At 71.4% G+C, this 53,935-nt stretch carries 55 protein-coding genes, 1 rRNA gene, 1 pseudogene and 1 riboswitch (1 of these 58 running past the window's edge); of the genes and pseudogenes, 21 read left to right on the forward strand and 36 right to left on the reverse strand.

The genetic code is table 11. From position 1 onward, the window contains the following. Positions 1 to 311, forward strand: the end of a protein-coding gene (lnt, locus tag ACZ404_RS32695) for an apolipoprotein N-acyltransferase (RefSeq protein ID WP_468446263.1). It extends 1,264 nt beyond the left edge of the window; the window shows 311 of its 1,575 coding nt (coding positions 1,265-1,575); the start codon falls outside the window, past its left edge; the stop codon is at positions 309 to 311. Here lnt and ACZ404_RS32700 read toward each other — a convergent pair. After that, positions 229 to 1,140, reverse strand: coding sequence for a Gfo/Idh/MocA family protein (locus tag ACZ404_RS32700; protein ID WP_468446265.1), 912 nt, complete (start codon positions 1,138 to 1,140; stop codon positions 229 to 231). The two genes, lnt and ACZ404_RS32700, sit on opposite strands and share 83 nt — an antisense overlap. A 291-nt stretch (positions 1,141 to 1,431) precedes the next feature. Here ACZ404_RS32700 and ACZ404_RS32705 point away from each other — a divergent pair, with 291 nt between their 5' ends. Both ACZ404_RS32705 and ACZ404_RS32710 read left to right on the forward strand, forming a co-directional pair. Next, on the forward strand, positions 1,432 to 1,944 hold the full coding sequence (locus ACZ404_RS32705) for a DinB family protein (RefSeq protein ID WP_468446267.1): 513 nt from the start codon (positions 1,432 to 1,434) through the stop codon (positions 1,942 to 1,944). Positions 1,945 to 2,058: 114 nt separating this feature from the next. Beyond that, the gene (locus tag ACZ404_RS32710) at positions 2,059 to 2,532 is read left to right on the forward strand and encodes a hypothetical protein (protein WP_468446269.1); all 474 of its coding nucleotides are present in this window, start codon (positions 2,059 to 2,061) and stop codon (positions 2,530 to 2,532) included. 21 nt (positions 2,533 to 2,553) lie between these two features. On the opposite strand, the gene ACZ404_RS32715 is transcribed toward ACZ404_RS32710, so the two are convergent. The 7 genes from ACZ404_RS32715 to ACZ404_RS32745 form a co-directional block, all read right to left on the reverse strand. Then, positions 2,554 to 3,075 (reverse strand): hypothetical protein, encoded by a 522-nt coding sequence (locus ACZ404_RS32715; RefSeq protein WP_468446365.1) that lies wholly within the window; start codon positions 3,073 to 3,075, stop codon positions 2,554 to 2,556. A 149-nt stretch (positions 3,076 to 3,224) separates the two neighbouring features. Then, complete coding sequence (gene ung / locus ACZ404_RS32720) at positions 3,225 to 3,908, reverse strand: uracil-DNA glycosylase (RefSeq protein WP_468446271.1); 684 nt, start codon at positions 3,906 to 3,908, stop codon at positions 3,225 to 3,227. A 98-nt stretch (positions 3,909 to 4,006) separates the two neighbouring features. After that, on the reverse strand, positions 4,007 to 5,584 hold the full coding sequence (locus ACZ404_RS32725; protein ID WP_468446273.1) for an ABC transporter substrate-binding protein: 1,578 nt from the start codon (positions 5,582 to 5,584) through the stop codon (positions 4,007 to 4,009). 200 nt (positions 5,585 to 5,784) lie between these two features. Next, positions 5,785 to 6,537: an SDR family oxidoreductase gene (locus ACZ404_RS32730; RefSeq protein WP_468446275.1), complete on the reverse strand. Its 753-nt coding sequence runs from the start codon at positions 6,535 to 6,537 to the stop codon at positions 5,785 to 5,787. Between the two features lie 11 nt (positions 6,538 to 6,548). Continuing rightward, on the reverse strand, positions 6,549 to 7,310 hold the full coding sequence (gene fabG, locus ACZ404_RS32735; protein WP_468446277.1) for a 3-oxoacyl-ACP reductase FabG: 762 nt from the start codon (positions 7,308 to 7,310) through the stop codon (positions 6,549 to 6,551). A gap of 144 nt (positions 7,311 to 7,454) precedes the next feature. Then, entirely contained in the window at positions 7,455 to 7,871 is a 417-nt protein-coding gene (locus tag ACZ404_RS32740; RefSeq protein WP_468446367.1) for a DUF3037 domain-containing protein, read from the reverse strand. Between the two features lie 29 nt (positions 7,872 to 7,900). Beyond that, the gene (locus tag ACZ404_RS32745) at positions 7,901 to 8,665 is read right to left on the reverse strand and encodes a HipA family kinase (protein WP_468446279.1); all 765 of its coding nucleotides are present in this window, start codon (positions 8,663 to 8,665) and stop codon (positions 7,901 to 7,903) included. Between the two features lie 173 nt (positions 8,666 to 8,838). Between ACZ404_RS32745 and ACZ404_RS32750 the strand changes: the two genes are divergently transcribed. Next, a complete protein-coding gene (locus tag ACZ404_RS32750) occupies positions 8,839 to 9,372 on the forward strand; it encodes a Rieske (2Fe-2S) protein (RefSeq protein ID WP_468446281.1) in 534 nt (177 codons plus the stop codon). Here ACZ404_RS32750 and ACZ404_RS32755 read toward each other — a convergent pair. Continuing rightward, positions 9,359 to 10,009 (reverse strand): cysteine hydrolase family protein, encoded by a 651-nt coding sequence (locus tag ACZ404_RS32755; protein ID WP_468446283.1) that lies wholly within the window; start codon positions 10,007 to 10,009, stop codon positions 9,359 to 9,361. The two genes, ACZ404_RS32750 and ACZ404_RS32755, sit on opposite strands and share 14 nt — an antisense overlap. A 149-nt stretch (positions 10,010 to 10,158) precedes the next feature. On the opposite strand from ACZ404_RS32755, the gene ACZ404_RS32760 reads away from it, so the two are divergent. Further along, positions 10,159 to 10,629 (forward strand): pyridoxamine 5'-phosphate oxidase family protein, encoded by a 471-nt coding sequence (locus ACZ404_RS32760; RefSeq protein ID WP_468446285.1) that lies wholly within the window; start codon positions 10,159 to 10,161, stop codon positions 10,627 to 10,629. Positions 10,630 to 10,698: 69 nt separating this feature from the next. Here ACZ404_RS32760 and ACZ404_RS32765 read toward each other — a convergent pair whose 3' ends face one another. Together ACZ404_RS32765 and ACZ404_RS32770 are read right to left on the reverse strand one after the other, a co-directional pair. Continuing rightward, complete coding sequence (locus ACZ404_RS32765) at positions 10,699 to 11,124, reverse strand: hypothetical protein (RefSeq protein WP_468446287.1); 426 nt, start codon at positions 11,122 to 11,124, stop codon at positions 10,699 to 10,701. Next, positions 11,121 to 12,056: a LysR family transcriptional regulator gene (locus tag ACZ404_RS32770; RefSeq protein ID WP_468446289.1), complete on the reverse strand. Its 936-nt coding sequence runs from the start codon at positions 12,054 to 12,056 to the stop codon at positions 11,121 to 11,123. Before ACZ404_RS32770 ends, ACZ404_RS32765 begins: the two co-directional genes overlap by 4 nt. A 75-nt stretch (positions 12,057 to 12,131) precedes the next feature. Here ACZ404_RS32770 and ACZ404_RS32775 point away from each other — a divergent pair, with 75 nt between their 5' ends. Continuing rightward, positions 12,132 to 13,064 carry a DMT family transporter gene (locus ACZ404_RS32775; protein ID WP_468446291.1) on the forward strand — a complete coding sequence of 311 codons (933 nt, stop codon included), beginning with the start codon at positions 12,132 to 12,134 and terminating at the stop codon, positions 13,062 to 13,064. A 15-nt stretch (positions 13,065 to 13,079) separates the two neighbouring features. Here ACZ404_RS32775 and ACZ404_RS32780 read toward each other — a convergent pair whose 3' ends face one another. Both ACZ404_RS32780 and ACZ404_RS32785 read right to left on the reverse strand, forming a co-directional pair. Then, complete coding sequence (locus ACZ404_RS32780) at positions 13,080 to 13,631, reverse strand: DinB family protein (protein ID WP_468446293.1); 552 nt, start codon at positions 13,629 to 13,631, stop codon at positions 13,080 to 13,082. A 56-nt stretch (positions 13,632 to 13,687) separates the two neighbouring features. Next, entirely contained in the window at positions 13,688 to 15,019 is a 1,332-nt protein-coding gene (locus tag ACZ404_RS32785; RefSeq protein ID WP_468446295.1) for an aminotransferase class I/II-fold pyridoxal phosphate-dependent enzyme, read from the reverse strand. Positions 15,020 to 15,065: 46 nt separating this feature from the next. On the opposite strand from ACZ404_RS32785, the gene ACZ404_RS32790 reads away from it, so the two are divergent. After that, the gene (locus ACZ404_RS32790) at positions 15,066 to 15,749 is read left to right on the forward strand and encodes a pyridoxamine 5'-phosphate oxidase family protein (protein WP_468446297.1); all 684 of its coding nucleotides are present in this window, start codon (positions 15,066 to 15,068) and stop codon (positions 15,747 to 15,749) included. 9 nt (positions 15,750 to 15,758) lie between these two features. On the opposite strand, the gene ACZ404_RS32795 is transcribed toward ACZ404_RS32790, so the two are convergent. The 3 genes from ACZ404_RS32795 to ACZ404_RS32805 form a co-directional block, all read right to left on the reverse strand. After that, on the reverse strand, positions 15,759 to 16,709 hold the full coding sequence (locus tag ACZ404_RS32795) for a DMT family transporter (protein ID WP_468446299.1): 951 nt from the start codon (positions 16,707 to 16,709) through the stop codon (positions 15,759 to 15,761). Between the two features lie 196 nt (positions 16,710 to 16,905). Next, on the reverse strand, positions 16,906 to 17,910 hold the full coding sequence (locus ACZ404_RS32800) for an EamA family transporter (RefSeq protein ID WP_468446301.1): 1,005 nt from the start codon (positions 17,908 to 17,910) through the stop codon (positions 16,906 to 16,908). Positions 17,911 to 18,054: 144 nt separating this feature from the next. Further along, the gene (locus ACZ404_RS32805) at positions 18,055 to 18,618 is read right to left on the reverse strand and encodes a hypothetical protein (RefSeq protein WP_468446303.1); all 564 of its coding nucleotides are present in this window, start codon (positions 18,616 to 18,618) and stop codon (positions 18,055 to 18,057) included. 239 nt (positions 18,619 to 18,857) lie between these two features. Here ACZ404_RS32805 and ACZ404_RS32810 point away from each other — a divergent pair, with 239 nt between their 5' ends. Further along, positions 18,858 to 19,286 carry a type II toxin-antitoxin system Rv0910 family toxin gene (locus ACZ404_RS32810; RefSeq protein WP_468446305.1) on the forward strand — a complete coding sequence of 143 codons (429 nt, stop codon included), beginning with the start codon at positions 18,858 to 18,860 and terminating at the stop codon, positions 19,284 to 19,286. A 133-nt stretch (positions 19,287 to 19,419) separates the two neighbouring features. On the opposite strand, the gene ACZ404_RS32815 is transcribed toward ACZ404_RS32810, so the two are convergent. Continuing rightward, positions 19,420 to 20,049 carry a PadR family transcriptional regulator gene (locus ACZ404_RS32815; protein ID WP_468446307.1) on the reverse strand — a complete coding sequence of 210 codons (630 nt, stop codon included), beginning with the start codon at positions 20,047 to 20,049 and terminating at the stop codon, positions 19,420 to 19,422. Between the two features lie 181 nt (positions 20,050 to 20,230). Here ACZ404_RS32815 and ACZ404_RS32820 point away from each other — a divergent pair, with 181 nt between their 5' ends. Continuing rightward, a complete protein-coding gene (locus ACZ404_RS32820) occupies positions 20,231 to 21,043 on the forward strand; it encodes a PhzF family phenazine biosynthesis protein (RefSeq protein ID WP_468446309.1) in 813 nt (270 codons plus the stop codon). Between the two features lie 16 nt (positions 21,044 to 21,059). Here the strand turns inward: ACZ404_RS32820 and ACZ404_RS32825 are convergent, their stop codons facing one another. Next, the gene (locus ACZ404_RS32825) at positions 21,060 to 21,845 is read right to left on the reverse strand and encodes a CPBP family intramembrane glutamic endopeptidase (RefSeq protein WP_468446311.1); all 786 of its coding nucleotides are present in this window, start codon (positions 21,843 to 21,845) and stop codon (positions 21,060 to 21,062) included. Between the two features lie 118 nt (positions 21,846 to 21,963). On the opposite strand from ACZ404_RS32825, the gene ACZ404_RS32830 reads away from it, so the two are divergent. Continuing rightward, positions 21,964 to 22,401 carry a hypothetical protein gene (locus ACZ404_RS32830; RefSeq protein WP_468446313.1) on the forward strand — a complete coding sequence of 146 codons (438 nt, stop codon included), beginning with the start codon at positions 21,964 to 21,966 and terminating at the stop codon, positions 22,399 to 22,401. Here ACZ404_RS32830 and ACZ404_RS32835 read toward each other — a convergent pair. Continuing rightward, the gene (locus ACZ404_RS32835) at positions 22,323 to 23,840 is read right to left on the reverse strand and encodes a glutamate-cysteine ligase family protein (RefSeq protein ID WP_468446315.1); all 1,518 of its coding nucleotides are present in this window, start codon (positions 23,838 to 23,840) and stop codon (positions 22,323 to 22,325) included. The genes ACZ404_RS32830 and ACZ404_RS32835 overlap by 79 nt on opposite strands. A gap of 566 nt (positions 23,841 to 24,406) precedes the next feature. Between ACZ404_RS32835 and ACZ404_RS32840 the strand changes: the two genes are divergently transcribed. Continuing rightward, positions 24,407 to 24,991, forward strand: coding sequence for a hypothetical protein (locus ACZ404_RS32840; protein WP_468446317.1), 585 nt, complete (start codon positions 24,407 to 24,409; stop codon positions 24,989 to 24,991). Positions 24,992 to 25,341: 350 nt separating this feature from the next. Further along, complete coding sequence (locus ACZ404_RS32845) at positions 25,342 to 25,548, forward strand: DUF5999 family protein (RefSeq protein ID WP_468446369.1); 207 nt, start codon at positions 25,342 to 25,344, stop codon at positions 25,546 to 25,548. Between the two features lie 116 nt (positions 25,549 to 25,664). On the opposite strand, the gene ACZ404_RS32850 is transcribed toward ACZ404_RS32845, so the two are convergent. The 5 genes and pseudogenes from ACZ404_RS32850 to ACZ404_RS32870 form a co-directional block, all read right to left on the reverse strand. Next, a complete protein-coding gene (locus ACZ404_RS32850) occupies positions 25,665 to 26,708 on the reverse strand; it encodes an endo-1,4-beta-xylanase (RefSeq protein WP_468446319.1) in 1,044 nt (347 codons plus the stop codon). 71 nt (positions 26,709 to 26,779) lie between these two features. After that, a complete protein-coding gene (locus ACZ404_RS32855; protein WP_468446371.1) occupies positions 26,780 to 27,544 on the reverse strand; it encodes a carbohydrate ABC transporter permease in 765 nt (254 codons plus the stop codon). Between the two features lie 59 nt (positions 27,545 to 27,603). Then, entirely contained in the window at positions 27,604 to 28,602 is a 999-nt protein-coding gene (locus ACZ404_RS32860) for a carbohydrate ABC transporter permease (protein ID WP_468446321.1), read from the reverse strand. 6 nt (positions 28,603 to 28,608) lie between these two features. After that, positions 28,609 to 29,904, reverse strand: a complete 1,296-nt coding sequence (locus ACZ404_RS32865) for an extracellular solute-binding protein (RefSeq protein ID WP_468446323.1) — start codon at positions 29,902 to 29,904, stop codon at positions 28,609 to 28,611. 173 nt (positions 29,905 to 30,077) lie between these two features. Beyond that, a pseudogene (locus ACZ404_RS32870) lies at positions 30,078 to 31,554 on the reverse strand (glycoside hydrolase family 43 protein). Between the two features lie 200 nt (positions 31,555 to 31,754). Here ACZ404_RS32870 and ACZ404_RS32875 point away from each other — a divergent pair. The 8 genes from ACZ404_RS32875 to ACZ404_RS32910 all read left to right on the forward strand — a co-directional run bounded on the left by ACZ404_RS32875 (position 31,755) and on the right by ACZ404_RS32910 (position 39,507). Next, positions 31,755 to 32,288, forward strand: coding sequence for a universal stress protein (locus tag ACZ404_RS32875; RefSeq protein WP_468446325.1), 534 nt, complete (start codon positions 31,755 to 31,757; stop codon positions 32,286 to 32,288). A 582-nt stretch (positions 32,289 to 32,870) separates the two neighbouring features. Then, positions 32,871 to 33,341 carry an ASCH domain-containing protein gene (locus ACZ404_RS32880; protein WP_468446327.1) on the forward strand — a complete coding sequence of 157 codons (471 nt, stop codon included), beginning with the start codon at positions 32,871 to 32,873 and terminating at the stop codon, positions 33,339 to 33,341. Positions 33,342 to 33,681: 340 nt separating this feature from the next. Continuing rightward, complete coding sequence (locus ACZ404_RS32885) at positions 33,682 to 35,634, forward strand: APC family permease (RefSeq protein ID WP_468446329.1); 1,953 nt, start codon at positions 33,682 to 33,684, stop codon at positions 35,632 to 35,634. Between the two features lie 73 nt (positions 35,635 to 35,707). Continuing rightward, complete coding sequence (locus ACZ404_RS32890) at positions 35,708 to 36,106, forward strand: TOBE domain-containing protein (protein WP_468446331.1); 399 nt, start codon at positions 35,708 to 35,710, stop codon at positions 36,104 to 36,106. Positions 36,107 to 36,280: 174 nt separating this feature from the next. Then, on the forward strand, positions 36,281 to 37,096 hold the full coding sequence (gene modA, locus ACZ404_RS32895; protein ID WP_468446333.1) for a molybdate ABC transporter substrate-binding protein: 816 nt from the start codon (positions 36,281 to 36,283) through the stop codon (positions 37,094 to 37,096). Continuing rightward, the gene (gene modB, locus ACZ404_RS32900; protein WP_468446335.1) at positions 37,093 to 37,941 is read left to right on the forward strand and encodes a molybdate ABC transporter permease subunit; all 849 of its coding nucleotides are present in this window, start codon (positions 37,093 to 37,095) and stop codon (positions 37,939 to 37,941) included. Before modA ends, modB begins: the two co-directional genes overlap by 4 nt. Then, positions 37,938 to 39,059, forward strand: coding sequence for an ABC transporter ATP-binding protein (locus tag ACZ404_RS32905; protein WP_468446337.1), 1,122 nt, complete (start codon positions 37,938 to 37,940; stop codon positions 39,057 to 39,059). The genes modB and ACZ404_RS32905 overlap by 4 nt, the downstream gene beginning before the upstream one ends. Positions 39,060 to 39,087: 28 nt before the next feature. Beyond that, on the forward strand, positions 39,088 to 39,507 hold the full coding sequence (locus ACZ404_RS32910; protein ID WP_468446339.1) for a TOBE domain-containing protein: 420 nt from the start codon (positions 39,088 to 39,090) through the stop codon (positions 39,505 to 39,507). A 108-nt stretch (positions 39,508 to 39,615) separates the two neighbouring features. Here the strand turns inward: ACZ404_RS32910 and gcvP are convergent, their stop codons facing one another. Further along, complete coding sequence (gene gcvP / locus ACZ404_RS32915; RefSeq protein ID WP_468446341.1) at positions 39,616 to 42,501, reverse strand: aminomethyl-transferring glycine dehydrogenase; 2,886 nt, start codon at positions 42,499 to 42,501, stop codon at positions 39,616 to 39,618. A gap of 175 nt (positions 42,502 to 42,676) precedes the next feature. After that, positions 42,677 to 42,771: riboswitch (glycine riboswitch) on the reverse strand. 119 nt (positions 42,772 to 42,890) lie between these two features. Here gcvP and ACZ404_RS32920 point away from each other — a divergent pair. Beyond that, on the forward strand, positions 42,891 to 43,262 hold the full coding sequence (locus tag ACZ404_RS32920; RefSeq protein WP_468446343.1) for a PRC-barrel domain-containing protein: 372 nt from the start codon (positions 42,891 to 42,893) through the stop codon (positions 43,260 to 43,262). A gap of 106 nt (positions 43,263 to 43,368) precedes the next feature. Here the strand turns inward: ACZ404_RS32920 and ACZ404_RS32925 are convergent, their stop codons facing one another. The 11 genes from ACZ404_RS32925 to rrf form a co-directional block, all read right to left on the reverse strand. Then, complete coding sequence (locus ACZ404_RS32925; protein WP_468446345.1) at positions 43,369 to 44,886, reverse strand: DNA polymerase IV; 1,518 nt, start codon at positions 44,884 to 44,886, stop codon at positions 43,369 to 43,371. A gap of 69 nt (positions 44,887 to 44,955) precedes the next feature. After that, positions 44,956 to 45,600 (reverse strand): MerR family transcriptional regulator, encoded by a 645-nt coding sequence (locus tag ACZ404_RS32930; protein ID WP_468446347.1) that lies wholly within the window; start codon positions 45,598 to 45,600, stop codon positions 44,956 to 44,958. 259 nt (positions 45,601 to 45,859) lie between these two features. Continuing rightward, the gene (locus tag ACZ404_RS32935; RefSeq protein WP_037684412.1) at positions 45,860 to 46,333 is read right to left on the reverse strand and encodes a bifunctional nuclease family protein; all 474 of its coding nucleotides are present in this window, start codon (positions 46,331 to 46,333) and stop codon (positions 45,860 to 45,862) included. An 84-nt stretch (positions 46,334 to 46,417) separates the two neighbouring features. Next, the gene (gene ftsR, locus ACZ404_RS32940) at positions 46,418 to 47,155 is read right to left on the reverse strand and encodes a transcriptional regulator FtsR (RefSeq protein ID WP_468446349.1); all 738 of its coding nucleotides are present in this window, start codon (positions 47,153 to 47,155) and stop codon (positions 46,418 to 46,420) included. A 36-nt stretch (positions 47,156 to 47,191) separates the two neighbouring features. After that, a complete protein-coding gene (locus ACZ404_RS32945; protein WP_468446351.1) occupies positions 47,192 to 48,022 on the reverse strand; it encodes an FHA domain-containing protein in 831 nt (276 codons plus the stop codon). A 190-nt stretch (positions 48,023 to 48,212) separates the two neighbouring features. Then, positions 48,213 to 49,139: a DUF881 domain-containing protein gene (locus ACZ404_RS32950; RefSeq protein WP_468446373.1), complete on the reverse strand. Its 927-nt coding sequence runs from the start codon at positions 49,137 to 49,139 to the stop codon at positions 48,213 to 48,215. A 5-nt stretch (positions 49,140 to 49,144) separates the two neighbouring features. Continuing rightward, entirely contained in the window at positions 49,145 to 49,477 is a 333-nt protein-coding gene (locus ACZ404_RS32955; protein WP_003988855.1) for a small basic family protein, read from the reverse strand. Then, a complete protein-coding gene (locus ACZ404_RS32960) occupies positions 49,474 to 50,391 on the reverse strand; it encodes a DUF881 domain-containing protein (RefSeq protein WP_468446353.1) in 918 nt (305 codons plus the stop codon). Before ACZ404_RS32960 ends, ACZ404_RS32955 begins: the two co-directional genes overlap by 4 nt. A gap of 123 nt (positions 50,392 to 50,514) precedes the next feature. After that, positions 50,515 to 53,010 (reverse strand): sugar phosphate nucleotidyltransferase, encoded by a 2,496-nt coding sequence (locus ACZ404_RS32965; protein ID WP_468446355.1) that lies wholly within the window; start codon positions 53,008 to 53,010, stop codon positions 50,515 to 50,517. A gap of 113 nt (positions 53,011 to 53,123) precedes the next feature. Beyond that, positions 53,124 to 53,732, reverse strand: coding sequence for a CDP-alcohol phosphatidyltransferase family protein (locus ACZ404_RS32970; RefSeq protein WP_468446357.1), 609 nt, complete (start codon positions 53,730 to 53,732; stop codon positions 53,124 to 53,126). Between the two features lie 108 nt (positions 53,733 to 53,840). Next, a 5S ribosomal RNA gene (gene rrf, locus ACZ404_RS32975) occupies positions 53,841 to 53,935 on the reverse strand; the annotation flags it as partial.

Here is a 53,935-nt window from a genome sequence, read left to right on the forward strand (position 1 = left end):
AGACCGGCCGCCCGATGGTGCACGCGACCCTGACCGGCGTCTCGGCCGTCTACGGGCCGGCCGGGGAGCGCCTCGGCCCCTGGCTCGGCACCGACGCGAGCACCGCCCGCGTGTACGACGTACCGCTGGCGCAGGGGGTGACGCCGTACGTCCGCTTCGGCGACTGGCCGGTGCACGGCGCGCTGCTGATCCTGGCCGCGCTGTGCGTGACCGAGGGGGCGCGGGCGCTCAGGCTGCGGCGGTCGGGCCGAGAACCGCTCGTACGACCCGCTCGCACAGTTCGTGAGTCGCCAGCGCGTCCCGGGCGCTGAGCACCTTGCCTGCGCGCACGGCGTCGAGGAAGGCGAGGACCGCCTGTTCGATGCCGCGCTGCCGGGCCACCGGCACCCAGTCGCCGCGCCGCCGCACCGTCGGCTGGCCCTTGTGGTCGACGACCTCGGCGAGGTTGATCACCTGACGCTTGGTGTCCTGCCCGGAGACCTCGAGGATCTCCTCGGCCGAGCCGCTGAGCCGGTTCATCACGCCGAGCGCGGTGAAGCCGTCCCCGGAGAGCTGCAGCACGACGTGGTGCAGCAGGCCGCCCTGCGTGCGGGCGCGCACGGTGACGTCCTCGACGGGGCCCGGTACCAGGAACCGCAGGGTGTCGACGACGTGGATGAAGTCGTCGAGGATCATCGAGCGCGGCTCCTCGGGCAGTCCGACCCGGTTCTTCTGCAGGAGGATCAGCTCGCGCGGGTGGTCGGCGCACTGCGCGTACGCGGGCGCGTAGCGCCGGTTGAAGCCGACGAAGAGGGAGGTGCCGCGCTCCTCGGCCAGCCTCACCAGGCGTGCGGAGTCGGCGAGTTCATGGGCGAGCGGCTTGTCCACGTACGTCGGTACGCCCGCGTCGAGCAGCCGGGTGACGATCTCGGGGTGGACGGCGGTGGGCGCGTGCACGAAGGCGGCGTCGAGGCCCGCGGCGAGCAGGGAGTCCAAGGTCGTGTGCCGCCGCTCGGCGGGCAGGTGCAGGGCGTCGGCGACCCGGTCGAGGGTCGCGGGCGTCCGGGTCTGCAGGTGGAGGTCGATCCCGGGCTGCACGGCGAGCACGGGCAGGTACGCCTTCTGCGCGATGTCGCCGAGTCCGATGCAGCCGACCTTCACGCGCTCTCCCCTACCGGTTGCCTGCGGATGCCCTGCCGGAAGCATACGCGGGCCTCCCCCGCGCTCGGCTCCGCTCCGAGCGGGGCCCCACGTCGCGGCCGGCCATGTCGACCCGGGCGACCCGCACCGGCCGGCGGTCCATCGCGGTGGTGCGCGGGAGCCGGGCGGCGGCGAGGACGGCGGGAATCGGGGCGCGCCGGTCCCCGATGCGGTGCAGGGTCCCCGCAGGGGATGCCGGGTGCCTGAAAACCCGCTGGTGGCGGGTCTGACGGGGGTGCGAGGATGCGGGGCATGACGACCGGACGCCACGAGCCCGCCCAGACCGCCGGCGAACGCGCCATGCTGGAGGGCTGGCTGGACTACCACCGCGAGACGCTGGCCTGGAAGTGCGAGGGCCTGACCGACGAGCAGTTGCGGACCGCGTCCGTGCCGCCGTCCGAGCTGTCCCTGATGGGCCTGGTGCGGCACATGGCCGAGGTGGAGCGGGCCTGGTTCCGCAAGGTACTGGTCGGGGACGACCCCGGGCCGATCTACGGCACCGAGGAGGACCCGGACGGCGAGTTCCATCTCACCGAGGGGGACACCTGGCAGGAGGCGTACGGCACCTGGCAGGCGGAGATCGAGACCGCCCGGCGGCACGCGGCCGGTTTCGGGCTCGACGACCTTTCCAAGGGGCGGAGCCGCTTCACCGACGAGCCGTTCAGCCTCCGCTGGATCTACACCCACATGATCGAGGAGTACGCCCGCCACAACGGCCACGCGGACCTCGTCCGCGAGCGGATCGACGGCGCCACCGGCGACTGAACGTCAGCCTCGGGGCGCCGGAACCCTCCGTACGGGGCACGTGATCACCCGTGCGGGGGGCGCAAACTCGGGTGTGCGGTGCCAACGCCGGGGCGGATCAGCAGAGTTGCGTGGGTGCATCGAACGACGACCACCGCAGCGCTCCTGGTCACCGTGGCCGTCGCGGCCCTCTCCGGCTGTGTGACGGTTGACCGCCCGGCGGCCCCGGGACCCCCGCCGGACACCGTGCCCTCGCAGCCGGCCGCGCCCCGGCCGGACGGCAGTGCGCGACCGCGGGCCGTGCAGGCGCCGGCGCGGGAGGCACTGGAGATGGTCGGGCCGTCCCGGCACCCGCACCCGGCCCCGCACCGCGAGCCGGCGCATCGCACGGCGGCGCCGTCGGCGGCTCCGCACCGGCCGCCGGCCCCGCGCGCCGCTCCTCGCTCCCAGCCGCACCGTGAGCATCCTCCACACCGGCGCGCGGAGCCGCCGGACCTCTCCCGGCCGGTGTCCGGTGCCCCGGACGTGTGCGCGCTGGGCCGGAAGTACGGGGGCTGGCGGAAGGACAGCCCGGAGACGGTGATCTGCGAGCGCACCTACGGCCACTGACCAGCCCCGGCGGCCCGGCGGCTACCCGGTGGGGCGCTGCCGGGGCGGCCCCCACCCGTCGCCCTCCGTCGCCCCGCCGTCCCGCAGCCGCAGCTCCAGTCGGCTGATCGCCGCCCGTACACCGTCGCCGTAGCCGTCGTCGGCGAGTGCGCCGGCCGCGCTGCGGGCCCGGGTGAGGTGGGTGCGGGCGGCCTCGGCGCGGCCCAGCTTCAGATAGTCGGCGGCGAGGTTGAGGTGCAAGGAGGGATAGAAACCGCGCACCGCCGCGGGGTCGGCTCCCGGCCGCCCGTCGCTCAGCTCCTCCGCCGCCGACAGGGCCCGCAGGTCCCAGGCCAGTTCGTCCCCGGGGTCGTCCTGGGTGTCGGCCAGGTAGTGCGCCAGCGTGCACCGGTGCAGCGGATCTCCGGTCTCCCCCATCTCCGCCCAGAGTTCCAGGAACCGGCGCCGGGCCTCCTCACGGTCGCCGCCGTGGTGCAGCATCACGACCTGCCCGATCCGCGTCAGCACCGCATCCGGCGCCGCCTGCTCCTGTCGCTCCGCCACCACGCCCTCCGGACGGTAGATCGGCCGGCTCCCCGACCACCTCCCCCGACGCTAACCGCAACCCCCACCGATCCGGGGCAGGCGACTCCGTACGACACGGCACGGCGGGGGTGGGCAACGCCGCCGTCTCCCCGCCGTGGGGGCGCCGCTCAGGTCAGGTTCGGGATGCGCCAGTCGATCGGGGTGTGGCCCTGCTGGGCCACTGCCTCGTTGATCTGGGTGAAGGGGCGGGAGCCGAAGAACTTCTTGGCGGACAGCGGGGAGGGATGGGCACCCTTGACGACGACGTGCCGGGTCTCGTCGATCAGGGGAAGCTTCTTCTGCGCGTAGTTGCCCCACAGGACGAAGACCGCCGGGTCCGGACGGGAGGCCACCGCGCGGATGACGGCGTCGGTGAACTTCTCCCATCCCTTGCCCTTGTGCGAGTTCGCCTCACCGGCCCGCACCGTGAGCACCGCGTTCAGCAGCAGCACCCCCTGCTCGGCCCACGGCATCAGATAGCCGTTGTCCGGCACGGGCAGTCCCAGCTCCGCCTGCATCTCCTTGTAGATGTTCCGCAGGGAGGGCGGGGTCTTCACGCCCGGGCGGACCGAGAAGCACAGGCCGTGCCCCTGGCCCTCCCCGTGGTACGGGTCCTGGCCGAGGATGAGCACCTTCACCCGCTCGTACGGCGTGGCGTCCAGCGCCGCGAAGACCTCCTCGCGCGGCGGGTAGACGGCCCCGTTCGCCCGCTCCTCCTCGACGAACTCGGTCAGCTCCTTGAAGTAGGGCTGCTGCAGCTCGTCGCCCAGAACCCCGCGCCAGGACTCGGGCAGCATGGCGATGTCGGTCACGTCAACGTCCTCACGGTGTCGATCAATTACGGCGTGCGGTCACTTCCAGGTCTCAGAACCTACAGGCGACCACTGACAACCGCTGACGGACGGCCGGTTCACCAGCTGGTCTTGCGGTGCAGCTCCCACATCATCATGATCGTCGACGGGTCCAGGGCCTGCTCGCCCCCGGAGATGTCGTCGCTGGCAGCGATGTACTGCCGTCCCTGCCACAGCGGGATCAGCCGCGCGTCGCGCTCCATGATCCACTGGGCCTGCTCCATGTCCTTGACCACCTGCGCGCGGTCGCTCTGCGCACGCGAGCGCGGCAGCAGCACCGAGGTGATGTCCTTGGACGGGTAGGGCGTGCCGAGGGCGTTGTGCTCGCCGACGAACGGCGCGATGAAGTTGTCCGCGTCGGGGAAGTCCGGGAACCAGCCGCGTCCGAACACCGGGTACTCGCCGTTCTGGTAGCCGACCACGTACGTCTTCCAGGGCCGGCTCTTGAGGGTGACCGTGAACAGCCCGGAGTCCTCCAGCTCCTGCTTCAGCTCCCGGAACATCAGGGCCGTCTCCGAGCCGTAGCGGTCGGTGGTGTACCAGAGGGTGAGCGGCACCTTCTGGGTGATGTTCGCGGCCGAGAGGATCTTGCGCGCCTTGGACACGCTCGGCTCGCCGAAGTCGTCGAAGAAGGCGGTGGTGTGGCCGGTCAGGCCCTTGGGGACCATCGAGTACAGCGGGTCCACGGTGTCCTTGTACACCTTGTGCGCGATGGCGCCCCGGTCCACGAGCTGGGCGACGGCCTTGCGCACGGCGGGCTGCTTGGCCCAGGGGTCCTTGGGATTGAACACCAGGTAGCTGATGTCGGTGCCGGCGCCGTCCACGAGCTGCAGGTCGCTGGTGCCGTGCTGCTGCAGGGTGATGATGTCGTCGGCGGCGAGCCCGCGGTAGGTGACGTCGATCTGCTTGTCCCGCAGCGCCTTGACCATGCTGGCGGAGTCCTGGAAGTAGCGGATGGTCACCGCGCCGTTCTGCCGGTCGGCGAAGCCCTTGTAGCTGTCGTTGCGGACCAGGACCGCCTGCTTGCCCTCCTCGTAGGACTGCAGCTCGTACGGCCCGGAGCCGAAGACCTTGGTGTCCTTGCGCAAGGAGTTCGCGGGGTAGTCGTCGGGGTCGACGATCGCCATGGCCGGGGTGGCCAGCACGAACGGGAAGGTGGCGTCGGACTGGTTGAGGTGGAAGATCACCTCGCGGTCGCCGGACGTCTCGATGCGGTCCAGGCTGCCGAGCAGTCCGGCCGGGCCGCTGCGGGCGTTGATGGTGCGGATGCGGTTGATGGAGTGCCGGACGGCCTCGGCGTTCAGCGGGTCGCCGTCGGCGAACTTCAGGCCCTCGCGCAGCTTGCAGCGGTAGGTACGGCTGCTGGAGTCGGTGAAGGAGCAGCTCTCGGCGGCGTCGGGCTGGGGTGTGGTGGCGCCGTTGGGGTAGGCCAGGAGCGTCTGGAAGATGTTCCGGTACAGCTCCCAGGAACCGTCCCAGGCCCCGGCCGGGTCCAGGGTGCTGGGAGCGCTGGTGGTCCCCACGACGATCGGGCCGCTGCTGCCGGAGTCCGAGTCGGACAGCAGACTGCAGCCGGCCACCAGGGATATGGACGCGATCGCCGCGACTCTCCGCAGGAATCGGTTCCGGTTGAACACGCGCACGCTCCTCGATCTGCCATACCAAGGGTCGGCAGACCTTACCGCAGCGTGCGGGCCCCGGAACCGTCCCCGGAGCAGGACTTCTTGATCGATTGGCTATGACGACGTTGTCAGTCCACTGTGGGTGACGTGCGGAGCGTTTCGGGCGCCGTTTCGCGGGGAAACGGCGCCCGAACGGGACGACCCGACGCCGGCGGTCAGCCGACGCCCGCGTTGAGGAAGATGCCGCCGTCCACCACGAGCGTCTGGCCGGTGATCCAGTCCGACTGCACGGAGGTGAGGAAGGCGGCGGCCCCGCCGATGTCGGAGGGCACGCCGAGTCGGGCGAGCGGGTAGGAGGCGGCGGCCTCGGCCTCCCGGCCCTCGTAGAGCGCCTGGGCGAACTTGGTCTTGACGACGGCCGGGGCGATCGCGTTGACCCGCACCTTCGGCGCGAACTCGTGCGCGAGCTGCTGGGTCAGGTTGATCATCGCGGCCTTGCTGACGCCGTAGGCTCCGATGAACGGCGAGGGGGCGAGGCCCGCGACGGAGGCGATGTTGACGATCGCGCCGCCGTTGTCCTTCTGCCACGCGTGCCAGGTCTTCTGCGCGAAGCCGAGCGCCGAGATGACGTTGGTCTCGAACACCTTGCGGGCGACATCCAGGTCGAGGTCGGCCATGGGGCCGAAGACCGGGTTGGTGCCGGCGTTGTTGACCAGGAAGTCGAGGCGGCCGAAGGCCTCCATGGTGCGCTCGACGGCCTCGCTCTGGTGGCCGAGGTCGTGGGCCTTGCCCGCGACGCCGATGACCCGGTCGGAGCCGAGCTTCTCGACGGCCTCCTTCAGTGCGTCCTCGTTGCGGCCGGTGATGCACACGCGGTCGCCGCGGGCGACGAGCGCCTCGGCGACGCCGTAGCCGATGCCGCGGCTGGCGCCCGTGACGAGCGCGACCTTGCCGGAGAGTTCAGTCATGGTCCCGATTCCTAGTTCAGCGGTCCGCCGGCGACGTACAGCACCTGGCCGGAGACGAAGCCGGCCGCCTCGCCGGTGAAGAACGCGATCGCGTTGGCGATGTCCTCGGGCTCGCCGACGCGCTGCACCGGGATCTGCGTGGCGGCGGCCTTCTTGAAGTCCTCGAAGCCCATGCCGACGCGGTCGGCGGTGGCCTTGGTCATCTCGGTGGCGATGAAGCCGGGGGCGACGGCGTTGGCGGTGATGCCGAACTTGCCCAGCTCGATGGCGAGGGTCTTGGTGAAGCCCTGCAGACCGGCCTTGGCGGCGGAGTAGTTGGCCTGGCCGCGGTTGCCCAGGGCCGAGGAGGAGGACAGGTTGACGATGCGGCCGAAGCCGGCGTCGACCATGTGCTTCTGGACGGCCTTGGTCATCAGGAACGAGCCGCGCAGGTGCACGTTCAGGACGGTGTCCCAGTCCGAGACGCTCATCTTGAACAGCAGGTTGTCGCGCAGCACGCCCGCGTTGTTGACGAGGATCGTCGGGGCGCCCAGCTCCTCGACGATCCGGGCGACGGCCGCCTCGACCTGCGCCTCGTCGGAGACGTCGGCGCCGACCGCGATGGCCTTGCCGCCTGCCGCGGTGATCTTCTCGACGGTGTCCTTGCAGGCGGCCTCGTCGAGGTCGATCACGGCGACCGCGCGGCCCTCGGCGGCCAGTCGTACGGCGGTGGCGGCGCCGATGCCGCGCGCCGCGCCCGTGACGACAGCGACCCGCTGTTCAGTGGTGGACATTGCTGCTTCTCCTCGCCCTTGAGAGAACCTGTGCGGCTCCGAGGGAGCCTTCCGTGCGGTGAGCGACCGCTTAGTACCTTCAGCAGAGGTGACGCTAGAAGCCCTGGCACCCGGTGTCAACGGGACACCGGGCTGTGTGATCCATTACCTCACCAGGACGTCCAGCAGACGCTCCGTCTCGGCGGCCGGGTCGATGGTCAGTCCGGTGTGCACCGGGCCGGGCTGGACGACGGTGGAGCGGGGCGCGATCAGCCAGCGAAAGCGCCGCCCGGCGTCGTCCCGGGCCGCCTGCCCGGCCTCCTCCCCGCCCGCGCACACCCGCTCCACGGCTCCGAGCGCGGCCCGCACCCCGGCCACGTCGGCGTCGGGGTCGAGCGCGAGCAGCCGGGCCTCGTCCAGATGGGTGCGGGCGCCGACGTAGCCCTGGGCGCGGCAGTAGAGGATCACCCCCGCGTTGATGCACTCACCCCGCTCCACGCGCGGTACGACGCGCAGCACGGCGTACTCGAACACGTCCCGGTCGCCGCCCTGGCCCGCCCGGGTGATGTGGCGCTCGGTCAGGTGGCCGGCCACGTTGATACGGCTGTCGCTCACTTGGCCCCCTCGATGCCGGTGATGCGTTCGTGGATGACGGCGGCCCGCGCGAGCAGCGGGCGCGCGTAACTGCGGCGGAGGTCGTCCGGGGTGTCGAAGCCGGGCTCGCCGTCCAGCCAGGCGTCCGGGATCTCGGCGGTGACCTCGGCCAGCAGCTCCTCGGTGACCAGCGGCGCGAGCGTGGCCGCGGCTGCCGCGACGTCCGGGGCGAACCGGGCGAGGGCGTGGTCGGAGGCGTCGTAGGGACGGGCGGCGGAGGCCTCGGCGGAGGGCCAGTTGTGGTGCCAGATCATGGTGGCACCATGGTCGATGAGCCACAACTCCCCGCGGTGCACGAGGAGGTTGGGGTTGCGCCAGGAGCGGTCGACGTTGTTGACCAGCGCGTCGAACCAGACGATCCGCCCGGCCTCCTCGGCGCGGACGGGGAAGGCGAGCGGGTCGTAGCCGAGGGCGCCGGAGAGGAAGTCCATGCCGAGGTTGGTGCCGCCGCTGGACTTCAGCAGGTCCTGCACCTGCTGCTCGGGTTCGCCCAGCCCGAGGACGGCGTCCAGCCGCACGGTGACCAGGCGGGGCATCCGGAATCCGAGCCGGCGGGCCAGTTCACCGCAGACGACCTCGGCGACGAGCGTCTTGCGGCCCTGGCCGGCGCCGGTGAATTTGATGACGTACGTCCCGAAGTCGTCGGCCTCGACGAGTCCCGGCAGCGAGCCGCCCTCACGCAGGGGCGTGATGTACCGCGTCGCGGTGACTTCCTTGAGCATCGCCCCAGGTTACTGGGGCCCGGGCGGGCACCGCCGACAGCGGAACGACAGCCGTGGTCCACGGCCGTCCGATGCCGGGGCGGCAAGGATCCGGGTGCCGTCTGAACAGGTGCTGCCCGAGGGCCGTACCCCTGGACGGATCACGAAGAGCTCCGCGGAAGGGGAATCCCCACATGACCAGCGCCTCGCTCCAGCCCGCATCGGGACCGGCCCGCCGTACCGTCGTGGCGGCGGCCGGAGCGGCCGGGCTCGCCGCCGCGCTGACCGCCTGCGGTTCGAGCGACGACTCGAACAGCGTCTCCACCGGGTCCGGTTCCTCGGGCTCGACCGGCTCCACCGGGAACGCGTCCGCCGGTTCGGCCGGCTCCACCGGTGCCTCGCAGGACACCGGCTCCACGTCCTCGGGCGGCTCGGCCGGGGGCACGGCCCTCGCCAAGACCTCGGAGATCCCTGAGGGCGGCGGCAAGATCTTCAAGGACAAGGGAGTGGTGGTCACGCAGCCGACGGCGGGCACCTACAAGGCGTTCTCCGCCAAGTGCACGCACCTGGGCTGTGCGGTGGGCAGCGTCGCCGACGGTGTGATCGTCTGCCCGTGCCACAACAGCCACTTCTCCGTCGCGGACGGCAGCGTCAAGCAGGGTCCCGCGACCAAGCCGCTGGCCGCCGAGAACATCACCGTCTCCGGCGACGAGATCAAGCTGGCCTGAGCCGGTCGGGTTGCCGGAGACAGCGGAGCACCTCCTGCGTGGAGGTGATCGTGGCGACCAGGGCGAGGGTGTTGCGGACCATCTCCCGGGTGTAGTCGGCGGGCACGCCCGCGATGGCGTCGGCCGGGACGACCGCGGTGTAGCCGCGGTTGACGGCGTCGAACACCGCGTTGGGGATCGCCACGTTCGCCGAGACCCCGGTGACGACCAGGATGCGGCAGCCGAGGTTGCGCAGCAGCGCGTCGACCTCGGTGCCCTGGACCGGGGACAGGCCGTGCAGCCGTCGTACGACCAGGTCCGCGTCGGTGACCTCGATCGGCGGCGCGACGCGCACCGCCGGGGTGCCGGCCAGCTGCTGGACGGGGAGGCGTTCGGCGGCACGGAAGAGGCGGGCGTTGCGGCTGGCCCCCCGGCCGTCCGGGCGGCGCTCGGCGAGCGCGTGGATCACCTGCACGCCGCAGTCGTGCGCGGCCGCGACCAGCAGGGCCACGTTGCTCAGGGCTCCGGAGGCGCGGGCCTGGTGGGCGAGTTCGGGCAGCGCGCCGTCCGGGCCGACCACGCCCTGCTGGCACTCCACGGTCAGCAGGACCGTGCCGGCGGGATCGAGCAGTGCGTCGAGCTCCTCGTGCGACGGCATGGCGCCCCCTTTCGACGGGATGCGGGGCGGTGAGAGTAACCACATCGGTGAGCGGGCGGAAGCCGACCCGTTCCCTTTTCTGACGTGATGTCAGAGGATCGGCCGCACACGGACGTTCTCTGGCACGACGTGGGAGAAGAGGGGGCCGTATGACCGTCACGCAGCAGCGCCGGGGCCGGAAGATCATGATGACGCCCGGCGAGCTGGATGCATTCCTGACCAGTCAGCGCACCTGCCGGGTCGCCACCGTCTCGGCGGACGGCACACCGCACGTGAGCGCGCTGTGGTTCGCCTGGGACGGCACCTCGCTGTGGCTGTACTCGGTGGTGCGCAGCAGGCGCTGGAGCCAGCTGCGCCGCGACCCGCGGGTCGCGGTGGTGATCGACTCGGGCGAGGAGTACGACCAGTTGCGCGGCGTCGAGCTGTCCGGGCGGGTGGAGTTCGTCGGCGAGGCGCCGCGCACCGGTGAGTTGTGCGCGGAACTCGACACGGCGGAGACGCTGTTCGCCCGCAAGAACTTCGGCCTGGACGAGATGCCGCACGACGGCCGCCACGCCTGGGTGCAGCTCACCCCGGAGAAGATCGTCTCCTGGGACTTCCGGAAACTGGCGGCCGGCTAGAGGATCAATTCCCAGGGATGCCTGCGCAGGGTGTGCGGTGGGCGGCGACCGAAGCCCACCGCGAGACGGTCAGGCGTCAGGGTCGACTTCGGGGTGCGTGAACCGCACGGCCTTGCCCAGTGACCGCGCGTAGGCGATTTCGGCTCGGGTGCTGTCTCCGATGTAGTCGCCGACTACGAGCACCTCATCAGCGAGCCGGATCTTCGCCCGGTGCAGATCGTCGAGTCGAGCCTTCAGCGCCTGGGCCTCGTCAGGATCGGACCAGAGTTCGTGCGGCGACTTCATGTCGCAGCCCGGCTTGACGACGATCTTTCCGGCTGCGGTCTCCCGCAGATCGGCCTCGTTCATCTCGCTCATGAAGCGGGTGGAGCCGCAGATCACGACGATACGCGGCAGGCTCAACAGCTTTTTCGCGTCGGCGAGCTTCTCCTCGGGGGTGAGCAGGTGCGGGTATGGCACTGGATTCCTCCTGGCGGTGTGCTTGGAATCGATCATCCAGGGTCTTGGGAACGAGAGCCCTGGGCCGGGACGAGCTGCCGGGTGGCCGCGCGCAGGGCGTCGACCGCCGCGCGGATCGAGGGGCGGCGGTCGGCGTCCGCGCGCCAGACCACGTAGACGTGCCGCCGCACCCGCTGCCGGAGCGGGATCGTGACGATGCCCGGGGGCACCGGGTGGCGGCCCAGCAGGGGTGCGATGCACACGCCGAGGCCGGCGGCGACGAGCCCGAGCTGGGTGTGGGTCTCGGCGGCGCGGTGACCCACGATGGGCTCGATGCCCTTCGAGCGGAGCGTGAACATCAGCCACTCGTGGCAGAACTCGCCCTCGCCCCAGGTGATCCACTCGTCCTCGGCGAATTCGGCGAGGTCCACCTCGTCCCGGCCCGCGAGCCGGTGCCCGGCGGGCATCGCGACATCGGCCGGATCGTCGAGCAGCGGAGCCTTGACCAGGCCGTCGGGCACCGGCATCGGCTTGTTGTACCAGTCCAGGACGACCGCGAGGTCGAGGTCGCCGCGGACGACGCCGGCGATGCCGTTCTCCGGTTCCAGCTCGCTGGAGCGCACCCGCAGCCCGGGATGCTCGGCGCGCAGGGCGGCCAGCGCGGCCGGGAACAGACCCCGGGCGGCGGTCGGGAAGGCGGAGAGCCGCAGCTCGCCGACGACCTGGCCGCGCTGCGCCTCCAGATCGGACTGGGCGAGCTCGACCTGGGAGAGGATGCGGGCCGCGTGCTCGGACAGCAGCCGCCCGGCGTCGGTGAGCCGCACGCCCCGCCCGTTCTTGGCGAGCAGCTGCTGGCCGACCTCCCGCTCCAGCTTGCCCAGCTGCTGGGACACGGCCGACGTGGTGACGTGCAGCGCGTCGGCGGCGGCGCTGACCGAGCCGTGCCGGGCGAGGGCGTCCAGGGTACGCAGGCGCTCCAGGTTCAACATGTAAGCAACCCTACGAGATATCGGGTGTGAAATCTCGATTGTGCTACAAGGTTCTTCTCGCGCATCGTGGACGGCATGAGCACCGTCACCGCGACCCGGACCGAGTCATCCGCCCCCGCCCGCCCACGCCCCCGCCTCGACTGGCGCCTGCGCTTCGGCGCCCTCTCGCTGATCTGGGGCTTCAGCTTCCTGCTGATCAAGGTGGGCACCGAGAGCTACGCGCCCTTCCAGGTCACCCTGGGCCGGCTGGCCTTCGGCACGGCGGTCCTGGCGGCGGCGATGGCCGTGAAGCGGGAGCGGCTCCCGCGCGGGACGCGGCTGTGGGGCCACATGACGGTCGCCGCGCTCTTCCTGAACGCCCTGCCGTTCTCCCTCTTCGCCTACTCCGAGCTGACCATCCCGTCCACCCTGGCCGGCATCTGCAACGCCACCTCGCCGCTGTGGGGCATGGCGCTCTCCCTGGTCGCCCTGTCCGAGGACCGGCCGACCCGGGTCCGCGTCGCCGGCCTCGGTCTGGGCTTCCTCGGCGTGCTCACCGTGCTGGGGGCCTGGCAGGGGTTCCACGGACTCGACGCGAGGGGCACCGCCATGGCGCTGCTGGCCTCGCTGAGCTATCCGGTGGGGTGGATCTACGTCCGCCGTACGCTGGCCGGCACCGGCAACTCGCATCTGTCCATGACGGGCGCGCAGTTGCTGCTGGCGACGGTCCAACTGGCCGTGGTCACGCCCCTGTTCACGTCCGTGCCCGCGCACTTCTCCCTGGTCCCGCTGCTGGCGGTCGCCGCGCTGGGCGCGCTCGGGACCGGGCTGGCGGTTCTCCTCCAGTACGGGCTGGTCGCCGAGGTCGGGCCCACCACGGCGCAGATGGTCACCTACTTCATCCCGGTCATCGCCACCGCGGCGGGCGTGGCGATTCTCGGGGAGTCGCTGCGCTGGACCACGCCGGTGGGCGCGGTGATCGTTCTCGCCGGGGCGGCGCTGACGCAGATCAGGCCGAAGAAGGTGTGATCCGGCCGCCCGAACTCACACGCCGACCGCTCCGTCGATGCGTTCGCGGATCAGGTCGGCGTGTCCGTTGTGCCGGGCGTACTCCTCGATCATGTGGATGAGCACCCAGCGCAGCGAGACCGTGCCCCGCCAGGCGTCATGGCCCTCGATGTCGAGGTGCGGAGCCTCGGCGACGAACGCCTGCGCGAAGGCGACCTCGGCCTGCCAGGCCGCCCAGGAGTCCGCGACGACCTCGGGGTCGGGATCGGCGCCGTCGAAGTCGCCCTCGGGAGCGTCCGCGGAGGAGAAGCGCAGTTCGACGTCCTGCCCGGCGAGCACCGCCCGGAACCAGCGGCGTTCCACGTCGGCGAGGTGACGGACCAGACCGAGCAGGGAGAGCGAGGACGGGGACACGGACCGCAGCGCCACCTGCGGACCCAGTCCGGCGCACTTCATCCTGAGGGTGGCGCGCTGGGCGGCCAGCACGGCGACGAGCATGCTCCGTTCGTCACCGGTCGCTGGGCCGCCGAACCGGTCCTCACTGCCGGCGCCGGTGAACAGTTCGATCCGTCGGTCGGGAATCTTCATGCCCGCATCATGGGCTCCCGGTGGCCTTCCCCGAAACCGCGGTTTCCGCACGGCGCCTAGACGTACGTCCGCGCCGGTGTCGGGCGCACCGCCGCCGCCACCGCCGCGGCGAGGGCGGTGACGTCCTCCGGGGTCAGCGTCGAGACGGTGATGCGGACACCCGGCGGTGACGCCAGGCGGAACCGGGCCCCCGGAGCGACCGCCCAGCCGCCGTGCAGCAGGCGGGCGACGGCGCCGGTCTCGTCGGGCACCGGGACCCAGACGTTCATGCCCGTCCGGCCGTACGCGGGGACGCCCCGCTCGGCCAGGGCCGCGATCAGCCCGTCCCGGCGGGCGCCGTACGAGGCGGCCACCGCGCGCGTGTCCACCGCGCCGTCGGACCACAGCCGCACCACGGCCCGCTGCAGGAGTCTGCTCACCCAGCCGGGGCCCAGCCGCTGCCGTCCGCGCACCCGGTCGACGGTCACGGCGTCCCCCGTGAACACCGCCAGGCGCAGATCCGGGCCCCAGGCCTTGGCGACGGACCGCACGAAGGCCCAGTGCCGGGTGGTCCCGGCGAGCGGGTGCAGGGGGACGTCGACGATGCCGTGGCCGTGGTCGTCCTCGATCAGCAGCGTCTCGGGGCGCTCCCGCAGCACGGCCCGCAGGGCACGCGCGCGTGTGGGGGTCAGGGCGGCGCCGGTCGGGTTCTGCGCGCGGTCGGTGACGATCAGGGCGCGTGCGCCGGAGTCCAGTGCCCGCTCCACGTCCTCGGGGCGGGGCCCCTGGTCGTCGACACCGACGGGGACCGTGCGCAGCCCGAGCGCGGGGACCAGGTCCAGCAGGCTGCCCCACCCGGGATCCTCCACCGCGACCGCGTCCTGGGGCTTGAGGTGGGCCGCGAGGACCCGCTCCACGACGTCGAGCGAGCCGGAGGCCACCTCGACGGGACCGTCCGGCACCGCGTCGGCGTCCAGGGCGGCCCGGGCGAGGCGCGCCAGTTCCGGTTCGACGGGGTCGTCCCCGTACCGCACGGGTGCGCGGTCGCTCAGGGCGGCGGCCGCCGCGAACGCCTCGGCCAGGGGCGGCAGGAGCGCGGGGTCCGGGTTGCCGTCGGCCAGGTCGCGCACCCCCTCCGGCACATCCACCCGGATCTGCTCGCGGCCGGTCGTGGCCGGCTTGGGCCGGACCCTGCTCCCCCGGCGCCCCGCCGTCTCGATCACCCCCCGCTCGCGCAGGGTGCGGTAGGCGGCCGCAACCGTGTTCGGGTTCACCCCGAGCAGGTCCGCCAACTCCCGCATGGGCGGCAGCGGTTGGCCCGGTTGCAGCTCACCGGTGCCGACGGCGCGCTCGACGCTGGCCGCGATCTCGGCTGCGCCCCGGCCCTGGATCCGATACTCTCCTAGCACAAACTTTATTATGCACTAGTGCAATAGGAATGCAAGGGAGAACGCCATGCAGGGGACCCAGGACTCGCCGCCCCGGCCCGCCGCCTACACGCCGACCGACCGCACCGTGCCCACGCGGTCCGCCGACCGGGCGTCGTACGACAAGGACCTGGTGCACGCGATACTCGACGAGGGTTACGTCTGCCACCTCGGCTTCGTCCGGGACGGCGCCCCGGTGGTGCTGCCGACGCTGTACGGCCGGGTCGGCGAACGGCTCTACGTCCACGGGTCCACGGGTTCGCGGCCGCTGCGGATGACGGGCCAGGCCGCCCCGGGCCTGCCGGTGTGCCTGACGGTCACGCATGTCGACGGTCTGGTGCTGGCCCGGTCCGCCTTCCACCACTCGATCAACTACCGCTCCGTGGTGGTGCACGGCGTCGCGCACGAGGTCACCGACCCCGAGGAGCGGCGGCTGGCCCTGGACGCGCTGGTGGACCACGTCGTACCGGGCCGGGCCGCCGACTCCCGGCCCGCGAACAAGAAGGAGCTGGCCGCCACCGCGGTCATCCGCCTCGACCTCGACGAGGTCTCGGCGAAGGTCCGCACCGGCGGCGCCAACGACGAGCCCGAGGACCTGTCCCTGCCGCACTGGGCAGGAGTGGTCCCGCTCCGCAAGGGCTACGACGCCCCGGTCCCCAACACCGACCTGGCGCCCGGAATCGCCCTCCCGGAGTACCTGACGGCGCGGTGACCCGGCCGGTCAGGTGGTCGCCGAGACCGGCCGGCGCTGTCGGGCCTCGCTCAGCGCCAGGCCCGCGACCGCGCCGAGCATCAGCAGGGTGCCCGTCACCGTGGCCGCGGTGAGGTGCTCGCCGAGCAGCACAACGGCGAGCAGGGCCGCGGTGACCGGCTCCAGGAGCATGATCACGGACACGGTGGCGGACCGTACGACGGCCGCTCCCGCGAAGTAGAGGCCGTATGCGAGGGCCGTCGGGACCGACGCGATGTACGCGAGCAGCACCAGCAGCCGCACCGGGTGGCCGGTGTGCGGGTACAGGCCCTCGGCCAGGGCGAACGGCAGCAGGCACAGGGCGGTGACCGCGAAGGCGCCGATGGTGGTGCCGGAGGCGTCGGCGCCGCCGTCCCGGCCCCACCGGCGGGTCAGCAGGGTCATGGCGCCATAACCCGCCGCCGACAGCAGGGCGCAGAGGACGCCCAGCGGTCGTACGGTGGCCTGCGAGCCGCCGAGGGTGAGCACCACCAGCCCGGCCAGGGCTCCGGTGACCGCGAGCAGCCCGCCCCTGCCGAGCCGCTCCCCCATGGTGAGCCGGGCGCCGAGCGCGATGAGGACGGGACCGGCGCCGAGGGCGACCACCGTGGCCACGGCGAGTCCGGTCGAGGCCACGGCCGCGAAGTAGGCCGTCTGGAACACGGCCAGGCAGAGCCCCGTGGCGACGGCCTGGCCGGCCCTGCGGCGCAGCGGTCCGGAGGCGGCGGTGGCGGCCGGGCGGAGCCGGGAGCGCAGCAGGCGGCCCGCCACCAGCAGGACGAGTCCGGCGGCGCACCGCCAGAAGGAGAGGCTGAAGGCGCCCATGTCCCCGGTCCGGTAGACCAGGGAGGCGGCGGCGCCCGCGGTGCCCCAGGTGGCACCGGTGACGATCAGATAGAGCAGGCCGCGCCCGACGGGCAGGCCGACGGCAGAGTTCGACACGAGAGTTTCTCCGCAGAAGCGCACTGAGGGAGTGCGGAAGTTCGGGATGCGGCCCGCCTCAGCGGGGCCGCGCGGACTTCGTCTGCGGGCAGCACCGTCCCGCCCGGCGCCAGGCGCGGGGCGTGTTCTTCCCGGAGGCCCGCCTCAGGCGGCCGGGGGCGGCAGGACGAGTGCGTTCGACGGCATGATCCGCACCTTAGGCAGCCGTGCCCCGGGCCGACAACTCCCTTTCCGCGCCCCCGGCGGCCACCGGCTCCGTGGAGCCCTTGGCGGGCGTGGCGGACTGGGCGATGAACGCACCCACGAGGACGACCGCGCCGCCCAGCACCTGGGGTGCGGACAGGTGCTCGCCGAGCAGCACCCAGGCCAGTACGGTCGCGACGACCGCCTCCAGGCAGGCGACGACACCGGCGACCTGCGGGGACAGCCGCCGCACGGACAGCACGCCGGTGGTGTACGCGACGACCGTGGCGACCAGGACGATCCAGGCCAGCAGGGCGAGCGCCGGAACCGTGGTGCCGTTCATCCGTGCCGAGCCGGTCAGCACGGCCCAGTCCATGCCCCACGGGCGGGCCACGACGGTCAGCACGGCGGCGCCGACGAGCAGGCCGTAGGCGATCACGCCGAGGGGGTCCGGTGCCTGGTCACCGCTGTCGCTGCCCTGGTCGGACAGGACGAAGTAGCCGACCTGGCAGCAGGCGGCGCCGAGCGCGAGCAGCAGGCCGAGCAGGTCGAAGCGGAGCCCCGACCAGACCTCCACCACACAGGCGAGCCCGCCGGCCGCGAGCACCACACCGAGCGCGGCGGCACGTGTCACGGGCCGCCGCTGCACGAACCGCACCCAGCCGAGCACGAGCGCCGGCGCCAGGTACTCGACGAGCAGCGCCACGCCGACCGGGATGCGGGAGAGGGCGGCGAAGTAGCAGGCCTGGACACCGGCGACGGCGAGCAGCCCGAACCCGACGAGCAGCGCGGGCCGGCGGCGCAGCAGCGCGCGGTGCCGCACGGCGAGCGGCAGCATGACCAGGGCGGCGCCGGTCACCCGCAGCCACACCACGTGGAGCGGGTCGAGCCCCGCCTCGATCAGCGGCTTGGCCGCCACCCCGGATCCGCCGAAGGCCAGCGCGGACACCAGGGCGAGGCCGAGCCCGACGCCCTTGCCGTGGCTGCCCCGACTGCTCTCAACCGTACGCACCGGCACATGATGACAGGCGGCGACAGGAGCGTCACCCCCATTGACACCTGTCTCAGGAGATGGACAGGGGTGCACCTCGGCGGTGGACGCGGCGACGGCGTTCTTCGGTGCGTGCTTCGCCGCGCTCTTCAGGCGTTCTTCAGGCCTTCGTCAAGACAGGGACTCCGCCGCGCGGGACTCGATCCGGGCGCGCAGCTCGCCGATGGCGATCCCGGCGCGCTCGAGCACCTCGACGGCCCGGGAGTGCGGGTCCGCGACGAGCGCGGCGAGCAGATCGGTGCCCTCGACACCGGTCGCACCGCGCTGCCGGGCACGCCGGCCGGCGTCCTCCAGGGCGGCGACCGCGACGGGCGACCAGCCCGCGGTGTCGCCCGGGGCACCGCCGTGCCGGGCGGGAGGGGGTACGACGGGGAGCGCGCCGGAGTCCTCCACGCTGCCCTGCCAGCGCAGCCCGTAGCCGATGCTGCGCTGCACGAGGTAGCCGAACAGCCGGACGAGTTGCGACGCTCCGCCGACGGCGGCACGGACCTCGGCGTCGTGTTCCAGGAGGGAGTGCAGGAGATGGGCGGTGTCGGTGTGGCGGTCTCCGTCCCGCACCGCCCGGCGGCGGGCACCGGCGACCACCGCTGCCGGTTCGGCGCCGAGCCAGGCATCGTCGTCCGTGCGCAGTCCGCCCTGGTCGTGGACGGGCTGGTGGGCTGTACCGGGTTGCACGTCCCCCACCCCATCAGACCCACGGGGCCCGCGTCATCCGCGAGGGGAACCATGTGCGCGTCCCACGGAGAGTGGACGCCGCCGGCCGGCATCTCATCCTCAAGGAGGAGATCAGACGGTTCCGGCGCCGGAGGCGGTGCCGGACCCCCCACACTTCCTGACGGTTCATCAGTATTGAATGTTCGAGACCCTGCGGCTACGTTCCGCGACACCGTAGCCCGACATGAAGGGGTGGTCGCATGGCCGAAGTCAGCGCGGAGGCACGCATCCAGGCGCCGGCCGAGAAGGTGTGGGCCCAGCTCACCGACTGGCCGTCGTACGGCGAGTGGAACGCGACCCACACCAGCTTCCCCAAGGGCGGCCCGGAGACCCTGGCGGTCGGCGGGACCTTTCAGGAGAACATGAAGCTGATGGGCTTCCCGGCGGAGGTCGACTGGACGATCGAGGAAGTCGAGCCGGCCCGGGTGTTCGCCATCCGGGGCAAGGGCCCGATGGCGGTGACGGTCGCCACCCGCTACACCCTCACCCCCGACGGCGACGCCACCACGGTCCGCATCGACGGCGAGTTCACCGGCGCGGCGGTGTCCCTGATGGCCGGCAGGCTCAAGGACTCGGCGACGGCCGCCCTGAACGAGTCGCTGCGGAAGCTGGACGGGCTGGTGGCCTGAAACGCGGGTACGCGTCGCGGACACGGGAAGGCGCCCCGCGGGACTCCGCGGGGCGCCTTCGTCGCCGCAGACCTCCGTGCGCCTCGGCGGCCGCCAGGACGCGTCAGCGCGCCTCGGTCCTCGTCAGTGCGTCTCAGTGCTCGTCGGCGAGGATGAGGTACAGCTTCTTGCGGGCCTCGTTGAGCACGGTCAGCGCCTTCTCGCGCTGCTCCTTGCTTCCGGTGCTCCAGACCTGCCCGAAGGCCTGCATCAGACCGAAGCCGGCCTGCTGGATCTCACCAAGGGCCTCCCAGTCGACTCCCCGCGAGGCATCCTCCCAGGGGGCGTCCGCGCCTTCCTCGGCGGCGGCGCGGCCGCTGTCGGTGAGGGAGAACAGCTTCTTGCCGCCCTCGCTCTCGCTGGCGATCAGACCCTCGTCCTCCAGCAGCTGGAGCGTGGGGTAGACCGAGCCGGGGCTGGGCTTCCACGCGCCGCCGCTGCGTTCGGCGATCTCCTGGATCATCTCGTAGCCGTGCATGGGCCGTTCCTTGAGCAGGGCCAGGATCGAGGCGCGCACATCACCGCGCCGCGCCCGCCCCCGCGGACCTCCGCGTCCTCGCGGCCCCCACGGCCCGAACCCGGGGCCGCCGGGACCCCATGCCGGCCCGCCGGGACCGAAGGGACCGAAAGCGGCCCGCCGCCCCTCGAAGCCACCGAACGCGCCCCAGCCGTGCCGGCCCGGGCCCTCGTGACCGTGTCCACGCTCGAATCCGTGCGTACGCATGCGGATCACTCCATTCCATCGTTGATCTATTGCGTTTCACTCGCGTGTCTTACGCGATGGCTCAACGATATATCGGAACCGATCGCGCGACAAGCCCCTGGGGAGAAGCGGGCGGCGGCCGGGCCAGATCTCGTCGATTGGCCTTGGTCAGAGGCCTCCGGGTGGCCCTAGCGTCTGCGGCATGCGTATCCGAATCGTCGACGCCTTCACCGACCGCCCCTTCGCCGGCAACCCGGCCGGAGTCGTCCTCCTGGACGACTCCTTCCCGCCGGACGACCGGCTGCAGAACGTGGCCCTGGAGGTCAACCACGCCGAGACGGCGTTCGCCCACCGACTGCCCGAGGGCGGCGAGGCGGACTGGGCGCTGCGCTGGTTCACCCCCGTCGCCGAGGTCGCGATGTGCGGGCACGCCACCCTCGCGACCGCCCACGTCCTGCACACCACCGGCGCCCACGAGGGGCCCGTGCGGTTCGCCACCCGCAGCGGGGTGCTCGTCGCCACGCCCGGCGCGGACGGCTGGATCACCCTGGACTTCCCTACGGCACCGCTCACGCCGGCCGAGCCCCCGCCCGGGCTCGGCAAGGCGCTCGGCGCCGACCCGGTCGCCGTGTACGACACCGGTCCCGACGTCGGTGATCTGCTCGTCGAGCTGGCCGACGAGCAGACGGTCCTCGGGCTCGCCCCCGACCACAGGGCCCTCGCCGCGCACTCCTCACGGGGCGTCATCGCCACCGCGCGCGCCGATGACCCGTCCCGGGGCCACGACTACGTCTCGCGCTGCTTCTTCCCCCGGCTGGGCATCGACGAGGACGCGGTCACCGGCAGCGCCCACACCGCGCTGGCCCCGCACTGGTCCGCCCGCCTCGGCCGGGACGATCTCACGGGTCTGCAGGCCTCGCGCCGCGGCGGCCTGGTCCGCACCGGGCTGCGCGGCGACCGCACGCTGCTGACCGGGCGCGCGGTGACGGTGATCGACGGCGAGCTGCTGGCCTGAGCGGGCCGGCCGGTCCTCAGGCCGTCGGGAGCCAGCCGACCTTCCCGGCGAGCAGGGCGTAGCCGACGAACGCGCCGATGTCGAGCAGCGAGTGCGCGACGACCAGGGGGCCGACCCGACCCCAACGGCGGTAGAGCCAGACGAAGACCACGCCCATCACCATGTTGCCGAGGAAGCCGCCGATGCCCTGGTAGAGGTGGTACGAGCCGCGCAGGACCGCGCTGGCCACCAGCGCGGTCCCCGGGGTCCAGCCCAGCTGACCCAGCCTGCGCAGCAGGTACCCGACGACGATGACCTCCTCGAGGATCGCGTTCTGCAGCGCGGACAGGATGAGCACGGGGTACTTCCACCACACGCCGGGCAGGGCCTCGGGGACCACGGTGAGGTTGAAGCCGAGGCCGCGGGCCGCCAGGTAGAAGGCGATGCCGGTGCTGCCGATCACGGCCGCGATCGCGGCGCCCCGGCCGAGGTCGGACCACGGCCGGGTGCGGTCGAAGCCGAGGGTGCGCAGGCTCTGGCCCTCGCGCAGCAGCAGGTGGGCGACGAGGGCCACGGGGATCAGGGCGGTGGCGATGCCGAAGAGCTGCCAGGCCAGGTCGAGCCAGGGGCGGCCCGGCGCCGCCGAGGCGTTGAGGGTGGCGGCCTGGTCCTTGAGCCCACCCGGCTTGGTCACCGACCCGACGAAGCTGATCAGCGCGGACACGCCGCTCGCCCCGAGCGAGAGCCCGAGCACGAGCAGCGTCTCGTCCCGGAAGATCCGTCGCGAGAACTCCCTCGGCCACGCCTCAGCCACCGACGCCACTCCTGCCCTCGATCCACCCCGTGCGAGCACACAGCATGCCGGATGAACCCGGGAGGCGCTTGCCCGGGAGGGGTTTGCCGCTCTTGCTCCGGCCGGGCGGGGCCACGATGCCGGGCCGATGGCAGCGAAGCGGAAGAGCGGACGCCGGCAACGGGACGACAGGCAGCGAGCAGCCGCCCGGCCGTCCTCCGAGGGCGGCCGCCGGGAAGTGGTCCTCGAGACCCAGGGCGAGTCGGAGTGGCGCGCCCGCCTCCACCGGCTGCGGACCTCGGAGCGGCAGATCGACCGGGCGAACATTCGCCTCGACACCTTCTGCGGGCTCCTGACCCGGCCCACCACGTATCGGCTGAGCGTGTTCGTGCCCGGGCCGGAGGCCGCACAGGCCCCCGGCGCCGCTCCGCCGCGTTCCACCGCGCCGGCCGCCGGACGGCGGCCGGCGGCCGGCGCGATGCGTAGGCCCGGCCGGCTCCCCCTGCCTCAGCCCAGCGGTACCGCCTCCGGCAGACCCACCGGCCAGGTGTGGACCGGTTCGCCGACGTGCATCAGTTCGGCGTAGCGGCGGGTGGTGGCGGCGAGGGCCGCCTCACGGGTGAGGCCCGTTTCGAGGGCACGGTGGAAGGTGGCCGCCTGCCAGGAGGCACCGTTGACGCGGCGGCGGCAGCGCTCCTCGATGACGCCCAGGTAGAGGTCGCGGTCGGCCGGTTCGACGCCCCACGCGTCCAGCCCCGCCGAGGCCAGCGGCAACAGCTCGTCGCGGACCAGGGTGACCGCGTCGACCTCGCCGGTCCCGCCGTACCGCCCCCGCCGCGGCCAGACGAACCGCGCGTCGATGCCGTGCCGGCACGCCGCGTCGAAGTTGGCCTCGGCCGCCTCGAACGGCAGCCGGCTCCAGACCGGGCGCGATTCCTCGGCAAGGGCGCGCACCAGGCCGTAGTAGAAGGCCGCGTTGGCGATCACGTCGGTGATGGTCGGGCCGGCCGGCAGCACCCGGTTCTCCACCCGCAGGTGCGGGACCCCGTCCGCGATGTCGTAGACCGGCCGGTTCCAGCGGTACACCGTCCCGTTGTGCAGGACCAGCTCGGCGAGCCGGGGGATGCCCCCGGCGTCCAGGACCTCCAGCGGCTCCTCCTCGTCGCAGATCGGCAGCAGCGCCGGGAAGTAGCGCAGGTTCTCCTCGAACAGGTCGAACGCGGAGCTGACCCAGCGCTCACCGAACCAGGTGCGCGGCCGTACCCCCTGCGCCTGCAGTTCCGGTGGCCTGGTGTCGGTGGCCTGCAGGAACAGCGGCGGCCGGGACTCGCGCCACAGCTCGTGCCCGAACAGGAACGGTGAGTTGGCCCCGACCGCGATCTGCGCGGCGCAGGCGGCCTGCGCGGCGTTCCACACGTCCGCGAAGCGGGCCGGGGTGACCTGCAGGTGCAGCTGTACGGAGGTGCACGCGGCCTCGGGCACGATCGACTTGGAGGTGCACCTGAGGTGCTCCACCCCGTCGATGTCCAGCAGGAAGTCCTCACCCCGGGCGGTGACGATCTGATCGTTGAGCAGGGTGTAGCGGTCCACCGCCGAGAGGTTGGAGGAGACCAGGTCGTCACGGCCGAGCGTGGGCAGGATGCCGATCATCACGATGCCGGCGTCCACCTCGCCGGCCTTCCGGTCCGCATACGCCAGTGAGGTGCGCAGTTCCTCGGCGAGCCGGTCGAATACCCGGCCGCCCAACCGGTGTGGCGCTATGTTGACTTCCAGGTTGAACATGGCGAGTTCTGTTTGGAAATCGCGGCTCGCGATGCGCTCCAGCACCTGCCCGTTCAGCATTTTCGGCAGCCCGTCGGAACCGGCGAGATTCAATTCGATCTCCAGGCCCATGAGGTTCTTGGCCCGGTCGAACCGCTTCTCGCCCAGCAGCCGCTCGAGTCCCGCCAGGCACTTCTGGAGCTTTTCGCGGTAGCGCTGGCGATCGGACAGGTCGAACTGCCCTGCCACGACCTTCTCCCCCATCGAAGTGTCCCTCCTCGGATGGGCGGGCCGCTGATCCGGCCGCCGGGGTCCCGGGTCAGGTGGGATGATGCCCAGCGGAAGCGATCGATAACGTCCCGCGCGGGCTCGGCGCCCGCTACTCTGTCGTAATATTCCCCGCGGCACATTCACGGGGCATGCGGCAACGTGCATCTCCGGGTGCCCCGATGCCCTCGTGAAAAACGCCGACGACATTCGGCCGACCGCGGTGGCGGCGTATTCCGAGGTCAGCGACGCCGCCCCGGACCCGAAATCGGGATGATACGCACAATTCTTCGGCCGATTTGCGCCTTGCTCGGCGAACTGGAATGCGATAGCCGAAACATGGTCTGAACACGTGTCGTATAAACTCGCGGAGAAGACCCGAGGTTGGCGCCCGGGGTCCCGGTTCCTGTCGTGTTCCTGCCGTCACGGTGACGGACGGCAGGCCTCAGCCGCACCCTCGTTCACCTCCGGGCCCCCATCTCTCAGGCCACCCGTGAGCAGACAGCGCCGTCCGCCCCATCCTCCTCGCGCCGCCGCGCCTGTCGAACGAGAGGCGACCCACCATGCCGCTGCACGTGCCCCCTGCCCCCGCGCCCGCCCTGCGCTCCGTCCTCACGGCCCTCGGTTCCCCCACCGCGGTCCGCGAGGCCCGAACTCCGTCCCTGCGTGCCGCCCAGGGACCCGCCACGGCCGAACTCCCGCTCCCCGTCCATGTGCTGGACCGGATCACCCCGCAGGGCCTGTCCGCGACCCGGCTGGCCGGCTGGCGCTTCCTGATCCGCTGCGGCGACCGCGCGGTGGCCGCGGCCGACACCATGCTGACCCCGGACGGCTGGGCCTTCTCGCACTTCTTCGAGGGCCCCTACATCCCGTCCACGGAGCGGGCGCTGCAGCAGGCCGAGTCGCTGCAGGAGCCGTACCAGCCGCGCCTGCTGTCCGTGCCCGGTCTGTACATGCTCACGCTGTGGCTGCACGGGGACACCGCCGCCGACGCCGCCGAGGGCCATCCGGCCGCGAGCGACCTGCTCGTGCCGCTCGCCCCGGCGCCTCCCGGCATCTCGGCCCACCGGCCGTACCGGGTCGCCGATTTGCTCCCGGTGCTGACCCATCGCGCGACTCCCGTCAAACTCCTCGGCTCCCCGGCCTGATCCGCCTCGACGCACCTCGCGTACCCCGCTTCCCCGACGGGAAGCGGGGTACGACCGCGTTTTCCCACGGAATACCCCGCACCCACTCCCGCTCGTACGAGCAATTTCCCGCTCCTACGAGCCCAAAGGCGAACTCCCCGCCGCGGACTAGCCCTATCCGGCCATGGAGAACCATCCGAAGTGACAGTGCAGTTGGGGTGAACCGTCCGCGCGGGTGACGCGTCATGAACCTGTGAGAAGCGGTGCTGCGAAATCCCTGCGGAACGACGCCCTGAGGGCAACACTGGGTTCCGACCGACTTATCACCACGGGGGACGAACATGACCACAACAGAGCGAGAGATCCCTTCCATGTGCCAGCACCAGCCACCGTGTCCGCCAGCCGAGTCCGCCGACCGGGAGTCCGCCCGTCTCGTGGCGCACCACCCGGAGCAGGGGTGGAGTCTGCTGTGCAACGGCGTCCTGCTCTTCGAGGACACCGGTGAGCTTCTGCCCGACGGCAGCGTCATCGCCCCGCACCGCCCGCTCGGTGCGGACCAGGTGATGACCGCCGCCTGAACCACACGCCGGGCGGTCCGCCGCGCCGCCCGGTGCCCTGAGGGGCCGGCCGCACGCACACGGTGCGCACCGGCCCCGACGCATGTCCAGGGGTGGCTACGATCCGTAGCCGTACGCTACCGCAGCGCCTCCCGCAGCGCGGCGTAGGCCGGCTTGGGGCCGAGCTGCTCGTCCCAGGGCAGGGCCGCGCCCTCGCCCGGGAAGAACGCCGGTATCCAGGAGTACCTGTCGGTGTAGTCCCAGATCGTCACGCCCACGCAGCGGCGCACGGCCAGGCAGGCCTCGGTCAGGTCCCGGTACCAGGTCGCCTGCTCGGCCAGTTTCTCATCGGTCGCGGGCAGTTGCATCCGCACGTCGACCTCGGTGAGGGCGGTGTCGAGGCCCAGCCGGGAGAACCGGCGCAGGTTGTCCTCCAGGCTGCCGGGATAGCCGTACTGCAGGGCCAGATGGGCCTGGAGGCCGATGCCGTCGAGCGGGACGCCCCGCGCCTTGAGGTTCTTCGCCAGTCGGTAGTAGGCGTCGCTCTTCGGACCGACGGCCTCGATGTTGTAGTCGTTGAGGTACAGCCGGGCGTGCGGGTCGGCCTGGTGCGCCCAGCGCAGCGCGTCGGCGATGTAACCGGGGCCGAGCGTCTTGTACCAGATCGTCTCCCGGTAACTGCCGTCCTCGTTGAAGGCCTCGTTGACGACGTCCCAGGAGTAGACCTTGCCCCGGTAGTGCCGCACCTCGGTGAGGATGTGCTTCTTCAGTACGGCCCGCAGCTCGCTCGCGGTCCACTGCCGCGAGGTGAGCCAGTCGGGCAGCTGACTGTGCCAGACCAGGGTGTGGGCGCGGACCCGCTGGTGGTTCTTGCGGGCCAGCCGGACGATCTCGTCGCCGTCGGTCCAGTCGAAGACGCCCTGCTGCGGCTCGGTGGCGTACCACTTCATGCCGTTGCCGGGGGTGATCATGTCGAACTCGCTGCCGAGGATCTTCGTGTAGGCGCTGTCGGTGAGTTCGGGGTTGTCGGTGGCGCTGCCGAAGTAGCGGCCGTGCCGCTCGGCGAGGCCGGCGAGGGTGGGCTGCCGTTCGTGGGCCTGGGCGGCCGGTCCGGTGGCCAGGCCCGCCGCCACGAGGACGGCCGCGAGGGCGCCGGCGAGTCCGAGGCGCGTCTTGGGCATGGTGCGACTCCTGTCTCTCGAAAGGGGTGCGGTGCGGTGTACGGCTCTTCGCTCGGCGGAGCGGGTGCGGCTCAGCCCTTGGTGGCGCCGGCGGTGAGGCCGCCGACCAGCTGGCGCTCGGCGACCGAGTAGAGGAGGAGGGCGGGGACCATCGCGAGCACGAGGTAGGCGAAGACGCGGGCGTACTCCGCCGAGTACTGCCCCTGGAACTGCTGCACGCCGATCGGCAGCGTCCACCATGTGGCGTCGGTGAACACCAGCAGCGGCAGCATGAAGTTGTTCCAGCTCGCGACGACGGCGAGCACGGAGACCGTGCCGAGCGCCGGCCGCGCCATCGGCAGCAGCACCCGCCAGAAGAATCCGAAGGCGCTGCAGCCGTCGAGCGTGGCCGCCTCCTCCAGCTCGCCGGGGATCTGCCGGAAGAAGCCGCGCAGGATGATGATCGTCATCGGCAGCCCGAAGGCGGCCTGCGGGAGGATCACGCCGAGCGGGTTGTCCAGCAGCCCCAGAGAGCGCAGGAGCAGGAACAGCGGCAGGGCCGCCACCGCGAAGGGGAACATCAACCCCATCGTGAAGAAGGTGAACAGCGCCTCCCGCCCCCGGAAGGCGAACCGGGCGAAGGAGAAGGCCGCGAGGGCGGACACGGCGACCACCAGCACGGTCGTCGCCACCGCGATCGCGGTGCTGTTGCCGAGCAGCCGCCAGAAGTCGCCCGAGCCGAGGATGTCGGTGTAGTTGCCGGCTCTCCACCGGTCCGGCAGTCCGAACGGGTTGCGGGAGAGCTCGTCGGTGGACTTGAACCCGGACAGGACGGCGTACAGCAGGGGTACGACCATCACCGCGCCGACCACGAGGAGGACCAGGTGCAGCGGAAGGCTGCGTACGGCCTTGCGGTTCACGTGCCGGCTCCCCTCATGGTCGTGGTGGCCCCTTCGAGGTCGCGGCGGAGCACGAACCGCTGGTAGGCGAGGGCGAAGACGAGGCAGATGGCGAACATGACCACGCTGATCGCGCTGGCGTAGCCGACCTGGTAGCGCTTGAAGCCGTACTGGAACATGGTCACGGCCATCGTCTCGGAGTGGTGGTCGGGGCCGCCCTGGGTGACCACCCAGACCAGGTCGAAGAGTTGGATCGACCCGATCACGGACAGGAAGACGCTGATGCGCAGGGTGGGCGCGAGCAGCGGCAGGGTCACATTGCGGAACCGCTGCCAGGGCCCGGCGCCGTCGATCAGCGCCGCCTCCGTCAACTCGGCCGGGACCGCCTGGAGTCCGGCCAGGTAGAGCATCATGTGGAAGCCGAAGTACTTCCAGGTCATGACCAGGAAGAGCGTCGCCATGACGTAGGAGGGGTCGGCGAACCACTCGCCGCCCACGCCGTCCAGGCCGATGGCGCCCAGCACATGGTCGGCGAGTCCGTCGTCCGGGGCGAAGACCATGCTGAACAGCACGCCGGTGATCGCCTCGGACAGGACGTACGGCGCGAAGAACAGCATCCGGTACACGGCCCGGCCGCGCAGCCGCTGGTTCAGCAGCACCGCCATGGCCAGCGCGAACGGCAGCTGCAGGGCGAGCGACAGCAGCACCAGGACCAGGCAGCGCCACAGGTCGCCCTGGAAGACGGGGTCCTGGAAGAGCCGGGTGAAGTTGTCCGTGCCGATGTAGTCGGAGGGCATGCCGAAGCCGCCCCAGCGGAAGAAGGCGGCGTACAGCGCGAACAGCATCGGCAGCAGCACCAGCCCGGTGAAGAGCACCAGCGCCGGCAGCTGGAATCCGACCGCGGTGAGCCAGTTCAGGGTGCGCCGCCGGGACCGCCCGCGGGCCGCGCCGGCCGCCGGCGGCAGGCGGTCGACGGCGGGGCCGCTCCGCTTGTCCGGAAGGTAGGTCGAGGTCATCGCCGGCTACTGCTCTTCCTTGGCGGTCTTGGTGATCGACTGCGCGACCTGCTCGGGTGACTTGGAGCCGGCGATCAGCGCGGCCACGCTGTCGTTGATCTCCTGGCCGACGGCGGGGGCGTAGGCCTGGTCGAGGTAGAGCTGGAAGCCGGTGGCGGCCTTCAACTGCGCCTGCACGGCCTTGAGGTTGCGGTCGGTCAGGGCGCTCTCGGCAGCGGGGACCACCGGAATCACCCCGGTCCTCTTGACCAGTTCGCGGTCGGTGGTCGCGGAGGCGAAGAACTTCAGGAAGTCGACGGCCGCCTGCGGGGCGCCCTTGCGCAGGGCGTGGCCGCCGCCCCCGCCGAACACCTCGGTGATGCTGCCCTTGCCGCCCTCGACCCCGGGGAACGGGAAGAAGCCGAGGTCGGAGCCGATGCCCTTGCCCGCGTCGGCCTCCACGACCGGCGCCCACTGGCCCATCAGCTCCATCGCCGCCTTGCCGTTGCCGACGGTGGCGGCCTGGCCGGTCGGGGTGGAGTAGGCGGCGCCGAGGAACCCCTTCTGGAAGGGCTGGAGGTCGACCAGCTCCTTGAGGTGCCGCCCGGCCTCGACGAACCCCGCGCCGGTGAAGTCCTTGGCGTCGCTGGCCTTCTGCAGGGCGTCGACCCCGGCGGTGCGCATCGCGAGGTAGGCCCAGTAGTACATGCCGGGCCACTTCTCCTTGCCCGCCAGGGCGAGCGGGGTGACGCCGGCGGACTTCAGCTTCTTCACCGCGTCGAGGAAGCCGCTCCAGGTGGTGGGCGGGGCGGTGATCCCGGCCTTCTTGAAGAGCGACTTGTTGTACCAGAAGCCGATCATGCCGATGTCGAACGGGATGCCGTACGTCTTGCCGTCGAGGAGGTACGCCTGCTTCGCCACCGGCAGCAGGCCGGCCGCAAAGCCCTTCGTCCGGTCGGTGAGGTCCTCCACGAGTCCCGCGTCGACCTGCTGCCTGAGCACGCCGCCGCCCCAGGTGTGGAAGATGTCCGGCAGCTTCCCGGAGGCGGTCAGCGCGGTCATCTTCGACTTGTAGGCGTCGTTCTCCAGCTGGACGATCTTTACCTTGACCTTGGGGTTCTGGGCCTCGAACTTCTTGGCGAGGCCGGCCCAGACGGTCTTGGTCGGCTGCGTGGTCGAGATGTTCCACCACTCGATCGTGGTCGTCCCCGAGGACGACCCCCCGTCAGAGTCGCCGCCGCAGCCGCTGAGTGCGGTCACACCGAGACCGGCGGCGACAGAGGCCGCCAGGAAGCCGCGGCGGGACAGTGCAGGGTCGCCCATCATGCGCTCCTTCGAAACTTTCGGTGGTGCCTGGGAGGTGCCTCGGAGTTGCTTCGGAGAGGGTCCGGTTCGGTCATCTCAACAACCGGCGGATCGAAACATTCGGTCAACTTCCCGAACGTTCCGAACGGCGACTCTAGAAACGCGGGTGAGGGGCGTCAAGGTGTCGTGCATCAGGTGACCGCCTCGTAGTCGAACCAGTCGAACGCCGCGCGCCCCTCGGTGACGTACATGCCGAGCACACGACCTGCGAACCCGCCGGCCACCTGAGTGGAGACGTAACGGCCGTCCAGTTCGGCCAGCCGAACGGGGCCTTCGGAAGTTTCGATCGAGAAGGCGACGGTGTCGGGCCCGTCCAACGGCTCCGCCCGCCCCTTCGCCCGGATCTCGACGGCCAGGGTCAGCGTGCCCGCGGGCACCGGCCGTTCGGCGATCCGCTGCCGCACCGGTCCGATCCGTACGACCACGGCGGCCACTCCCCCGGCCACTTCGAGGTCGTAGTGGCTGGGCCTCGTCCAGGCGGACGGACAGCCCGGCCCGGGCCCCCGGCCCGGGATCCAGGAGCGCGGCGGCGCGGCAGTCGTGGTGCTGCTGCCGGCGGCCGACGAAGGTGTGCCCGGGGCGGTCGAGGCTGTCGCCCGTGGCCACGAGCGTGAGGTGGCCCGGCCGCTCGGCCAGGGACCAGCAGCCGTCGGGCCGGCGCCGCGGGGAGATCCAGTGCGGCGCGAGGGCGGGACCGGCGAAGTCGTCGCGCGGGGACGGGGGTTGACGGGGAGCCCAAGCGGTGGGCGCCGGGTGCCGCTCGCGCACCGGACCCGTCCGGGGCCAGCCGTCGGCCCACTCCACCGGCACCAGGAACGTCTCCCGGCCGAGGACGTGGAACTCCGGGAAGTAGCCGCGCGGCCGGGTGCCGAGCAGCACCATCCACCAGGTGCCGTCGGCCGCCTGGACCAGGTCGCCGTGGCCGGTGCACTGGACGGGCAGGCCGGTGCCGCGGTGGGACAGCACCGGGTTGCCGGGCGCCGGCTCCCAGGGGCCGCGCGGGGAGCGGGCGCGGGCGGCCGAGACGCCGTGGCCGAGTGCGGTGCCGCCCTCGGCGATCAGCAGGTACCACCAGTCGCCGATCCGGTACAGGTGGGGCGCCTCGGGGTCCCTGAGACCGGTGCCGGACCACAGGGGCAGCGGCCCCTCCAGCACCGCGCCGGTCCGCGGGTCGATCCGGGCGACCGTGACCCCCGCCATGGCGCACCAGCACCGGCCGTCCTCGTCCCAGGCGAGGTCGGGATCGATGCCGGGCAGGTCGATCCACACCGGGTCCGACCACGGCCCCTCGGGCTGCTCGGCGGTGACGAGGAAGGTGCCTCCGGCGCCGACACAGGTGGTGATCACATGGAAGAGCCCGTCGTGGTGCCGGATCGTCGGCGCGTAGATCCCGCCGGAGGCCGGCACGTCGTCCGGCAGGGTCAACTGCCCCGGCCGGTCCAGGACGTTGCCGATCTGACGCCAGCGCACCAGGTCCCGGCTGTGGAAGAGCGGCAGCCCCGGGAAGTACTCGAAGCTGGAGCACACGAGGTAGTGGTCGTCGCCCACCCGGCACACGCTCGGGTCGGGATGGAAACCGGGGATGACGGGATTCTGGTACGTCTGCATGCACACCTCACAGGCTGTCGAAACTTTCGGAGCTGGCGCCGAATCTTACTGACGCCTACGGTGACGCTAGGGCGGCCGCGGCGGAAGAGGGCCCCGCCGGCTGGTCGAATGGCCCGAGCGGGAGTGGGATGGGAGGGAGGCCGCTCGCGGCTCCGACCGCAGGAGGACGCTCGCGGGCACCCGTGAGGAACGGTGGAGTCATGTCCGGTTACGACGCCTCGGCGACCGCCCGGGTGGTGGTCGGTGTGAGCGGCTCCCTGGGCAGCGTCACGGCCCTGCGCAGGGCCACCGCGCTCGCCCGGCAGCTGGGAGCCGAGCTATGGCCGGTGCTGGCCTGGGAGCCGCCCGGCGGTGATTCCGCGGCGCGCCGCTCGCCCGCCGCCGGCCTGCTGGTCGAGGAGTGGCAACGGCTGGCCAAGCAGCGGCTGGCCGCCGTGCTCGACGAGATCTTCGGCGACGTGGAGGGCCCGGGCGTCCCGATGCACCCCGTCGTCGTGCGCGGCGCCCCGGGCCCGGTCCTGGTGGCGACCGCCGACCGAGAGAACGACCTCCTGGTCGTGGGCGCCGGCCGCCGAGGCCTCCAGCACCCCTTCTCCGGCCGCGTCCCCCGCCACTGCCTCACCCACGCCACCTGCCCGCTCCTCGCGATACCCCCCTCCCCCCTGGAGTCGGACCTGGTGGCGGTGCACCGACGCAACGCGTGGCATCTGCCGATGGACACGCGGGGGTTGTGAGGGCCGCCGGGGCGTCGCGGATGGCTGCGGGGCGGGGCGTCGGCGTGGCCTGCGGTGCTGCTTCGGGCCCGGTTCAGGTGGGGCGCGCGCTGGCGGGGCCGGCGGTGGTCGGGGCGGGTGTCGGGTGGTGCGTGTCCGGCGGGGGCGATGCGTGTCGGGCGGGGGCGCGTTCCGGGGGCCGTGTCGCTGGACGCGTGTCCCTGGGGCGCGTGTCCCTGGGGGCGCGTGTCCCTGGGGGCACGTGTCCCTGGGGGCACGTGTCCCTGGGGCGCGTGTCCCTGGGGGCGCGTGTCCCTGGGGCGCGTGTCCCTGGGGGCGCGTGTCCCTGGGGGCACGTGTCGAATGGGGCGCGTCGCTGTGGGGATGGTCGATGGGGGCCTGTGGCCGACGACGTGTGTCACTGCCGAGTCGGGCAGGTGGGGAAGCACCGCACCCTGCACCGCCTGGCAGAACGCATCGACCGCGCCACAGCGTCGGACGTGTTCCGGACGTCCGGCCTGGGTTAGCAGCTGCGGGCGGGGAAGCCCCTCTGCCGGTTGGTTCGACCGTCCCGAAGAGCCGGAGAGTCGTTACGGTGATCGCATGACGCCCCACTCCCCCTCGCGCGCCGGCATCGAGTCGCCGCCCAGGACCGAGTTCGCCTTCCCCGGCCCCCTGCGCGACCGGCTGGTCACGGCGATCCTCGAGGGGTCCAAGACCTCCACCACAGGACTCGTCGTCGACTACGAGCACGAGGGCGCGTCCCTGCCGGAAGTCGGGGACCGCTCGGTGGTCATCGACTCGGACGAGCGTCCGGTCGCGGTCATCGAGGTGACCGGTGTGCGCGTGGTCCGACTGGCGGACGTCGATCTCGCCCACGCGGTGGACGAGGGAGAGGGGCACACGAGTGTGGCCGAGTGGCGCGAAGGCCACGAGCGGTTCTGGCACAGCGACGAGATGCGCGCGGCCCTGGACGACCCCGGCTTCACCGTCGACGACACGACGCTCGCGGTCCTGGAGCGCTTCCGCCTCGTCGCAGACCTTCGCCTCACCGCGCGTGCCGAGCACGGGTGACTCAGGAGATTCCTGCCCAGCACCAGGGCCGCTCTCAGGGGCACGTCCCGGTGCGGATTGCCGGCCCCCGGGGCAGCATGGAGGTGTCGTACGAGATGACGCTCGGTGTCCGCGTCCCGGTCCGCCGCCGCCCCTCTCACCGTACGGCCGGACAGCGACCCGCCACCCCCCGGGCCTCCGCTTCTTGATGTGTCGGCCCGTCCTGCCGGGCCATTATTAACGCAAGATTGACGCCCCCAGGCCCAGGATCCATGGGCCCAGGCGTCACTCTCTGCTTACGCTGGTGCCGCCGTCCGCGTGATGGCCGGAACCCGCTGAGCCACACACCAGGAGCAGGCCGATGGCCACGACCGAGCACCCTCCCAGTCGCCTGCGCGCCTGGATGCTGGAGGGTCTGTCCGACATGGGCAAGAACGGCGGCCGCACCGGACCCCACGCGGAGCCGGAGTCCCCGCACCAGGGGCAGCGCTGGTGGCGCGTGATGTGCCTGACCGGCGTCGACTACTTCTCCACCCTCGGCTACCAGCCCGGCATCGCGGCCCTCGCCGCCGGCCTGCTCTCGCCGGTGGCGACCATCGTCCTCGTCATCGTCACCCTCGCCGGCGCCCTCCCGGTCTACCGGCGTGTGGCCGAGGAGAGCCCGCACGGCGAGGGCTCCATCGCCATGCTCGAGCGCCTGCTCTCCTTCTGGCAGGGCAAGCTGTTCGTGCTCACCCTGCTCGGCTTCGCGGCCACCGACTTCCTGATCACCATCACCCTCTCCGCCGCCGACGCCTCCACCCACCTCGTGGAGAACCCGCACCTGACCAGCACCCTGCACGGCCACCAGATGATCATCACGCTGTTCCTGGTGGCGCTGCTCGGCGCGGTGTTCCTCAAGGGGTTCCTCGAGGCCGTCGGCGTCGCCGTCGCCCTGGTCGGCGTCTACCTCGCGCTCAACCTGGTCGTCGTGTTCGTGGGCCTGTGGCACATCCTCACCGCCGAGCACGTGGTCACCGACTGGACCAGCGCCCTGACCGCACAGCACGGCAACGTCTTCGTCATGGTCGGCGTGGCCCTGATCGTCTTCCCGAAGCTCGCCCTCGGCCTGTCCGGCTTCGAGACCGGCGTCGCCGTCATGCCGCACGTGCAGGGCGACGCGGGCGACACGCAGGAGCGGCCGGCCGGCCGGATCCGGGACACCAGGAGGCTGCTGACCACGGCCGCCCTGATCATGAGCGGCTTCCTGATCGCCACCAGCTTCATCACGACGCTGCTGATCCCGGCGGACGAGTTCAAGACCGGCGGAAAGGCCAACGGCCGCGCGCTCGCCTACCTCGCGCACGACTACCTCGGCGGCGCCTTCGGCACGGTCTACGACATCTCGACGATCGCCATCCTGTGGTTCGCCGGCGCCTCCGCCATGGCCGGCCTGCTCAACCTGATGCCGCGCTACCTGCCCCGCTACGGCATGGCCCCGCACTGGGCGCGGGCCGTCCGCCCGATGGTCATCGTTTTCACCCTGATCGCCTTCCTGGTGACCTGGATCTTCGACGCCAACGTGGACAAGCAGGGCGGGGCCTACGCCACCGGTGTGCTGGTGCTGATCAGCTCGGCGGCGATCGCGGTGACCATCGCCGCGCGCAAGGCGGGGCAGCGCGGCTGGACCCTCGCGTTCGCGGCCATCTCCACGGTGTTCCTCTACACGACCGTCGTGAACGTCATCGAGCGCCCCGACGGTGTGAAGATCGGTGCCTGCTTCATCGCGGGCATCATCCTGGTCTCGCTGCTGTCCCGACTGGCCCGCGCCTTCGAGCTGCGCGTGACGAGCCTGACGATGGATCCGATGGCGGAACGATTCGTCAGGGACATGGCCAGCCGCAAGATGCGGTTCATCGCCAACGACCCCGGCCATCGCGACAAGGCCGAGTACCGCGACAAGATCGAGCAGATCCGCGCCGACAACGACATGCCGGAGCAGGACGACTTCGTCTTCGTGGAGGTCACGGTCACCGACCCCTCCGAGTTCGAGGGGCGCCTGACGGTGCGCGGCGAGGTCCTGCACAACCGCTACCGCATCCTGACCGTGGAGTCCTCCTCCATCCCCAACGCCCTTGCCGCGCTGCTCCTGCACGTCCGGGACATGACGGGCTGCACCCCGCACATCTACTTCGAGTGGACCGAGGGCAATCCGTTCACCAACTTCCTGCGCTTCTTCCTCTTCGGGCAGGGCGAGGTCGCCCCGGTGACCCGCGAGGTGCTGCGCGAGGCGGAGCCGGACCGGGTACGGCGCCCGCGCGTGCACACGGGCTGAGCCGCACCGGGTCCGCCGAGGGCCGTACCCCTCGTTCCGGCGGTTCCCGCACCGGGGCCCTATCGTGACCGGCATGCAGTCCTACACCATCGGCCAGGCCGCGCGGTTGCTCGGCGTGAGCCCGGACACCGCCCGCCGCTGGGCCGACGCCGGCCGGGTCGCCACCCATCGCGACGAGGCCGGGCGTCGGCTCATCGACGGCAGGGACCTGGCGGCGTTCTCCGTGGAACTGGCCAGGGCGGGCGGCAGCGAGGAGGAGGCGCCCTCCCACACCTCGGTCCGCAACGCCTTCCCGGGCATCGTCACCGCCATCAAGCTGGGCGACGTGGCCGCCCAGGTGGAGATCCAGGCGGGCCCGCACCGGCTGGTGTCGCTGCTGACCCGGGAGGCCGTGGAGGAACTGGGCCTGGAGGTCGGCATGGAGGCCACCGCGCGCGTGAAGTCCACGAACGTGCACATCGACCGCCACTGACGCCCCACCCTCTGGCCGTACGAACGCACATGCCAGCCTCAGATCACCACTGCGCTGCTCATGCGATGCCACAGCAGACATATGCCTGGCAGATGCGGCAGTATCATCACCGCACGGCCGGCGTTCCGCCGTGGCAGGGCGCGACTGTTCCATGATCTGAGGAGTAGATCCGTGATGACCCGTTCCGTGCGCAGAACCCGCCGGACACTGCAGCTGGCCGGCGCGGGGGCCGCTGCCCTGATGACACTCGGCGCCTGCTCCTCCTCGTCCGACGCGTCGACCACCACCTCGGACAAGTCGTCCTCCTCCAAGCTCTCCGGCACGGTCACCGTGTTCGCGGCCGCCTCGCTGAAGGAGAGCTTCACGACGCTCGGCCGGCGGTTCGAGAAGCAGCACCCGGGCACCAAGGTCACCTTCAGCTTCGCCGGCAGCGACGCCCTGGCCGCCGGCATCACCGGCGGCGCCCCGGCGGACGTCTTCGCCGCCGCGAGCCCGAAGACCATGGCGATGGTGACGGACAAGAAGGATGCGGTCGGCACCCCGGCCACCTTCGTCCGCAACCAGCTGGAGATCGCCACCCTGCCGGGCAACCCCGACAAGGTCTCCTCCCTGAAGGACCTCACCAGGTCCGGCCCGAAGGTCGTACTGTGCGACAAGACCGTGCCGTGCGGCGCGGCTGCGCAGAAGGCGCTGGACGCCGCCGGCCTGAAGCTGACCCCGGTCTCCTACGAGCAGGACGTCAAGGCCGCCCTGACCAAGGTGGAGCTGAAGGAGGCCGACGCCGCGGTGGTCTACAAGACCGACGTGAAGGCCGCCGGTGGCAAGGTGGAGGGCGTGGAGTTCCCCGAGTCGGCCGAGGCGATCAACGACTACCCGATCGCCCTGCTGAAGAACGGACCGAACGCCGCGGCGGCCAAGGCGTTCATCGCGCTGGTGCGGTCCGCCGAGGGCCAGAAGGTCCTCGGCGAGGCGGGCTTCCTCAAGCCGTGACCTCACTCGGCAGGCCAGGCTCCGCGGCCGGCCCCCGCACGGGCGGTCCGCGGCGCCGCCGTGCCCGCACCCGGGCGCCGCTGCCGCTGCTGCTGCCCGGAGTGCTCGCCCTGGCCTTCCTGCTGCTGCCCCTGGTCGCCCTGCTCGTCCGGGCCCCCTGGCGCAGCCTGCCGCAGCAGCTGACCAGCACGGAGGTGTGGCAGGCGCTCCAGCTGTCGCTGATCAGCGCGACGACGGCCACCGCCGTGAGTCTCGTTCTCGGGGTGCCGCTGGCCTGGCTGCTGGCCCGTACGGACTTCCCCGGACGTGGCCTCGTACGCGCCCTGGTCACGCTGCCGCTGGTGCTGCCGCCGGTGGTCGGCGGCGTGGCCCTGCTGCTCGCCCTGGGCCGCAACGGGGTCGTCGGACAGTGGCTCGACTCCTGGTTCGGCCTCACCCTGCCGTTCACCACCGCCGGGGTGGTGATCGCGGAGGCGTTCGTCGCCATGCCGTTCCTGGTCATCAGCGTCGAGGGCACCCTGCGGGCCGCCGACCCGCGCTTCGAGGAGGCGGCCACCACGCTCGGCGCCTCCCGCTTCACCGCGTTCCGCCGGGTCACCCTGCCGCTCATCGCCCCGGGGATCGCCGCGGGCGCCGTGCTGGCGTGGGCCCGCGCGCTCGGCGAGTTCGGCGCGACGATCACCTTCGCCGGCAACTTCCCCGGCCGCACGCAGACGATGCCCCTCGCGGTCTACCTCGCCCTGCAGAACGACCCGGAAGCGGCCATCGCCCTCAGCCTGGTCCTCCTGACGGTCTCGATCACCGTCCTCGCGGGCCTGCGGGACCGCTGGATGACGCCCTCATGACGCACACAGAGCCCACCGAGCCACGGCAGGCAGCAACCGCCGAGGCCGCCCCCACGCAGTCGGCCCCCATCCCGCGCGCCGAAGGCCTCGACGCGCACCTCGTCGTGGACCTCTCCGGCTTCCGCCTCGACATCGCGCTCGCCGCCGCACCCGGCGACGTCGTCGCCGTGCTCGGGCCCAACGGGGCCGGCAAGACGACGGCCCTGCGTGCGCTCGCCGGGCTCGTCCCGCTGACGGACGGTCATCTGCGGCTGGACGGCGCCGCCCTGGAGTGGACTCCGCCGGAGGCCCGCCCCGTCGGCGTCGTCTTCCAGGACTATCTGCTCTTCCCCCACCTGTCCGCCCTGGACAACGTGGCCTTCGGCCCCCGCTGCCAGGGCGCCACCAAGGCGGAGGCGCGGGCACAGGCCGCCGCCTGGCTCGAGCGGATGGGTCTCGCCGACCACGCCGGCGCCAAGCCCCGCCGCCTCTCCGGCGGCCAGGCCCAGCGTGTCGCCCTCGCCCGCGCCCTGGCCACCCGGCCCCGCCTGCTGCTCCTGGACGAGCCGCTCGCCGCCCTGGACGCCCGTACCCGCCTGGAGGTCCGCGCCCAGCTCCGGCGCCACCTGGCCGAGTTCGAGGCGGTCGCCGTCCTGGTCACCCACGACCCGCTGGACGCCATGGTGCTCGCGGACCGGCTGGTGGTCGTCGAGCACGGCCGGGTCGTGCAGGAGGGCTCCCCGTCCGACATCGCCCGCCATCCGCGCACGGACTACATCGCCCAGCTCGTCGGCCTCAATCTCTACCGCGGCCGGGCGGACGGCCACACGGTGCGGCTGGACGCCGGAGCGTCCGTCGTCACCGCGGAGGTCCTGTCCGGACCGGCGTTCGTCGCTTTCCCGCCGGGCGCCGTCACGCTGTTCCGGGACCGCCCCGCGGGCGCCAGCGCACGCAACCTGTGGCGCTGCGAGGTCGTCGGCCTGGAGACCCACGGCGACCAGATCCGCGCCGACCTCACCGGCGAACTCGCGCTCGCCGCCGACCTCACCACGGTCGCCGCCGCCGAACTCGATCTGCACCCGGGTGCACCGGTCTGGGCGACGGTCAAGGCGACGCAGACCCACGCATACCCCGCCTGAACGGCCACCCGCTCTACGGTGGGTGCCCATGACACTGAGCATCCGCAACCAGCTCCCCGGCACCGTCACCGAGGTCCGCCCCGGCCAGGTCATGGCCACGGTGAAGGTCCGTCTGGACGGCGGGCAGAACCTCACGGCCGCCATCACCCGGGAGGCCGTCGAGCAGCTCGGCCTCGCCCCGGGCAGCACCGTCCGCGCCCTGGTGAAGTCGACGGAGGTCGCCCTCGCCACCAGCCGGGTCGAAGGCCTGTCGATCCGCAACCAGCTCCCCGGCACGCTCACCCACCTCAGCCTCGGGGAGGTCATGGCCCTGGCCAAGGTGACCGTGGAGGGCGGCGAACTCACCGCCGCGATCACCAGGGACGCGGCCGGCGACCTCGGCCTCTTCGTGGGCTCCGACGTCGTTGTCCTGATCAAGTCGACCGAGGTGTCACTGGCCACGGCGTAGCGCCGGCGAGGGCATGAAGCCGGTCCCGGCGGGGAACCGGCGACAGCCCGGCACGGCCGAGGCCCCCTGGCCGCAGGAGCGGGCAGGGGGCCTCGGACGCGGGCTCGCTCAGTCCTCGTACGCGTCCAGCGGCGGGCAGGAGCACACCAGGTTGCGGTCGCCGAAGGCCTGGTCGATACGGCGCACCGGCGGCCAGTACTTGTCGGCCACCGACACACCGGCCGGGAACACCGCCTCCTCGCGGCTGTAGGAGTGCGCCCACTCCCCGCCGAGCGCCCGCGCGGTGTGCGGGGCGCCCCGCAGCGGGTTGTCGTCCGCGGGCCACTCACCGGAGCCGACCTTCTCGATCTCCGCCCGGATGGCGATCATCGCGTCGCAGAACCGGTCCAGCTCGGCGAGGTCCTCGGACTCGGTCGGCTCGATCATCAGCGTGCCGGCCACCGGGAACGACATGGTGGGCGCGTGGAAGCCGTAGTCGATGAGCCGCTTGGCCACGTCGTCCACGCTCACTCCCGTCGCCTTGGTCAGCGGGCGCAGGTCGATGATGCACTCGTGCGCCACCAGGTTGCCGGGACCGGTGTAGAGCACCGGGTAGTGCGGCTCGAGGCGCTTGGCGATGTAGTTCGCGGAGAGCACGGCCACCTGGGTGGCCCGCTTGAGGCCCTCGCCGCCCATCAGGCGGACGTACGCCCACGAGATCGGCAGGATGCCCGCCGAGCCCCACGGAGCCGCCGAGATCGGCCCGACGCCCGTCTCGGGGCCGGCCGCCGGCTGCATCGGGTGGTTCGGCAGGTACGGCGCCAGGTGCGACCGTACGGCGACCGGGCCGACACCGGGGCCACCGCCGCCGTGCGGGATGCAGAAGGTCTTGTGCAGGTTCAGGTGGGAGACGTCGCCGCCGAAGTGGCCCGGCTTCGCGAGGCCGACCAGGGCGTTGAGGTTGGCCCCGTCGACGTAGACCTGACCGCCGGCCTCGTGCACCTGGGCGCAGATGTCGGCGACGTGCTCCTCGAAGACGCCGTGCGTCGACGGGTAGGTGATCATCAGCACCGCCAGCTCGTCGCGGTACTGCTCGATCTTCGCCCGCAGGTCCTCGACGTCGATCTCGCCGTCCCCGGCGGTCTTGACGACGACGACCTTCATGCCGGCCATCACGGCGCTGGCGGCGTTGGTGCCGTGCGCGGAGGACGGGATGAGGCAGACGGTGCGCTGCGCGTCGCCGTTGGCCCGGTGGTAGCCGCGTACGGCCAGCAGACCGGCCAGCTCGCCCTGCGAACCGGCGTTCGGCTGGAGCGAGACCTTGTCGTAGCCGGTGACCTCGGCGAGACGTTCCTCCAGCTCGGTGATGAGCGTGAGGTAGCCCTGCGCCTGCTCGGCGGGCGCGAAGGGGTGCAGCTGGCCGAACTCGGGCCAGGTGACCGGCTCCATCTCCGTGGTCGCGTTGAGCTTCATGGTGCAGGAGCCCAGGGGGATCATGCCGCGGTCGAGCGCGTAGTCGCGGTCCGCCAGCCTGCGCAGGTAGCGCAGCATCGCGGTCTCGGAGCGGTGCTCGTGGAAGACCGGGTGGGTGAGGTAGTCGTCGGTGCGCAGCAGCGCCCCGGGGAGGCTGTCCTCGGCGGCAGCGTCCAGCGCCTCGATGTCGCCCTCGACGCCGAAGGCGGCGAAGACGGCGGCGACGTGGGCCCGGTTGGTGGTCTCGTCGCAGGCGAGCGAGACGTGGTCGGTGTCGACGAGGCGCAGGTTGACGCCGTTGTCACGGGCGGCGGCGACGACCTCGGCGGCCCTGCCGGGCACCCGCGCGGTGAGGGTGTCGAAGTAGGCGCCGTGGACGATCTCCACCCCGCCGGTCTTCAGGCCCTCGGCGAGGACGGTGGCGTACCGGTGGGTGCGCCGGGCGATGGTCCGCAGCCCCTCGGGCCCGTGGTAGACGGCGTACATGCCGGCCATCACGGCGAGCAGCACCTGCGCGGTGCAGATGTTGCTGGTGGCCTTCTCGCGGCGGATGTGCTGCTCACGGGTCTGCAGCGCGAGCCGGTAGGCCTTGTGCCCGTCGGCGTCGACGGAGACACCGACGAGGCGGCCGGGCAGGCTGCGGGCGAACTTCTCGTGCACGGCCATGTAGCCCGCGTGCGGCCCGCCGAAGCCCATCGGCACGCCGAAGCGCTGGGTGGTGCCGACGGCGATGTCCGCGCCCAGCTCGCCCGGCGAGGTGAGCAGGGTGAGCGCGAGCAGGTCGGCGGCCACGGTGACGAGGGCGCCCAGCTCGTGCGCCTGGTCGATGACCGGCTTGATGTCGCGTACGGCACCGGAGGCACCCGGGTACTGCAGCAGCACGCCGTTGATCTCGCGCCCGGCGACCTCGGCCGGGATGCCCTCGCTGAGGTCGGCGACGACGACCTCCACGCCGGTCGGCTCGGCGCGGGTCTCGATGACGGCGATGGTCTGCGGCAGGACGTCCGCGTCGACCAGGAACAGGCCCTTCTTGTTCTTGCCCATGCGCCGGGAGAGCGCCATCGCCTCGGCGGCGGCGGTGCCCTCGTCGAGCAGGGAGGCGCCGGAGGTGGGCAGGCCGGTGAGCTCGGCGACCATCGTCTGGAAGTTCAGCAGGGCCTCGAGCCGCCCCTGGGAGATCTCCGGCTGGTACGGCGTGTAGGCCGTGTACCAGGCCGGGTTCTCCATGACGTTGCGCAGGACGACGGGCGGCGTGAACGTCCCGTAGTAGCCCAGGCCGATCATGGAGCCGAGGACCTCGTTGCGGTCGGCGAGCGAGCGCAGCTCGGCGAGCACCTCGGCCTCGGTGCGGGCGCCCGGCAGGTCGAGGGCGTCGGCGTTCTTGATCACGTCCGGCACGGCGGCGGCGGTCAGCTCGTCGAGGGAGCCGTAGCCGATGTGCGCGAGCATCTTCGCCCGCGCCTCCTGGTCCGGTCCGATGTGGCGCTGCTCGAAGGGGATGCCCGCTTCGAGCTCGGAGAGCGGAATGCGATGGGCGGTCATTTGCGGAGGCCTCCTGGTCTGACGCGACCTTCGAGGGGCACCCCGGTACGGATACCCCGACGGCCTCCCCCTCTGTCATCTCGACCTGAGAGCTTCACCGGACGCCTCGGGGCGCCGGCTTTCACCGTCGGTGAGGGCGGAAGCCGTCGACATCCGCCCTGCTTTCCAGAGTGACCTCGTCCGTGCGGTACGTGAGCCTGAGAGATTCCGGGGAGGATTTGCTCCTTCGGCGCCTCCGAGCTGGTCGGAGGACTCTCCCGCGCGGGGTCAGCAGCCGCTGCCAGCCTACCAGCGAGGTCAACGCCCGAGCCTTCGAGTGGCCGCCTCCTTGATTGTGCTCTTTTGTAGTGCTTACGGATGAGTTGCGACCACGTGGAGGGAGAGGGACCGTGCAGACCGACATCGATCCGCGCAACCTGATCGGCCGCAAGGCGTTCGACGTCAATGGCACCAAGATCGGCACCATCGACGAGGTGTACCTGGACGACGCGACCGGAGTACCCGAGTGGGCCGCCATACGCACCGGCCTGTTCTCCCGGGACGCCTTCGTCCCCCTCGAACCCAGCGAACTGATCGAGGGCGCCCTGCGGGTCCCCTTCGACCGCGCGCTCATCAAGGACGCCCCCGACTTCGGGGTCGGCCGCCACCTCTCTCCCGAACAGGAACTGCAGCTCTACCACCACTACGGCCTCGACGTGACCCCACCCCCCACCCTCCCGGACCACGACTTCGGCAAACTGGCGGGCACGGAGGAGACCTGAGAGCGGGGGCTGCGGGACGATGCGCCAACGCGCCTCCGCCGCGCATCCCGCACCGACGACAGCGATCCACGACCCGCAATGCCGAGCAGTCCTCCCCCCTCCCGCGTCAGGCGCCGGGAAACCGGCGTCCCGCCCACGCGCCGAGGCCCACGCTGCGGCCACCGTGGGGGGACTCGGTCCCCGAGGCACTCGGTGCATGCGGGAGCGGACCCTCTTCCGCGTCAGGCGGGGCGTCCGCGAACGACCCGGTTCCTGAGGCCGCCGCGTTCCCTTGTGCCAAGGGTCCCTCCGGGCCGATGTCCACCAGCGGCAACGCCTCGGCCGGCGACAACTCGTCCTCGTCGACGCGAAACGTCCGTACCCGCCCGGGCTCGGACCCCGGCGTCTCGAACCGCACCGTGACTCTCCCCAGCCCGCTCCCCTGCACCCAGCCATGCCCGTACACGGCATGCCGCACGTCCTGCCCCGGCCGCCAGTGCCGCTCCGCCGGCTCCGGCTCCTCCTCCACCGCCTCGGGCGCGGCCTCCTCCGCCGGCACCACCTCCCGCTCCCCCGCGGCCTGCGCGAACAGGTCCTCCTGGGTGTAGTCGGCGAGCCCCGAGACGCCCACGCCGAGCAGCCGCACCCCACCCGTGGTGTCCACCGACTCCAGCAGCCGCGCCGCCGCCTCCCGCACCACCGCGACGTCGTCCGTGGGCCCCCTCAGCGTCTCGGACCGGGTCAGCGTCGAGAAGTCGTACCGCCGCACCTTCAGCACGATGGTCCGCCCGGACAGTCCCGCCTCGCGCAGGCGCCGCACGCACCGGTCCGCCAGCCGCTGCACCTCCAGGCCGACCCGCAGCCGGTCGTGGATGTCCACGTCGTAGGTGTCCTCGACCGACACCGACTTGGCCTCCCGCTCCGCCACCACCGGCCGGTCGTCGCGCGCCAGCGCCATCGCGTACAGCGCCTGGCCGTGCGCCTTGCCGAGCAGCCGTACCAGCTCGTCCTCCCCCGCCTCGGCCAGTTCCTCGACCGTGGTGATCCCGGCCCGCCGCAGATGGTCCCCGGTGGCCGGTCCGACCCCGGGCAGGGTGCGCACCGGCATGGGCCCGAGCAGCGCCCGCTCCGTGCCGGGCTCGATCAGCACCAGTCCGTCGGGCTTGGCCTGCTCGGAGGCGATCTTCGCGAGCATCTTGGAGCCGGCCAGCCCCACCGACCCCGTGAGCCCGGTGACCGCCCGGATGTCCGCGCGCAGCCTCGTCCCGGTCAGCCGCGCCGACTCAGCGTCCCAGGCCGCTCCCCCGGCCTCCAGGTCCACGAACGCCTCGTCCAGGCTCAGCGGCTCCACCAGCGGCGACAGCTCCCGCAGCAGCGCCATCACCTGCTCGCTGATCGACCGGTACACGCTGAAGCGCGGCACCAGGTACGCCGCGTTCGGTGCCAGCCGGCGCGCCTGGGCCATGGGCATCGCCGAGTGGACCCCGAAGACCCGCGCCTCGTACGACGCGGTGGCGACCACACCGCGCGGCCCCAGTCCGCCCACGACGACGGCTTTCCCGCGCAGGCTCGGCTTGGATGCCTGCTCCACGGAGGCGTAGAAGGCATCCATGTCGAGATGCAGGATCGTGGGCGCGTTTCTCACATCTCCGATGCTGCACCACGCCACTGACAATGCCCCCGGCGCCGACGCCGGGGGCAGCACGTGCTCGGGTCAGACCGCCCGGTTGCGCCGGCGCGCCAGTTCGTCCGCGGGGTTGTGGCCGACGAGGGTCTCCCCGGTGTCGACGCGCTCGCCGTGCAGCTGGGAGAGAGCGCTTTCCACATCACGCCACACCACGCCGACCGCGATCCCGAAGATGCCCTGACCCCCCTGGAGCAGGGCGTGCACCTCGTCCGGCGAGGTGCACTCGTAGACGGTGGCGCCGTCGCTCATGAGGGTCATCCGCTCCAGGTCGCGGAAACCGCGTTCCCTGAGGTGCTGAACGGCCGTCCGGATGTTCTGCAGCGACACCCCGGTGTCCAGGAAGCGCTTGACGATCTTCAGGACGACGACGTCCCGGAAGCTGTACAGCCGCTGGGTCCCCGACCCGTACGCCGGCCGCACGCTGGGCTCGACCAGACCGGTACGGGCCCAGTAGTCGAGCTGCCGGTAGGTGATGCCGGCTGCCGCACAGGCCGTGGGCCCCCGGTATCCGATCTGCTCCACCGTCATGGACGCCGCCCCTCCGCCGTTCGGCACCGCCGTGGGTCGCTGCGGGGCGTGATCGACCGCGCTGCTGTGAAGCTGGTACGGACCGCTCACCCCGAAAGCGCGTCCGGGGGCACCCCCCGCCGTACCGTCGCCGCTGGTTCTCACGCCGACCTCCGTCCTTGACCTGCCCTCTCGACGGTAGGCAGTCACCAGGGGTGCGTCAACGATCGCCACACTCGGCACGCCGAGTGATAATCACCCTAGGAGTGGTTTCCCGTGCCCCACCGCGGGGAAAGGCTAGCCGAATGCTCCGGCGGGAAGCCGTAGGACGCTCTCACAGGCCGCCGGCAAGTGCACCTCGGTGTGCGGCCGCCAGAAGCCGCCGACCGGCCGGTGGACCGAAGCGACCCGGAGGGCCGACGGCTCACTGGCTGCTGGTGCCGAAGTCCTCGGGCGAGATCTGGTCGAGGAACTCGCGGAACTTCTCCACCTCGTCCTCCTGCTCGTCCGGAATCGCGATGCCGGCGTCGTCCAGCACCGTGTCGCTGCCGAAGATCGGCGTTCCGGTGCGCAGGGCGAGCGCTATGGCATCGGAGGGCCGGGCGCTCACCTCGACTCCGCTGGCGAAGACCAGCTCCGCGTAGAAGACGCCCTCACGCAGATCCGTGATGCGCACTTCGGTCAGCTCCTGGCCGACGGCCTCCAGCACGTCCTTGAACAGGTCGTGGGTCAGCGGCCGCGCGGGGGCCATACCCTGCTGGGCGAAAGCGATCGCGGTCGCCTCCCCCGGCCCGATCCAGATGGGGAGGTAGCGATCGCCCCCCACTTCGCGCAGGAGCACGATCGGTTGGTTGGAGGGCATCTCGACCCGGACACCTACGACATCGAGCTCGTTCACACAGCAACCCTAGGCCGTGCTCGGGATGTTTGGGTAGTCGGGCCGGGAACAGGTGGCCGATCCGGCCGCCCCGACGCCCGCCGCTCAGGGCAACCGCACACCGAGCGCCGTCTGCACCAGCGCCGCGTGCAGCTTCACCGTGAGCGCCGCCAGCTCCTTCGTACGCTCCTGCGCATGCGCCCTGGTCTGCGGGTTGCGGTGCCGCTTCAGCGGGGCGAGCACCTGGTCCACGAGCCCCGCCTCACGGTCGGCCGCCGCCTTCATCACCCGCAGGTGACGCGGCTCGATCCCGAACCGGCCCAGCTCGGCGACGAGGGCGGCCACAGTGACGGCCTCGGCGTCGTACGCCCCGTCCTCCAGCGGAGCGATGAGCCCGTACGCCTCCCACTCCTCCAGGTCGCGCTCGCCTATCTCGGCGGCCGCGAGCAGCTCCGCACGCCCCACCCGGGCGACCGTGGGCCGTTCGGGCGCTTCCGGAACGTCCTCCCCGGTGCGTTGGCGTCCCACCAGCGGCAGCGCCACGGCCTCGCCCCGCTCCATGGCGTCCAGGTGCTCACGGATCACCTTCAGCGGCAGATAGTGGTCCCGCTGCATTCTCAGGACGTGCCCGAGACGCTCGACGTCCCGGGCGGTGAACTTGCGATACCCCGAAGGGGTCCGCTGCGGCTCGACCAGCCCCTCCGACTCCAGGAAACGGATCTTGGAGATCGTGACTTCGGGGAACTCGTCGCGCAGCACGTTCAGCACCGTGCCGATGCTCATCAGCCCACTGTCCGCGGCGGCGGTACCGCTTCGGGCACCGCCGCTCGGTGTTTGAAGCATGGACCTTCCCTGGGGTCCCCCGGACGGGTCCGGGGGTCAGATGCCCTGCCGGCTCGCGTAGAAGACCAGCCGGTACTTGCCGATCTGCACCTCGTCGCCGTTCGACAGAGCGACCTGGTCGATCCGCTCGCGGTTGACGTACGTGCCGTTCAGACTCCCCACGTCGGCCACCATGAAGGAACCGTCCGGGGAGCGCCGGAACTCCACGTGACGGCGGGAGACCGTGACGTCGTCCAGGAAGATGTCGCTCTGCGGGTGACGGCCGGCCGTGGTCAGGTCGCTGTCCAGCAGGAAGCGGCTGCCCGAGTTCGGCCCCCGGCGCACCACCAGCAGCGCCGAGCCCATCGGCAGCGCGTCGACCGCGGCCTGCGCCTCCGGCGAGAGCATCGGCATCTGCGTCTGCCCGGTCGCCTCGGCGTCGTAGGCCTCGAGGCCGGAGATGGAGATCGTGGAGGTGGTCTCCGACGCGCGCTCCGGCGTCACGCCGGGTCGCAGCGGCGCACCGCAGTTGGAACAGAAGCGGGCGTTCTCCGCATTGCGGTTACCGCACCTCGTACACACCAGGACCGACATGGACGGATCCTCCTGCCGCGGCTGCCCCGCGGGGGCGTTGGACGCGTACGGGCCGGGGGCAAACCCTCCACCCGTACCTGAGGTTGACGGTTGCCCGAAACCTATGCCGCCGGACTGGGCAGGGTCAACAGACGCCGCGCCCTGACCTCCCGAAATGTCACCGCCCGGACCAGCGACCTGGTCGCGGAACAGCGGGCGCTGGCCCTCTGCGTCAGGCTGTGCGCGATGGCGAGCGGTCGCGTTGTCGCTGTCCTCTCGCGCGCTCTTGCCGAACAACTTCGCAAACAACTTCACGGGCGATTCCCCTTGACCGAAACAGACCCGCCCGTGGGGCAGGACGAACCCTGATTGCCTTGACCGGCCGACCCGGACACCCTGACAACGTCCGTATCCACCAGACAGTTTCCACCACGCACCACCCGTTCGGTGCGCCGACCCCCCGCAAGCTCATGCCCCTGCCGGACGCCCCCCATGCACCGCCGGTTCACTGGGAGGACGACCGAGCGTAGTCAGGCTGCTTCACCTGTCGCAAGGCGTCCACGACGATCTTGGTCGACTGTTCGACGGTCGCCGTGGCCTGCTCCTTCTCCAGGGTCTGCACCACTCCTCCAGGGATGTTCAGCGCCGGCTCGAGGTCCTGCGGCTTGCCGATGACCTTGAAACGATAGGGGGCGTTGATCTTGTTCCCGTCGACGCTCACACTCTTGCCCGCGTCGGTGAGGTAGGTGCTCGCGATCACCCGTACCCCGTTCACCTGGATCGCCTCCGCGCCGGCAGCGCGCAACTCCTGGATCGCGTCGAGCAGCATGTCCGCCTTGACCGTCCCCTTCGTGTCCTCGATCGTCATGGTGATGCCGGGACCCTGCGCCGCCACGGTGCCCGCCAGGATGCCGAGTTGCTTCTCCTTCTCGGCGGTCTGCCGGCGCGCCTCCGCGGCCTGGTCGGAACTGCTCTGCAGTTCCTGGCGCTGCTTTTCGAGTCCCTGCTTCTCGTCCTCAAGACGCTGAGTACGGTCATCCAGTTCATCGAGGATGCGAACAAGATCTTCCTGACGGGCGCCGCGCAGCGCGCTGTCGCTGTCGCTGTTGGACGCCACCTGCACGGCCAGCCCGAAGCCGAGGCCGAACAACAGCACCGCCACGATGAGTTGGGCGCGGCTCAGCCGCGGCGGCCACAGCCCCTCGACCAGCCGCCGGCGCCCGGTGAGCTGCGGCTCGTCACCCTGGCCGGACGTCTCCGCGGGCGCCGGCCCGGCGGCCTGCCCGGACGTGTGCTCGGCCGGCTGCTCGCTCGTCCGCTCGGTCGCGCGCTCGGACTCGGTCGCGCGCTCGGGCTCGGGGGCCGGGGCGGGCACCTCGGCGGGCAGTTCCCTGCGCAGCCTGTTCTCCGGCTGCTGCTCCTCGTTGTTCATCGCTCTCACGCCCGGAAGACATGCCGTCGGATCGCCGCGGCGTTGGAGAAGATCCGGATGCCCAGGACCACGACGACACCCGTGGACAGCTGCGCCCCCACGCCCAACTTGTCACCCAGGAACACGATCAGTGCGGCCACCACCACGTTCGACAGGAACGACACCACGAAGACCTTGTCGTCGAAGATGCCGTCGAGCATGGCCCGCAGACCACCGAACACGGCGTCCAGCGCCGCGACGACGGCGATCGGCAGATACGGCTCGACGACCGCCGGAACCTCGGGCCGGACCAACAGGCCGGCCACGACTCCCACGACGAGGCCCAGTACGGCGATCACGATGTGCCCTTCTCAGTCTTCTCGGCGTTCGGCTTGGCTGTGCGAACGATCACACTCGGAGCGGCGGGCAACCGGACGTCGCCCTCCGTGGAGATGGTGGCGCGGATACCGAAGTTCTGCTCCAGGGCGTGCAGATACAGGCCGTCGGCACTGTTCTGGAACCTGGTGCTCAGCCGTTCCCCGTCCCCCACGGCCAGCACCGTGTACGGCGGCACCAGCGGTTTGTTGTCGACCAGTATCGCGTCACCCGCGGCCCTGATCGCGGACAGGGCCGTCAGCCGCTGCCCGTTGATGGAGACGGCCTCGGCTCCGGAGGCCCACAGCCCGTTGACCACGCGCTGCATGTCCCGGTCCCGCACCCGTCCCGTGTCGGAGAAGTCGGCGGTCTCCCGCGGATTGGTGCCGTCGCCGCCGCCACTGGCCTCCTTGGCGTCGTTCACCACCAGCTTCACCCCGGGGCCGTGCACCGCCGTGGCCCCCGACAGCACGCCCACCAGATCCGCGGCACTGCTGCCACCGGACTGCTGCAGGGCCGCCCGCTGGCGCGCGCTCACGTCGTCGCGCAAGGTGTCGACGTCGTTCTCGAGTTTGTCCGCCGCGGACGTCTCACCGTCGATGCGGTCGATCAGTTCCTGGCGCTCCTTGGCCACCACGGGCGCCGCCACCCGCGCCTGCGCCGCTCCGACCGTGACGACCAGCGCCGCGAGGACCAGCCCGGCCGCCAGGCCCAGCTTCGCCCTGAGCGTCTTGGGCAGCCCGCCTTCGCCCTGGGACTTCTTCCGGGCGGCGGCCTCGGCGTATCCGTCGTCGAGGCTGTGGTCCATGACATTGGTGATCAACGACATGGACGCGTCCGGGCGCTGCGGCCGCGGGGGGCTGCTCCGAACGGGGGGTTGCTGCGGCATGCCGCACATCGTCGCATGTCGCGAGCAGTACCTCCGAATGGCCCTACCGGCGTGCCGGACAGGCCCCCTTGGGGACACATGTCCGGCACGCGCGCGTGCGGTGCGTTTTGCCGTACGGAGAGCTACCGGCCCTTACCTCCCGGCGCTGTCCACCACGGAAGACCACTCGTCCAGCAGGGCCTGCGCCGAGGCGTCGTCGGGACCCTCGGCCCACAGGTGGGTGACGGCCTCGGCCGGGTCGGGCAGCACCATCACCCAACGGCCGTCGGTCTCCACGACCCGCACACCGTCCGTCGTGTCGACGAAGCGATCCCCGGCCGCCTCGACGACCCGCCGCATCACCAGGCCCTTGACGGCCCACGGGGTCGCCAGGTCCCGCTTGAGGACGTGCGCCCGCGGAATCCGCGCGTCGATCTGGCTCAGCGTGAGCTGCGTGCGCGCCACCAGCCCGATCAGCCGTACGAAGGCCGCCGTGCCGTCGTACACGCTGCTGAACTCGGGGACGATGAACCCGCCCTTGCCGTCGCCGCCGAAGATCGTGCCCTCTTCGCCTCCCACGCGCGTGAGGTCGTCGGGAGAGGTGGTGGTCCACTCGACCTGCGTGCCGTGATAGGCGGCCACCTGCTCGGCGATCCGGGTCGTGGTCACCGGCAACGCCACCCGGCCGCTGCGCCGCTCGGCCGCCACCAGGTCCAGCATGACGAGCAGGGCCCGGTCGTCCTCGATGATCCGCCCCTTCTCGTCCACGAGCGACAGCCGCTCGCCGACGGGGTCGAAGCGGACACCGAACGCGGCCCCGGAGGAGGCCACGATCTCACCGAGGCGCACCAGACCCTTGCGCCGCATCTCGGCCGTCTCCGTGGGCCGTGCCTCGTCCAGACCGGGATTGATGGTCAGCGAGTCCACGCCGAGCTTGCCGAGCAGGCTCGGCAGCACGAGCCCGGCGCTGCCGTTGGAGGCGTCCACGACGACCTTCAGCCCCGAGTCCGCGATGCCCGTCGTATCGACGTTCCGCAGCAGCGAACCGGTGTAGGAGTCGAACACGCTGGCCGGGAAGTACAGGTCGCCGATCTCACCGGGGAACGCACGGCGGTACTCCTGGCGCGCGAACACCCGGTCCAGCTTGCGCTGGCTGCCCTGGGAGAGGTCCGCCCCGTTGCCGTCGAAGAACATGATGTCGACGGAGTCCGGCACACCCGGCGAGGTCCGGATCATGATGCCGCCGGCGCTGCCGCGAGCGGTCTGCTGACGGGCCACGGGCAGCGGCACGTTCTCCAGGTCCCGTACGTCGATGGCGCTGGCCTGCAGCGCGGAGATGACCGCGCGCTTGAGGGCTCGGGCGCCTCGGGAGTGGTCACGGGCGGTGGTGACCGTGGCGCCCTTCTTCAGCGTGGTGGCGTACGCGCCGGCCAGCCGTACGGCCAGCTCGGGTGTGATCTCCACGTTCAGGATGCCGGAGACACCACGGGCGCCGAAGAGGTTCGCCTGTCCTCTGGACTCCCAGATCACCGAGGTGTTGACGAAGGCGCCGGCCTCGATGGTCTTGAACGGGTAGACCCGCACATTGCCCTGGACGATGGATTCTTCACCGATCAGGCACTCGTCACCGATGACCGCGCCGTCCTCGATCCGCGCGGCCCGCATGATGTCGGTGTTCTTGCCGACGACGCAGCCGCGCAGATTGCTGTGCTGCCCGACATACACGTTGTCGTGCACCACGGCCTTGTGCAGGAACGCCCCGCTCTTCACCACGACGTTCGAGCCGACCACCGTGTGCTCGCGGATCTCGGCGCCGGCTTCGACCTTCGCGTAGTCGCCGATGTAGAGCGGCCCGCGGAGGACGGCGTCGGGGTGCACTTCGGCACCCTCGGCGACCCAGACTCCCGGGGAGATCTCGAAACCGTCGATGTCGACATTGACCTTGCCCTCGAGCACGTCGGCCTGGGCCTTGACGTAGCTCTCGTGGGTGCCGACATCCTCCCAGTAGCCCTCGGCGACATAGCCGTAGATCGGCTTGCCCTCCTTCATCAGCTGCGGGAAGACGTCGCCGGACCAGTCGACGGACACATCGGCCTCGACGTAGTCGAAGACCTCGGGCTCCATCACATAGATGCCCGTGTTGACCGTGTCGGAGAAGACCTGTCCCCACGTCGGCTTCTCGAGGAAGCGCTCGACCTTGCCCTCCTCGTCGACGATCGTGATGCCGAACTCCAGCGGATTGGGCACACGCGTCAGGCAGACGGTGACCAGCGCGCCCTTCTCCTTGTGGAAATTGATCAGATCGGTGAGGTCGAAGTCGGTCAGGGCATCGCCGGAGATGACGAGGAAAGCATCGTCCTTCAACGCCTCTTCGGCGTTCTTGACGCTTCCGGCGGTACCGAGTGGCTTCTCCTCATTGGCATACGTGAGCTCCATTCCGAGCTCTTCGCCGTCCCCGAAGTAGTTCTTGACGAGTGATGCAAGAAACTGCACGGTGACTACGGTCTCGTTGAGCCCGTGCCTTTTGAGCAGCCGAAGCACATGCTCCATGATCGGGCGGTTCGCCACGGGAAGGAGCGGCTTGGGCATGCTCGAGGTCATAGGGCGAAGGCGCGTGCCTTCGCCGCCGGCCATCACGACGGCCTTCATGTCGGAAGCGTCCTCCTAAAGAGACGACGGTCTAGCCGACTTCACCCGTCCCGATTGTCCCCCACTTCTGGGCCGCGGGCCATCGAAGGACTATGTCCGGACAATGGACGAGTTCAATCGGCCATGGCGTCCGCTCGGACGAGGCGGCGGACTTGTACCACGTAGAGCACTCCTGCCCACCAATAGAGGGTTGTACCCCAACCTGCGAACGCCCATCCGAAAATAGCAGCGAGTGACGCGATCCACCCGTTTCCGTCACTGAGCAGCAGCAGCGGGAACGCGTACATCAGGTTGAACGTGGCCGCCTTGCCCAGGAAGTTCACCTGCGGCGGCGGATAGCCGTGCCGCCGGAGGATGCCCACCATCACCAGGAGCATCAGTTCTCGCGCCAGCAGCAGCGCGGTGAGCCAGAGGGGCAGAATCTCCCGCCAAGTGAGGCCGAGCAGGGTGGAGAGCACATAGAGCCGGTCCGCGGCCGGGTCCAGGAGCCGGCCGAGGCTGCTGATCTGGTTCCATCGCCGTGCGAGCTTGCCGTCCAGGTAGTCACTGACCCCGCTGAACGCCAGCACCAGGAGAGCCCAGCCGTCGCTCTTGGGTCCCCCGAACTCCGGCCTGAGGATCAACCACAGGAAGAGGGGTACGCCGACGAGCCGCGCCATGCTGAGGATGTTGGGGATGGTGAGGACCCGGTCCGTCTGGACACGGGTCTCCTGGACCTCCACCCGGGGGCCTCCTGAGGGAAACGAACCAACGATGCCCCCTGACCCTACCTCAACGCAAAAAAGCTCCGGCCCCTGGGCGGTTGCCCAAGAGCCGGAGCTTCAAAAGGAGTTCGGCGGTGTCCTACTCTCCCACAGGGTCCCCCCTGCAGTACCATCGGCGCTGTGAGGCTTAGCTTCCGGGTTCGGAATGTAACCGGGCGTTT

The organism is Streptomyces sp. NPDC030798 (genome assembly GCF_055572275.1).

Excerpts from the sequence above, each read along its gene's own strand:
- ACZ404_RS32705 (WP_468446267.1), top strand. The coding sequence starts at position 1,432 with ATGACGACCGGACGCCACGAGCCCGCCCAGACCGCCGGCGAACGCGCC.
- ACZ404_RS32880 (WP_468446327.1), top strand. The coding sequence starts at position 32,871 with ATGACGCCCCACTCCCCCTCGCGCGCCGGCATCGAGTCGCCGCCCAGG.
- ACZ404_RS32890 (WP_468446331.1), top strand. The coding sequence starts at position 35,708 with ATGCAGTCCTACACCATCGGCCAGGCCGCGCGGTTGCTCGGCGTGAGC.
- ACZ404_RS32840 (WP_468446317.1), top strand. The coding sequence starts at position 24,407 with ATGCCGCTGCACGTGCCCCCTGCCCCCGCGCCCGCCCTGCGCTCCGTC.
- ACZ404_RS32910 (WP_468446339.1), top strand. The coding sequence starts at position 39,088 with ATGACACTGAGCATCCGCAACCAGCTCCCCGGCACCGTCACCGAGGTC.
- ACZ404_RS32835 (WP_468446315.1), bottom strand. The coding sequence starts at position 23,840 with ATGGGGGAGAAGGTCGTGGCAGGGCAGTTCGACCTGTCCGATCGCCAG.
- ACZ404_RS32730 (WP_468446275.1), bottom strand. The coding sequence starts at position 6,537 with ATGACTGAACTCTCCGGCAAGGTCGCGCTCGTCACGGGCGCCAGCCGC.
- ACZ404_RS32755 (WP_468446283.1), bottom strand. The coding sequence starts at position 10,009 with ATGCCGTCGCACGAGGAGCTCGACGCACTGCTCGATCCCGCCGGCACG.
- ACZ404_RS32780 (WP_468446293.1), bottom strand. The coding sequence starts at position 13,631 with ATGAAGATTCCCGACCGACGGATCGAACTGTTCACCGGCGCCGGCAGT.
- ACZ404_RS32790 (WP_468446297.1), top strand. The coding sequence starts at position 15,066 with ATGCAGGGGACCCAGGACTCGCCGCCCCGGCCCGCCGCCTACACGCCG.
- ACZ404_RS32875 (WP_468446325.1), top strand. The coding sequence starts at position 31,755 with ATGTCCGGTTACGACGCCTCGGCGACCGCCCGGGTGGTGGTCGGTGTG.
- ACZ404_RS32750 (WP_468446281.1), top strand. The coding sequence starts at position 8,839 with ATGACCAGCGCCTCGCTCCAGCCCGCATCGGGACCGGCCCGCCGTACC.
- ACZ404_RS32820 (WP_468446309.1), top strand. The coding sequence starts at position 20,231 with ATGCGTATCCGAATCGTCGACGCCTTCACCGACCGCCCCTTCGCCGGC.
- ACZ404_RS32810 (WP_468446305.1), top strand. The coding sequence starts at position 18,858 with ATGGCCGAAGTCAGCGCGGAGGCACGCATCCAGGCGCCGGCCGAGAAG.
- gcvP (WP_468446341.1), bottom strand. The coding sequence starts at position 42,501 with ATGACCGCCCATCGCATTCCGCTCTCCGAGCTCGAAGCGGGCATCCCC.
- ACZ404_RS32865 (WP_468446323.1), bottom strand. The coding sequence starts at position 29,904 with ATGGGCGACCCTGCACTGTCCCGCCGCGGCTTCCTGGCGGCCTCTGTC.
- ACZ404_RS32950 (WP_468446373.1), bottom strand. The coding sequence starts at position 49,139 with ATGAACAACGAGGAGCAGCAGCCGGAGAACAGGCTGCGCAGGGAACTG.
- ACZ404_RS32830 (WP_468446313.1), top strand. The coding sequence starts at position 21,964 with ATGGCAGCGAAGCGGAAGAGCGGACGCCGGCAACGGGACGACAGGCAG.
- ACZ404_RS32965 (WP_468446355.1), bottom strand. The coding sequence starts at position 53,010 with ATGAAGGCCGTCGTGATGGCCGGCGGCGAAGGCACGCGCCTTCGCCCT.
- ACZ404_RS32765 (WP_468446287.1), bottom strand. The coding sequence starts at position 11,124 with ATGATCGATTCCAAGCACACCGCCAGGAGGAATCCAGTGCCATACCCG.
- ACZ404_RS32905 (WP_468446337.1), top strand. The coding sequence starts at position 37,938 with ATGACGCACACAGAGCCCACCGAGCCACGGCAGGCAGCAACCGCCGAG.
- ACZ404_RS32850 (WP_468446319.1), bottom strand. The coding sequence starts at position 26,708 with ATGCCCAAGACGCGCCTCGGACTCGCCGGCGCCCTCGCGGCCGTCCTC.
- ftsR (WP_468446349.1), bottom strand. The coding sequence starts at position 47,155 with ATGCTTCAAACACCGAGCGGCGGTGCCCGAAGCGGTACCGCCGCCGCG.
- ACZ404_RS32845 (WP_468446369.1), top strand. The coding sequence starts at position 25,342 with ATGTGCCAGCACCAGCCACCGTGTCCGCCAGCCGAGTCCGCCGACCGG.
- ACZ404_RS32760 (WP_468446285.1), top strand. The coding sequence starts at position 10,159 with ATGACCGTCACGCAGCAGCGCCGGGGCCGGAAGATCATGATGACGCCC.
- ACZ404_RS32855 (WP_468446371.1), bottom strand. The coding sequence starts at position 27,544 with ATGGTCGTACCCCTGCTGTACGCCGTCCTGTCCGGGTTCAAGTCCACC.
- ACZ404_RS32770 (WP_468446289.1), bottom strand. The coding sequence starts at position 12,056 with ATGTTGAACCTGGAGCGCCTGCGTACCCTGGACGCCCTCGCCCGGCAC.
- fabG (WP_468446277.1), bottom strand. The coding sequence starts at position 7,310 with ATGTCCACCACTGAACAGCGGGTCGCTGTCGTCACGGGCGCGGCGCGC.
- ACZ404_RS32815 (WP_468446307.1), bottom strand. The coding sequence starts at position 20,049 with ATGCGTACGCACGGATTCGAGCGTGGACACGGTCACGAGGGCCCGGGC.
- ACZ404_RS32860 (WP_468446321.1), bottom strand. The coding sequence starts at position 28,602 with ATGACCTCGACCTACCTTCCGGACAAGCGGAGCGGCCCCGCCGTCGAC.
- ACZ404_RS32745 (WP_468446279.1), bottom strand. The coding sequence starts at position 8,665 with ATGCTCAAGGAAGTCACCGCGACGCGGTACATCACGCCCCTGCGTGAG.
- ACZ404_RS32775 (WP_468446291.1), top strand. The coding sequence starts at position 12,132 with ATGAGCACCGTCACCGCGACCCGGACCGAGTCATCCGCCCCCGCCCGC.
- modA (WP_468446333.1), top strand. The coding sequence starts at position 36,281 with ATGACCCGTTCCGTGCGCAGAACCCGCCGGACACTGCAGCTGGCCGGC.
- ACZ404_RS32885 (WP_468446329.1), top strand. The coding sequence starts at position 33,682 with ATGGCCACGACCGAGCACCCTCCCAGTCGCCTGCGCGCCTGGATGCTG.
- ACZ404_RS32960 (WP_468446353.1), bottom strand. The coding sequence starts at position 50,391 with ATGTGCGGCATGCCGCAGCAACCCCCCGTTCGGAGCAGCCCCCCGCGG.